Genomic DNA, 57,671 nt, shown 5'->3' on the forward strand with positions numbered 1-57,671 from the left:
CCTTCTGAGGTCTTTCTGACCTAAATACATTATCTATTTGAACAGCTTTAAATGGATACTGTAGAATATCTTTGTTATTTGCATAAAAGCGGCTTAATGGTAGAGTTAAATCATATCTTAAACCTATATCGCATAAGTCTTTAATACTTGATTCTTCGTGAATCTTAAGTTTCTCACCTCTTCTTAGTACAGTAAATAACATCTTTAAATTTTCTCCACCATCGCTATTCATAAGAAAATCTAAGTTTTCAATCACAGGAGTTTCTATTCTTTCGAATCCATGGGATCTATAAACCTCAAGAATCATTTGTTGCATTTGATCTCTGATTTCCATTTCTAGGGGCGCAATATCCCTAGTACCTCTTACGGGATTAGTATTAATATTCATTGATAAACTCCTCTCGTCTAGATACCCAGCACAACTGGGAGTTGTTAATCTTAATTAACAAGTTTTCCTTAAACTATACTAAGTATTTTTTTGCTTTCCAAGCCCTAGTAAAAGACTTTAAAAGGGACATCTTGAGTTCGCGCATATTTACAACAGACTATTGAAACTTAATCTTGTGATATATTTTCTTACCTTTTTTTATTATTATTTGATTTTCTTCATTAAAATCATTCAAGGTTATAAGATGATTAATATCATTTATCTTATGGTCATTTACAGATACCCCACCTTGTTCAATTAACCTTCTGCCTTCACTCTTACTCTTTATCAAGCTAGCTAGTTGCATCAAATCTAAAATCTCAATTCCTTTGCTCAGAAGATTCTTTTCTATAATTGTATTAGGCATGTCCGTATTCTTAATTGATGTTTGATCACTAAATAAACTTCTAGCACTGTCCTGTGCTTTAGTAGCCTCTTGTTCACCATGAATAAGTTTTGTTACTTCATACGCTAAAACTTCTTTTGCCTTATTTATTTCTGCCCCTTCTAGTGAACTCAATAAGCGTACTTGTTCCATTGGTAAAAATGTCAATAGAGATAGACATTTTTCAACGTCTAAGTCGTTAATATTTCTCCAATATTGATAAAATTCATAAGGACTTGTTTTCGCAGGGTCTAACCATAGTGCACCTTTTTCTGTCTTACCCATCTTATTACCTTCACTTGTAGTAAGTAATGCAAATGTCATCCCATGTGCTTGTTTCCCTAATTTCTTTCGTATCAGTTCTGTACCACCTAAGATGTTTGACCACTGATCATTGCCACCTAATTGCATCTTACAATTGTTTTCAATAAACATGTGATAAAAATCATAAGATTGCATTAACATATAGTTAAACTCTAAAAACGTAAGACCTTTTTCCATCCGTGACTTGTAACATTCTGCTCCTAGCATTCGATTTACAGAAAAATGAACACCAATATCTCTTAAAAACTCAACATAATTTATTGGTAATAACCAATCAGCATTGTTTAACATAATTGCTTTATCATTATCAAAATCTAAAAACTTCTTAAATACTACCTTAAATCTTTCAGCATTAGAGTTTATTTGTTCTAATGTGAGCATCTTTCTCATATCGCTTTTATTTGAAGGATCACCTACCATTGTAGTTCCCCCACCAATTAATGCGATAGGCTTATGCCCATGTTTTTGCATATGAGTCATAGCCATAATCTGTAAAAAATGTCCTACATGCAAACTATCAGCAGTAGGATCAAATCCTATGTAGAATGTAACTGATTCATTTCCTAATAAATTTCTTATCTCTTCTTCATTTGTACATTGTTCAACAAATCCTCTTTCTTTGAGTATATCAAATACATTATTCATAATTTCCTCCTTTTTCGAAATAACCTAGTGTACAGTTGTCCTATATTAAAATTTATCATACTTTTTAACGCTCTTTTCTTTACCTACTACTATTTTTACCTCTCCACGTAATCATCCATTGTGTTATCAAAACTTTAATGACTGCAAAAGTGGGTACTGCTAAAAACATACCTTTTATGCCAAATAATTTTCCTCCTAATACTACAGCAACAATAATCCAAAATGGATTTAAGCCTATCCTGTTTCCTAATACTCTAGGACCTAATATATTGTCGTCTAACTGCTGTGCTATAATAACTAATATTAAAACCCATAGAGCTTTTAAAGGGCTAAATAATAAAGTTATTATCACTCCTAAAATACCACCAATTATTGGTCCAAAATAAGGTATGATATTAGTAACTGCTACAATGATAGTAATTAAAACTGCATGCTGAACTTTAAGAGCTACAAGACCTATAAAGACTATTAAAGATACAAAAATAGAACAATATATTTTTCCAATAAAAAATTTGTAAAACATCTCATCAATAAGCATCATAGTCTTTATAATTTTATTATAAGAACTTTTAGATATAATAAACTTCGATATATTTGATACTTGCCGCGCGATCACTTCTTTATCTAATAGCAGATACAGTGCGACAAATAATGCTATTGTAAGATTAACTAGTATAGAAGTGAAGCTAACGATTCTGTCAAAAATAAATACAATCGCATTATCTATAGTATTATGATTATTGTTGATTAACTCGAGTATAACTTCGTGAATGTTATTGGACATATCCACTATATTCGCACTATAGTCTACTATATTAATTAAATAATTATCTACTACACCTTCTAAACCAAAATACCCTATTAACCTTTGAATTTCTTCAATATAGTAGGGGATATTTTGAAATAAAAACCTTATACTCTTCCAGATCTGCGGAATCACAAATGACAATGTTAAATACATTAAAAACAAAGATAAAGTATATATTATAATTATGGATATAATTCTACTTACTTTTACATGCCTTTTAAAAATATTGATTTTTAATAATGTTTTTTCAACATAAGTAACCGGTCTGTAAAAAAAATAAGTTATTATCAATCCCCACAATAGTGGTTTAAATCCAATTAGAATAAAATTTATAGCATTAGAAAACACGCTTATAAAAGACTGTGTGTTTTCAAGTAATTTATTGAATATCAGCACAGTACAAATAGTAATACCTAAATACAAGTATGGTTTATATTCACTTTTCATCTTGAACTTAATCAATCTTAATCACCTAATATTGGTATCTATTATATACCATATAAATATAATTTTAAATAATCCATATACAATTGTGATAGTTTAATATTATACTATATTATAGACAAATAAGGAGGCAAACATGTATTATTATTTAATCATTATAATTATCGTTATCCTAGATCAAGTATCCAAATTACTTGCAATACATTATGTGAAACCGCTAAATACCATACCAATACTTGAAAATGTTTTTCATTTAACTTATGCACAAAATACAGGAGCTGCTTTTAGTATACTGTCCAATAAGATATCATTATTAACATTTATCACCACAATTTTTATAATTATTCTACTAATTTATTTATATCGAATTAGCTCTAAAGATAAAAAATTTAATCTTTTAACATTCTCTTTGTCCTTAATCATAGGTGGTGCTTTAGGCAATTTAGTTGATAGAATGCGTCTTGGATATGTCGTTGATTTCTTTGATTTTAGATTAATTAATTTTGCCATATTCAATGTAGCCGATTGCTTTATTGTGGTAGGTTCAATATTGTTAGTAGTACTTATTATATTTGAAGAAAAATTAAATAAAGTGAAATAACTTAGATTACTATATTACTCTTTCTCACTATTTTTCTCTTCAATAATAGCTATCAGTTCTTCTGTGGTAGCTATATGTTCTTCTGCTATTTGGCGAGCAAGATTTCCATCTTTGCTCTTAATAGCATCTAACATGCTTCTGTGTTGTTTCAATAGCATATCAGTATTATGCACTTGAGTGAAATACGCAACCCTATATCTTTGTACTTGTTCTTTGAGTCCATTTATCATTTGTATAAGTTTACTGTTTTTAGTCGATTTGTATATGACATCATGAAATTCAGCATCATAATTTATTAAATTCAAAACATTATTTTCTGATGCTGCTTCTTGAAACCTTATAAGCATCTCTTCTAATCTTTCAATATCTTGTTCCGTTGAATTTAACGATGCTTTTTTCGCAGCAAAACCTTCCAAGACGGCTCTTATTTCAACAACCTCTTTAATGTCCTCAGATGATAAACCAGCAACATAAGCTCCCTTTCTAGGAACCATTATCACTAATCCCTCTAATTCTAATTTTCTTATTGCTTCACGTACAGGAGTTCTACTTACACCCATCTGATCTGCTAATTGGACTTCCATCAATCTTTGACCAGGTTTAAAATCACCATCAATAATTGCTTGGCGCATTGTAGTAAATACTATTTCTCTAAGTGGTTTGTATGTATCCATATCTATTGTTATCAATCCATCTTTAAATCCCAAGATTCTATTCCTCCTTCATTATAGCTTCTAACTGCAAATACTTCTTCGTAATCTCTTAAAAGCACTTCTTTAGCACTCTGTGCACTCAACTCATTAGTAAACAACCCATATAATGTAGGACCACTACCACTCATTAGTACTCCTAATGCCCCTAATTTCTTTAAACTCTCTTTAATATGCATTAATTCTGGGTATTTATCAAAAACTACATCCTCAAAGACATTCCCGAGGTTTAAAGCAATTTCTTCTTTGTTACCTATTTTAATTGCCTCGATCATAGCAGTGTTATCTGGATGTGCTTTTATGTTTTGAACATCGATTAAACTATAAGCCCAAGGAGTAGAAATCTGTATATTGGGTTTTACCAACACGATATCAAATTCAGGCAAATCATTTATTACTGTTAATTTTTCTCCTATTCCTTCAGCTAAGGCAGTACCTCCCATCATGCAAAATGGCACATCTGCACCTACCTTAGAACCTAACTTTAGTAATTTTTCGTTGCCTAAATGTAAATCCCATAAACTATTGAGAGCTATTAGAGTGCCAGCGCCATTTGAACTGCCTCCAGCTAACCCTGCAGCAAAAGGAATTCTTTTCTCAATATGGACCTCAACACCCTGTGATATATTATACTTTTCACGTAGTAGTTGAGCTGCTCTATAAACTATATTTTTCTCATCTGTAGGCAAATAGCAATTATTGCAAGATATCTTTATATCCTTATCTGTCAATTTAAAATGCAATGTATCAGAAAGGCTAATGCTTTGCATTACCATAGATACATTATGGTATCCGTCTAATCTTTTACCAAGTATGTCAAGAGTTAAATTTATTTTTGCCCTTGTGTCTATAGAAATCTTTTTCATAAATCACCTTATGTTTATTTATATATTTTTGTATACAGTATTTATCTGATAGTACACGAATATGATTTCAATGTCAACCATGTTGGCTATTAGTCTTATCAGAAATTAGCCATCAACTAGTTGCTCATAAAATCTTCACAGCTTCATTATTATGAAAAAAGTATATATAGCTCTCTGAGACTTCAATTTCAGTTAATTCTTCAATGGCTTGTCTATATAATTGAACTTGTTCACGATAATCTTGAATCAAAATATTTTTCATTATTTCGTCAGCATAAAAATCACTCTTATAATCTATTAAAATGTACTTATTCTTCTCAAGAAAAAAACAATCTATAATACCTTGTATAAGTACATAATCTTTGGATGAATCATCAATTTCTTTTTTAAGATTAAAGGCTTTTTCTCTGTAAACTCTTTGAGCTGCTAATAATCTTTTGCCAAGTTTGCTATTCATAAACATAGCTATTTTTTCAATATAAAAATCGTCTAGATCTTCCTGTAATATTAAATTCTTTGATACCATCATATCAATCTGATCATTAATCTCTTGTTCAATATTGTAATCCTTATTTCTAAATTTATTAAAATCTAAGTGTTGTAATATAAAATGAATTGTATTACCTCTCTGAGCACCTGTTGGATGATCCTGACCTAAAAACTTAGGTGTATTAAAAGTCTCTGATATTTTGATAAGGCTATTACCTCGATTTTTTTTCTCATTTTTAAGCTCAGAAACTGAAGTTTTTGTCGGCATAATACTTGAACTTTGGTATTTATATTCCCACTCTAATTTAAATCTCACTTCCTCACTAATCTCCTTGGCGTTATCTACTCTCTGCCAATAATCTTGGAGATCATACTTATCTTTCACCTGATTACTCTTATGGTCTTCATATATCTGTGATAACTTTATAATGCTAAAATCCAAAATTTCTTTTAAATTACCGTCAGTATATTGAGGTAATTTTAATATTACAGGCATAATCCAATCTAAGTAGCTTTTTCCTGTAGAAACGTCGTATTCACTTAATGTCGTCTTCCAATTTTTACTCGTACATTGTTCAATATTGTTTACACTTCCTACTAGGTATATATAGTCTCGAGCTCTTGACATAGCTACATATAGTACTCTCATTTCTTCAGACAAAGTTTCTAATTGCAACTTTTCTTTAGCTATTGTCTTAAATATCGTTGGAGAATACCTTCTTTCTTTAATGTTCACATAATTTGGGCAAATGCCTAGATCCTTATGTGCAATAATAGGATCTCTAATATCTTGAAGATTCATCTTCTTTCCAAGACCACCTATAAACACTACTGGAAACTCAAGTCCTTTACTTTTATGTATGCTTATAATCCTGACCACATCCTCACTAGGTCCAATGACTTTTGCAGATGTCAAATCTCTTTTCGTCTCTTTCATACCTTCAATTAATCTAATAAAATTAAATAATCCCTTAATATTGGATTCACTATACTGTTTTGCTCTATCAATTAATATTCTAATATTAGCTTGGCGTTGTATACCTCCAGGCATAGCACTAATATAATGGTAATAACCCGTATCGATTACTAGTTTCCATATAAAATCATTTATAGGCATATACCTACATTGTTTTTTCCAAAGTTTTATCTTATTCAACATATTATTTAATTTGTCTCTAAGACTATCATTATGTTCTGCTACATAAGAACATATTGCTTCATAAATACTTAATTTACTATTATGAATTCTAATACTAGTAATCTCTTCTATTGTAAAAGAAAATACAGGAGATCTTAAAACGCCTATAAACGGTATATCCTGATATAAGTTGTCTATAACCTTTAAGAGTTGAACTAATAATCTAATTTCAAGTGTTTCAAAATAACCTGTCTGTGATTCAGCATAAACTGGTATCCCTTCATTATTTAGTGTTTCATAATACGTCTCTGACCATCCTCTAGTTGTTCTAAGAAGTATAACTATATCTTTATAGCATATATACCTATAATCATTAATTTCTTGATCATAAATCTTAATCTTTAACAATTCTTTTATTTGATTAGATATGTACATAGCCTCAGCTTCTATTTTGTTAATTTCCATAACTTCTTCACTAGGAATATTATCACTATCATTGTGAATAATAGAAACATTAACTTTTTCATCTAGAAACGGCTGTTTGCTACCAAGATATAATTTTGCCTCACTATCATAATCTACTTCACCTATATATTTACTCATGATATTTTCAAATATTATATTTATAAAATCAATAATCTTCTTTCTACTTCTAAAATTTTGATTTAGGGCTATAGTTTCTTTAGAGTCTTCATCTGTTTTTCTAAATGAGTCTTGTTTAGATAAAAATAAAGTAGGATCAGCCATTCTAAACCTATATATACTTTGTTTTACATCCCCCACGAAAAATACATTATCTTCTTTCATAATACTTGTAAGAATTGTATCTTGTATTTCATTACTATCTTGATATTCATCTACAAATATAAATTTATAGTAATTTTTTAATTCTTTCGCTACTTCTTTTGTCTGTAATATTTCAAGAGTATAATGTTCCATATCATTAAAATCCATTATTCTCTTCTCTAATTTTTTATCTCTAAAAATCTTATGGTATTTGAATACAAGATCCATTAGGTATGACATCTCTGGCAACATGTCCATTAAGTCTTCAAACATATAATCAGGCGCGTTAAACTCTAGACTATCTATAATTTTTTTAACAATGTCTTTAGATTTGTTTCTATAACTAACAATGTTTTCTTTAATATCTAAATCTTCACACTTAAAGCTAAGCGTAGCAAATTTTACTAAAATTAATGAATTATAAAAAGATTCATAACCTGTATGTAGTTTCTTCATTAAATTTTTTAATTGACTTATCTCGTCATTTAAAATTGCCATTATCTTCTCATTATTAACTATTGAGCCCGCTATGCTATTGGCAATCTCAACTTGATCAATGGCAGATTTCAACTTCTTTTTAGTGATACGGATAAACTCTTTATAATAAATGCTATTATTAAATTCTTCCATGTTAAATGTAAAGTTCTTTAAAGCATTTTGAGACCATTGATCTGGAAAAGGTCTATTCATAATAAATGCATGCATTCTATTAATAATCATCCTTATTTGCTCTTCATCCCTGCGGTTATTAAACATTTCTAGGAGATTGAAAAATCTATCATCTCCCTTTTCATATTCACCTTCTAATAGATCTTCCATGGCTTTATCTTTTAGAATTGCTATTTGAGTATCATCTCCAATATTAAGTCCAGGATCTAAATCAATGACATGAAAGTATTTTTTAGTGATATTCAGGCAAAAAGAGTGCAATGTGCTTATAGATGCACTTGGCAGATTACTAATCTGTTTATTAATAAACTCCCGTTCTTCTTGATTATTAATATTTGAGACTAAAGCTTTATAGAGCCTTACCCTCATTTCTTCAGCTGCTGCTTTAGTAAATGTGACTACTAATAATTTGTCAACGTCCACCTTATCCTCAATGATAATTTTCACTATTCTCTCTACTAAGATTGCCGTCTTACCTGAGCCAGCTGCTGCTGACACAAGTAAACTTTTATCCCTAGTATCTATTGCCTTTTGCTGATTTTCAGTCCACAAACTATTTCCTCCTAACTCAATAACACACTCATAATCTATAAATATTTGTCCACATAACCCTTTAGTCCTTCTTTGTATTTAAGATCCCACGCTTTCGCTCTGGATGACTTAGTCTTAATCTGTTGTATCTATTTATTCTTCCTTGGCAGTTTCTATCAGCTTCATTACTTCTTCATCTTTCAACTCTGGCTTCAAGTTAAATTTGCTACCTGCTAACTGTTGATCAAAAAAACATATAGCTTTGTAATTACAATATGTACAAGCCTCTTTATCTTTTGTCTTAATCGGGCTTATAGATATGTTTCCTTGAAAAATTTCCTCGCCAATATTAGTAATTGTTTTTTCCGCATGGTATATAAGCTGATCAACTTGCTCTTGTTTAATTAGACCTTTCGATGTAGCAGAGAACTCTCCATCCTTTTTAATCTTACAATTTAAAATATCTGAATTTTCGATATTTTCATCCAAGGATTTAAGCATTTCTTTATCTTTCAGCATAAGCCCCTTTAATTTTAGACTCTTAGTAATTTCATATTCAATATTTTCTATTTGGTTTTTCCCACTTAATATTAACGGGTCATCTAATTTAAAGTAAAACAAACCCGCTGCGACAGTCTCAATGTTTTTTTTGTTCCCATAGTTTAAACACACCCACATATATACAAGTAATTGAAGAGACAACCCATAGTATATATCCTTCAAAATTAGATCTTTATTGCCAGTTTTAAAGTCAATTATTTTTAAGTACTGTTTCTCGTCTTGTTTAAGAATATCTACCCTATCTATTCTACCTTCTAAGAAGAGCATATACTTGCCTGACAATTCTATTTTGATTGGAGGTAAAGGTTTATCAATCCCAAAGATCAGTTCATTTCCAAGTATCGTAAACTTTCCCTTCCTATACTGATATGTTAAAGTCTCTACTGCCCGAAGAAATAGTCTATGAACATATTTTGCCAGATATCTGTACCTATAATTACTATCTAGTATTCCATGCCTATACTCTATAATAAACTTGTCCATTACTTCATCACACAATTTTATTAAATTATTCTTTTCTATGATATTCCAATCTAGATTCTCTTTTTCTAATAAAATTGAATAATCATAAATTAATTTATGTAATATATCACCTATATCAGGTATAGATATTTCAAATATCTTTCTTTCCTTAGGTTTTAGTCCAAAGGTAATATAATGCTTAAACGGACAGCTCACGTACTCCTCTAACCTAGTTACACTTGTTCTTATTCTGTCACCGTAAAGTTCTGATACATATTTACTTTTTAAATTAGACACTTGATTATCAAATGAAATTGCCCTTTTCATATTTATAATATTGTCACTATAATTCTTATTATTTTTATACCATAGATATACTTCATCCCATTTACTTTCTTTTCTTTCTTGTAAACCATCAGCTATAATTCTATAATGACGGATCATGTGTTTTAGAGAGCCTTGAGCATTGTTTATCTTTTCGTCATCACTTATCTCTATTTTAGTTGACAAATCAGGGTAAATTTCATAAAAACGGCTTACTAATATAGATGGTCTCAAAGAAACCCCTTCATAATCAGCTAAGGGATAGCTTATGAATATTTTTTTCTTTGTCTTTGAGATAACATTATAAAATAAATACTTTTCTTGAATACTCTTAAAATTTAGATCGTCATCAATCTTTATACCATTTTGTCTGATTATCTGATTTTCACTTTCATTTAAGATACCTGTTACAGAAGGTGAAGAAGGTAATTTACCTTCGTTTACACCAAGTATAAATAAAGCGTTATAACCTGAATTCCTAGACCTTGTTATATCACCTATTATCACTTGGTCTAATGATGAAGGAATAATAGCTAAATCAACTGCTTCTATACCAGCTTCTAATATACTTATATATTCCTTTATATTAGTTTTATGATCTTTAAATATTTCTACAATCTCATCGAACAAACTCACTATAATATTGAATATTTGTGATATTTCTGAAGCGTATTCATATTGATTATATTCTTCTTTTAGCTCATAAATTACATTGTGAAGTTTGTCTTCAATCTCTAAAGTTCTTACGTATTTATATAGAGCACTTGTAATACCTATGTACGTACTATCCCCTTTAATATCCCGTTCTAATTGTAAAATTGGTCCCATAACTTTAACTCGTAATAAATTTAACTTATCGAGATCAAAGTCATCTCTCTCATCAATAAATTCAAATTCTTTTCTCCACCTGTTTCCTTTTATTCCATATTTAAGTACGTAATTTTCTAACAATTCATAATCTTCAAACTCTAAATCTGTTAAACCTGTCTTTATAAGAGCAAATATATCATCATAGCGAAAATTACTAGTAATTACTTTTAATGTACTCACTAGTAAAATACTCAAAGGTTTATCAGAAATTTTTCTCTTTGAATCCATAAAAAACGGAATATCATATTCTTTAAAGGTTCTTTTAATTAAAAAAGAATAGCTATCTAAATCATTTGTCACTACACTAATATCTCTCCAACGGTACTTTTTTTCTTGCACTAATTTTAAAATATCTATACATATAGAATCTATCTCATCGTATATGTTTTTGTACTTCTTAATGCTTATGTCTTCAACTTTTTCATTAAGCTCTATAGTAGGATATGAATATAATTCTTTCTCTAAATGTCTAATCTCTTGAGAATTATGTTTTTGTAAATAATGGCATGATATTATTTTATATTGTCCATTAGACATTTCTATCAAGGTGTTTTGAGTATTATTATTAATTTGAAAAATATCAGCATCTCTGTCATTAGTCTTCAAGCTTTGTGTCAAAGCAATAGTCAGCTCCATAGAATACTTAAATAATTTCTCAATCAATCGAAAGTGCTGCTCTGTATATGTATGAAATCCGTCAATCCAAATCTTTGATGATGAGATTATATTACTTCTTTCAATGTTTTTAATATTTTGATCTATTGCATCTTCGTTATCTAAATAATCTGTACCTAACCATTTATTATAACTTTGGTATATTAGTTTTAAATCATGAATCTTCCTATATAGCATTTGATGGTCTCCAAGACCTTCACTTAGCAATTTAGATATATCTTCTTCATTTATCACTCTTCTCTTTAAATTAGAAATCACATCTTGTATCATAGCAATGAATCCAGGTTTTTTAATCATTCCTGGATAAACTAAAAGATCATCTTTTCTTTCAATAAGAGATTTTTGAAGTGCCATGTACCTACCAGTCTCAGATAGTCTAGTCTTAGTTACACCACCTACTTCAGACATAACTCTATTAGCTAGTCTAGAAAAGCTGAGTATTTCAATATTAAATATTCCTGGAAGATTACACTGCTCTATTAAATTTCTCTCTGCTTGCAATGTAAATTGTTCAGGAACAATTAAAATCAGATTATCTTCTCCCTTGTCTAGACATTTTTTAATTTGTTTATAGATAACAGTTGATTTGCCTGACCCTTGTCTTCCAACTACTAAATTCAACACAAAAACCACTCCATTCAAACATAGTTTCCAAAAACAAGCCTAGTCTTGTTGATTCCAATAACTTGTTTATTACTCAAATTAATCATTGTAATTTTCTTTTATCATTTGAATTTCTTTAGCATGTCCCTCTAACTCATTTGGTGTCTCTAAAAAAAACGGTATATTTTTTAACTTAGGGTGATTAACTATCTCAATGATTGATTTAAGTCCTAGGTGTCCTTCTCCTATTACTTCATGTCTATCCTTAAACGTACCTAGTGGATACTTACTGTCATTTAAATGTATAGCTTTTAATACATCTAAACCAATAATACTGTCGAACTCATCAATAACATCATCTAAATTGTTGACGATATCATAACCAGCAGAATATATATGGCAAGTATCTAAACAAACACCCATTTTTTCTTTCAAGCTTACTCTATCTATAATTTCTTTAACTTCTTCAAAATTTGTACCTACCTCTGAACCTTTACCAGACATAAGTTCTAATAAAATAGTAGTATTGTGTTCCACCTTCAATACATCATTTAATATATCGACAATTAATTCAATCCCTTTTTCTACTCCTTGTCCTACATGACTCCCAGGATGAAAATTATATAGATTACAAGGTATGGATTGAAGTCTCTCTAAATCGTCTGCAAAAATCATCTTAGCAAAATCTCTTGTTTTTTCCGTATTTGAGCACATATTTAAAGTGTATGGAGCATGTGCTAATAATGGCCCAAAATGATTTTCATCCATTAGCTCCTTAAATTTATATATATCATCTAAATCTAATTTTTTAGCTTTTCCTCCTCTAGGATTACGCGTAAAGAACTGAAATGTATTTGCACCTATACTTAATGCATCTTTTCCAGCTGCAAAAAAACCTTTTGAAATTGACAAATGCGACCCTATATAAAGCACATAAACCTCTCCTTTTTGTACTTCTTTAGTTTACCCAAAACAATAAATCTGCTAAGATTTATTTCCCCTATTATAACATTAAAGATAACTTTAAACTAAAAGTATCCTAGCACATCAATTAAAATAGATATGATAAGATACTTTTACATGTTTGTTAAATGTCTTCTAATAATTTTCAATAACTCTCTTCAAAAAAGTTCCTACAATATCAGAAAATCGATCTATACTTCTCGTATAAATAAAATCTTTTCCATATATATACTTTTCTGCGAACAAATCTTCTTCTTTGCCTGTAAATACGCCTAAAACCAAAATTCCTTGTTTTCTAGCCTTTCTAACTTCTAGTGCAGTATCTTTTATAGCTGTAGCACCTTTATAAGGTGGCTGCCCTGTTATCTTCCTTTGGCTAGTTTTAGAGATGATAATATCATTAGGCTTTCCATCACTTAACACTATTACTATTTTATTTTCTTCATTTCTCTTTATAATACCTTCGCACACAGCCTGAATTGCCAATCCATCTCTATTATTCCCAGCCGAATAATACTCAAATATGTTTCTATTATCACTTATAGGAGAATTATAGTCACGATATCTTCTTAATATTGTATAGTCTAAGAAACTACTAAACCCCATAACTCTATTAGGTATTTTTGCTAGGGTTAAAGCTTCGCTAATAATAAACGCCTGTGTAGCAACCCTACCTTGATTTATCCTTTGGGACCCACTTCCATCAAGCAAAATATCTACTACATATCCTCCTTTTTCATTACTTAAAACCTTATTAAACACCTTATTATTGCGGGTTCTACCTATTCTCCATAGTTTGTTTGAAACAATTACTCCATTGTCTGCGGGAATAGTAGTAATTTCACTTTCTGCAGTCATAGTCCTTTGAATCAATTGTTTTAACTTTACTATATTCCTTTTATTAACCCTTGGATTTTTAGCATAATAAGATAAGTTATTTTCTTTTTGCCTTGAAACATACTTTGTTTGAAATGCATTATCACAATTAGTTCTAAGAACACCATCCGTAAAATGAACTCTACAACCATCGTGAACATTCTTGCAAATTTTCCGTTCAATATTCTTAGATTCTTCCTCGCTAATATAAGGTTTTCCATAATAATAACTAATTTTATCGTATATTTTTTTAGCAGTTTCTTCATCAATAAATACTTTTTTATTAATATTATTGTCTGGAACCTTAGATAACTCTCCTAAAGACTCTACTAATAAAGATGCACTCATTTGGTCAACCCTATCTGATATACCTTCATCTATTTCGCTGTCTTTAAATAACTCTTCATACAAAAAATCTGAAAAATCATTTTCTTCATTGCTACTCAAATCTTGAATTTCAAGTTCATCAATTATTTGATTTTCTTCATATTCATAAACATCATCTTCTGGATTAAAATGACTTGTAAATATATTATTTATAATCTTGATTAATTCTTTTGTATCTTTTGCTTCTTTACATCGTTTCATATCTTTTAATATATTCTTAATATTATTATCAAACTGTACACTTTTGCCCATTTGTTCAAAGACCCAGGCGTATCTTACTTTATCTATTAATGTGTTATTTTTCTTTGTAAGAAATCTTTCTAATAACTCTTCAAATCCTCTATTTCTTATATCTGTAATACCTGGTCTCTCTTGAATAAGTTTATCCTCTACTAATATATCAGCACATATTTCTACAAAGGGTATCATAATATCAGGATTAACCCCATTTTTCATTTTATACACAATATACCTTTTAATTAGATTCCAATCTACATACCTTTGCCTCGCTCCAGTTTTAACAGCATAGTAAATAGCTAAGTCCTTAGAATAGTCTGCATATTTATCTATGCCTTCAATTTCTTCATTATAGTTTCCAGAAATAGTCCACATTATATTATTTAATCGATTTTTGAGATCATAGTCATTAAACATCTCCATGGTTATTCTCCTTTAAATGGAAGGGAATACATCTGTAGCTTTCCAAGCCTCGGGTATTCTAGTTCGAATAATATCTCCAACAATTTCTTTTTCATATTCGTCAAAAGTTTTACCTGTGATACCCATACGGATCGCTAACCTTGGTTTTAATCCTCTTCTAATAGTTTTAAGTGCAGATATAAGGCCTCTTAAATCAACAGCCTTAGTAGATATCTCACTATTCTCTGATTTTGTCTGTAAATCTAAAAATACGCCTATAAACTGATTTAATATTTCTTCATTAGCATCGTTAAATTCATCTTTCAAAATACGCAGTAGTTTTTCTCTGTCAACTTTTGGAATATCAACTACTAAAAATCTAGATACTAATGCTTCATTTAAATCTTTAGTTCCAGCGTAGTCATAATTCATTGTTCCAATAAATCTTGTAGCTTCGTGTAATTTAATTTTATCATAACCTGGTATGTCGATGATCCTACGGTAATCTAAAGCTGAGTGTAGAACTACAATTGCATCGTTCTTAGCCATATTTATTTCATCAAATATACCAAATCCACCATGTACTGCACAACGATACACTGCGCCTTTGCGAAGCTTGACTTCATTATCCTGGAAAGTGTCTGTTCCTATTAGACTAGAGCTATCTGTATTAACATGAAAGGATACATTCCATTGTGGTCTTCCAAACAGGTGACACAGATTATCAGAAAGCACATTTTTCCCTGTTGCCTTAGGTCCTGATAACAGTATATTTTCTCCTTCGAGTAGAGCAGCAATTGACATTTCCCAAATATCCTTCCCGTAGAAGAAATTAGTTGGCTCAGGTATTCTATCCTTTGACTCATTATCTATTTTATAAAAATTTTTAAAGTAAATAATATCATCTATTAACTTTTGATTTACATCATGTTCTATAAGAAATTTAATAATATCCACGTTTATCATCCTTTAGCAATTTAATAAAATCATATATTTATATATTCCATTATCTCCTGTACATTAAACACCTAAGTAATTGTATCTTTTATAATTTAAATAATTTATTACCATAGAGAATTACCTTGATCAATGATGATTGACCTTTGAATCAAGCACCTCGGTAGTATACTTGTTCCTATAACACCTTCATTAATTACGCAACGACTTTGATAAATTATACTAAAAAGCCCTTCTAATTTTAATAGGTTTCAATTAATTTATTAGAAGGGCTAAAATATTCAATAATATTATCAATGGTGATTCCGACTGGACTTGAACCAGCGACCTCCACCGTGTCAGGGTGGCGCTCTCCCAGCTGAGCTACGAAATCACTAATTTTCATTATACAATAATTCTTAATGATTTAAAAGTTATTTTTAACACTGCATCTATTTTTTAAAGTAAATTCTTGTTACATTTAAAATAGCAATTAACGCAACTCCTACATCTGCAAAAATAGCTGCCCACATATTCGCTAGTCCAAATGCACCTAAAATCAATACTAATGCTTTAACTCCTAATGCTAAGATTATATTTTGTATTACAATTTTATTTGTAAATTTTGCTATTTTAATTCCTTCAACGATTTTATTAGGCTCATCTGTGATTAGCACAACATCAGATGCCTCAATAGCAGCGTCTGACCCTAATGCACCCATTGATATTCCAACATCTGCAATTGCTAATACTGGAGCATCGTTTATCCCATCACCTACAAAAGCAATATGAGATTTGATATCATTATTTTTTAGTTTTTCAAACTCTGAGACTTTATCTTGAGGAAGTAGCTCTGCCTTTACGCGATCTATTTTTAACTTATGTTTTATTTCATTAGCAACACGTGATTGATCGCCAGTAAACATTACTACTTCTTTAATCCCTTGTTTCTTTAAATTATATACTAGAGTTTCTATCCCTGGTTTTACCTCATCAGAAATAACTAAATAACCATAATATTTATTGTCTATAGCTACATAACTTACAGTACCTCCTTCGTCTACCTGATCAACTAAGATTCCTTCTTGTGACATAAGTTTACTATTTCCAACTAATACTTGATGGCCTCTATAATTTGCCCGTATGCCTTTCCCACCAATTTCTTCAAAATCATCTATCTCTTTTATATCAATATTGCCTTCATAATATCTAGTTATTGATGTAGCAAGAGGATGACTTGATAAAGCCTCAGATTTAGCAGCACATTCTATCATGAACTCTTTATCTTCTTCATTTTTTACAAAAACCTTGTTTACTGTAAAGACACCTTTCGTAAGAGTCCCTGTCTTATCAAAAACAATAGTATTTATATTTTTTAGCACCTCTAGGTATTGACCGCCTTTAATAAGTATACCTTCCTTAGAGGCTGCACCTATACCTGCAAAATAACCTAATGGTATCGATACTACTAAAGCACAAGGGCAGGATATTACTAAGAAAATAAGCCCTCTATGTACCCACTGTCCAAGTGATTGTCCTGACATCAATAAAGGTGGGATAAATGATATTGCCATAGCAGCAAAAACAACTACTGGAGTGTAATATCTAGCGAATTTAGTAATGAACTTTTCTGTCTGTGACTTTTTAGCACTTGCATTTTCTATTAGATTTAATATCTTCGCTACAGTGGATTCGCTATACTCCTTTGTCACTCTTACATTTAATACTGAATTATTATTTATATAACCACTTAATATCATGTCTCCAATGGCAAATTTTCTTGGTACCGATTCTCCAGTAATAGGGGAAGTATCTACCCACGATAATCCTTCAACAACTTCTCCGTCTACTGCAACTTTCTCTCCCGCCTTGACTACAATTATATCTCCAACACTTAAGTCTTCTGGAGAAACTTTGATTAGCTCATTTTTTATAATCTTATTAGCGTATGACGCTTTTATATTGACTAAATCTTTAATTGATTTTCGCGAATTATCCACGGCATAATCTTGAAACAGCTCACCAATTTTATAGAAGAACATTACTGCTACCCCTTCAGCATACTCTCCTATTGCAAATGCTCCTATAGTAGCAATAGTCATCAAAAAATTTTCATCAAATACTTCTCTTTTTAAAATATTTCTAAAAGCCGTTATTATAACATTCCATCCTATCAGTAGATAAGACCCTACATACAAAACGAGTTTAATTTGTGGGTTGCTTATAAACATAGATATCACAAACAAAGCTATACCGACAATCAACTTGTAGTCTTTAATAAAATATGTACAAATACTACTCTTTTTAGCTGGCAATCTACCAATCTCAATTTTTTCTTTCTCTCTAACCACTACATGAGGTTCATATGTGTTTACTATCTCTTTTATACTTTTTAGTACCTTTTCTCTATCTTCAATACTATCTAACTCAAATTTTATAGAAGAATCAACAAAATCAATAAATGAATTTTTAATTTCTGGTAATTGCTTAACTTTCTGTTCTATTTTATCTGCACAACTAGAACAATTTAAACCTTCTAATATTACAACTTCCATGATTACAGCTCACACCTTTCACTTGAACATATGAATATATGTTCATATGTTATTTTTATTATAAATAATAAAATATCCTTTGTCAACTGTATATTGATAGTTAACAAGTGATTGATTATACTATTTATAAAGCAATTTATTACTAGGAGGAGCAATCTGTTAAATTTATTCTATTTATTTTCACTAAGATATATATCAAACACCTAAAACGAGGCATCAAGATTTTCATCTCAATGCCTCTAGATTATTTTATTATCCCTTGGATATGAATTATACTCATTTTTAGGGTAAGTATCTACCTATATACTCTAATTTTGCTTTTTCCGTATATCTTTTAATAAACTCTGTTTTTGCTTCTGTGTATCCATCTCTGTCGTGTTCGAATTCTTTCCTCAATTTCAATTTGAGATTTCCATATTGAACGGCCACATCAGTATTATCTAATAGGTAATCTCTAAAATATAACTCATCCCAATCACCCAAATGCCTAACATGAAGATGATACACCTTCTCCGCAAACCCATCAGATGTATACCCTTTATTGAACAGCAGTCTTAAAACTGGTTCGTACTCACTAAACATAAGTATCCAACCATTAACATTTGTGATTTCAATTAGCTTTGTAATATCGCAATTGTTATCAACTTCTAGCAAAATATCTACAGTAGGTTTCGTAATCATTCCTTCTACCGCACTGCTTCCGATATGGTTGATACGTTTTATATCTTCATAAATGAGACTTTTTAAAAGCTGTCTTTCTTCGATAGCATACCATTCTTTATATTTGGAACTCTGCTCTTCAAGGATAATAGGAAACAATTCCCACAGTTCTTTCAATGTCATCTCTGATAGTTCTTTTTTCAATCTTACCACCTCATAGGATTGTAAAAGTTACTTCTCCAACAGACAATTTTATCATAATAAGAATAAATCATTATCATCCATTACATTTGCCTTTTTTCTATCGATACTTCTTTGGTTATTTGTAACGTGTTTGCCCTATCATTTAAGACTCTTTCCAGACTAAATTGTATCTCGTTACACCATTTGATGCAGTATTAGTATTGTAAAGTTCGCATCCAAAATGCTGATATATTTTTGCATACTCTTCCATGTCCGTATCAAATAAAAGGGGTACGTTTCTTTCTCTTGCCATATCCATTGCAAATTCAATCATTTCTCGTATCTTCCCCTGTCCTTGATGTGCTTCTGAAACACATACCATAAGCACCTCAACATATGTATTCTTTGTATATTTACTATTTCCATCACTAATTTGCTTAATATGGTTGAAAAATCTTTTCAAGGTACTAAAAGGTACGACTCTTAGAATTTTTATCAACATTTTTAATTGAGGACCCATGGCCTTCCTATCACTATATGTCAGTCCTATATAAGCAGTTCCATCATCATTTTGGTATAGCGCGTTTGACTCATATACACATTTTACATATGCCCACATATATTTCATGACAATATCTTTGCGTTCCTCTATACTTCCAAACTCATGGAATAGTTCATTGCTTAGAAATGAACTTCCTATTATTTCTGATATATCATTTAGTTCCTGTTTCTTTAAATTTTTAAGCAGTTTCATTCATAATCTCCTTTACTTTATACTAATATACAACTTTTTTTTCTATCCGGATAAAAGCACTATCCGTCAATAATATAATAGGGACAATAGACTCTTCAGCAATTTAAACTGCTGAACGTTATCATATCTGTCTGTTCTTAGGTGCTTTCATATAAAAGAATAACCATCCAAAGGCACTCACAAACATAACCCTTTGTAACATCCCCATGATTGACGGAAAGGTCATCATGGCAATAGATATTATTATAGCAACAAATACCATAATAATTCCTACTGTTCTCTGCATTCCACGGCTTATCAATCCATGTCCTGCCGTAAGTAAAGTAAAGCTAAATCCTGTCAAACTGGCAAAAATAGAATGTATCAGATCATGTTGCTGGTTGACTGATACAGAGTCAACTAAAGGTGCATGTTTAAAAAAACCTGTCAATACCAGGCTGAGCCCAAAGACCACACCCAGTATCTGGTGGTATCTAATCCTGCTATGATAGGTAATCGAAATTGCCATCACTCCAAGACAAATAAAAACTATATTCATCACCCATGAATATGGAGAACCTTGTGCTCCAAGATGACTGGTAGTATTGCTTAAAATAGAATAGCCTGCAAAACTAAATAACGCCAACCCATTTGATACCACTAAAAATAGACAGAATATGAACAAAGAGATTTTTTTGCTTTTTTTCATTATAAAAAGCCTCCTATAGTATGTGGTATTGAAGGAAATATTTCATTATATAATTATTATCTTATATAATTATACAAAATACAAGAAACTCTGATCGTACTATTAAGTGAGAAACTGCAAAAGGTACTATTAGAACTCTCAATAGTGACCTATACTAAGCATTGGAAAATTAAAGTTGTTTCAGTACTAATTTTATGTTAAAATTTCACTAAATAAGCATCTCACAAACGCTTGTACGAGTAACATGAAGGTTAAAACTTATCACTTATTAACATTTAAAATGATCTACGCTTACCGTTATGAATAACATAAATGGACGGTGAATAAGTATTAAACCTCTGAGAGCGTACAGAGGTTTTGTTGTTTTATTTGGAGGCTATGATGGCAGGAATACTACATAATCAATGGAAAGAACCTTTAGAAGTTGAGTTTAAAGAAAAATATTTTAAAGACTTGGGTCAATTTTTAAAACAGGAATATCTAACAAAGCAAATATTGCCACCGATGGATGATATTTTCAATGCATTTCATTATACGTCTTTGGAAAATGTCAAGGTTTTATTGCTAGGTCAAGATCCATATCACAATCCCAACCAAGCTCACGGACTATCCTTCTCCGTTCTGCCAGGGCAAGATCCCCCACCATCACTTCAAAATATCTATAAAGAGCTACAAGATGACTTAGGTTGTTATATACCCAATAATGGCTATTTGAAAAAGTGGGCAGATCAAGGCGTTATGTTATTAAATACTGTACTTACAGTTTGTGCCCATCAAGCCAATTCTCATAAAGGAAAGGGCTGGGAACAGTTTACAGATGCGGTAATAAATATTATCAATGAACAGGACAGACCTATTGTGATTTTACTATGGGGAAGACCAGCACAAACGAAAGAAAAGATGTTGAATAATCCTAAGCATTTAGTGCTAAAATCACCTCATCCAAGCCCGTTGTCTGCCTATCGAGGGTTTTTGGGATGTAAGTGTTTTAGTACATGTAATGAATTTTTGACAACCCATGGCATAGAGGCAATTGATTGGCAGATAGAGAATTTTTGATCTTACAACGTATAGCATTGCTATATGTTGAATATTAGTAAACTCATACTTGACAATTCTAAATAAATTTTTGGTTATTGGATATTAATTTATTGGCAAATGATGGTCAAACCACTTATTAATTGGGAAATAACTGACTAATAATTTCGACTTAGCTAAAATTGTACCGGCTTTAGACAACGTGTTATTAGTATGTCATAAAACTTATATTTGCGCGTTTATTGTATGTCAAAAAAACTATATAGGTGTTATAATAAAAATATATTACTGTAAGGGTGGTTTTAAATATGAATAAGTTTACGGATAAACAGCTCTCTGACAATTATAACTACCTAGAATTATTATCTGAAAAATTTCCCTGTATAGGAGTAGCTGCTTCTGAAGTCATTAATTTAAAAGCAATAATGAATTTACCTAAAGGAACAGAACATTTTTTAACTGATATTCATGGTGAACATGATGCATTTAGCCATGTAATGAGAAATGCTTCCGGTGTAGTTAAACGTAAAATTTCTGACGTGTTTAGCAAGACCCTATCACAACATGAAATTGATGAACTGGCAACGCTTATTTATTATCCAGAGGAAAAACTAAAACTTGTAAAATCTAATGAAGAGAACATACTCGATTGGTACAAAACCAAAATTTATCAACTCATACAGATATGTAGAGGAGCATCTTCTAAGTATACACGTTCAAAAGTTAGAAAATCATTACCTTCTTTTTTTTCATATATAATGGAAGAATTATTACATGAAGACGAAGATCGATTTAATAAAAAGGAATACTACAACAAAATAATCGATACTATAGTAGAGCTAAATCAAGCTGATCAATTTATCACTGAAATTTCATCTGTAATTCAAAGGCTTACTATCGATCATCTACATATTATCGGAGATATTTACGATAGAGGTCCTGGCTCTCATATAGTTATGGACACACTTATGCAACACCATTCTCTAGATATTCAATGGGGAAATCACGATATCTTATGGATGGGAGCTGCTGCAGGAGATTTATCTTGTATAGCTAATGTAATAAGAGTTTGTTTGCGTTATTCTAATATGTCTATCCTAGAAGACGGATATGGGATTAACCTTTTACCTTTAGCTACTTTTGCGATTGAAACTTATGAACAGGATCCATGTAAACAATTTATACCAAAAGCTAATATCTCGGAATTTTTTTCTGAGTTTGATATTCAACTTTTATCAAAAATGCATAAAGCTATCTCTATTATTCAATTTAAGTTAGAACATCAATTAATAAATAGTCACCCAGAATATAATATGGAACATCGCCAAGTTCTGGATAAAATTGACTATGATCACTCTACTATAAACGTGAATAATATCTCATATGAATTGCATAAAGAACAGTTAACTACTATTAATCCTGATAAACCTTGGGAACTTACACCAGAAGAAGAAATAGTGATACAAAAACTTCAATCCTCATTTTTAATGAGTGAAAGACTACAAAAACACGTTCGTTTTCTTTTCTCAAAAGGAAGTATTTATCTCACTTATAATGGCAATCTATTATTTCACGCCTCAATACCCATGAATTATGATGGGAGCTTTAAAAAAGTACGTATTATGAATGATTATTTAAGTGGTAAGGATCTCTTAGATAAATTAGATCAATATGCCAGAGAAGCCTACTTTGAAAATCCAATAAATTCTATTGGAACCGAAATATTTTGGTATTTATGGTGTCATCATAATTCCCCCTTATTTGGAAAAGATAAAATGGCTACTTTTGAACGTTATTTTGTAATTGATCCAATCCTTCATAACGAACAGTACACACCTTACTATACGTTAATATGCGATGAAAAAATTGCTAAAAAAATTCTTTTAGAGTTCAACTTAGATCCAGATGAAGGTCATATTATCAATGGACATGTGCCAGTAAAGACAATCCATGGCGAAAGTCCTATAAAAGCTAATGGTCGCCTACTAGTTATAGACGGCGGCTTTGCACGCGCTTATCAAAGCACTACTGGTATTGCCGGCTATACCTTGATATACAACTCATTTGGATTACAATTAGCAAGTCATGAACCTTTTCACTCTGTAGAAAAAGCAATTAATAATGGTATAGATATTCATTCCACCACTAGCGTTATTGAAAAAACTGTAGATAGAAAAAGAGTAGCTGATACTGATGTAGGCAAAAAAATAAATACCCAAATCTATTATTTAGAAATGTTAATAGCAGCATACAGAAAAGGAATTTTAAAAGAAAAACTGTAATTAAAAAACAGTAGGAGATTACTATCACCTACTGTTTATTTATTAATACATTAAAGTTATTTTAGCCTACTAAAATTTTAATATAAATCTATCTATTTGTTCTTCTCGGTCTACTTTTATTTACTCCGCCTCTTTTTGCTTGGGCTCTTTCGATATTAATTTTATTTCCTTTAATCATTCCCTTATGCATTATATCTATTACTTCATCTGCATATTGTTGTGGTATATCAACGAATGTATAATTCTCATATATATCTATATGACCTATATTGCTTCCACTCATACTTGTCTCGCTAGCAATCGATTTAACAACATCTCCTGGTTGTAGTTGTTTATTTTTACCAATATTGATAAACATTCTAACCATGTTTCCGTCGTCTCTTCTTTTATTACTACCTCTATCTCTAACATTAGGCGCATTTTTCATATTTACTGGGTCCAATAAATCTTTTTCAGGCAGTTCAAGTTCCATTTTAAGTAATGCAGCTGCAACTTCAATGGACTGAAAGTCTTCTGTTTCAAGCATATTATCAAGTATATTAATATACTTTGCTAAATTGCCTTCACCAATAGTACTCTTTAGCTTATTTATAAATGACTGAGTCTTCACACTTTCGATATCACTAATACTTGGAATTGGATGTCTATTTATTTTCTTCTTCGTATAATTCATTACACTTTTTAACAAATAATAATCCCTTGGCGTAACTAATGTGAATGCTGTACCACTCTTTCCAGCTCTTCCTGTTCTACCTATTCTATGAACATAATACTCTTCATGGCTAGGCATATCGTAATTAAATACGATTGCTACATCGTCAATATCTAAACCTCTAGCCGCAACATCTGTAGCTACTAGTATTTCAATATCTCCTTTTTTAAACTTACTAATTACGTTGCTTCTTACACTCTGTTTCATATCTCCATGTATCTTATCGACACTATAACCTCTAGATTGTACTAGATCAGTAACATCGTCTACTTTTTTCTTAGTATTACAGAATATTATGGATAGTTTAGGATTGTATACGTCGATTAATCTAGTTAATACTTCAAGTTTATCTTGTTCTTTTACTTCAATATAAAGTTGTTCAACATTAGGAGTCGTTAGTTCTTTATGCAATACTTTTAATATTTCAGGTTTTTTTTGATATTTATTAATAATCTCTAGTATAGCTTTTGGCATAGTAGCAGAAAATAATAATGTTTGCCTTTCATGTTCCACACTTTCAAGAATAGTTTCGATATCCTCTCTAAAGCCCATGTTAAGCATTTCGTCCGCTTCATCTAATATTAACATATCTAAATCTTTTATTTTTAGAGTTTTTCTATTAATATGATCGATAACTCTTCCTGGTGTACCGATAACAATTTGCACACCTCTTTTTAGTGTGTTAATCTGTCTATCTATAGATTGACCTCCATAAATTGGAGTAGTTTTTATACCATGTTTGTATTTGCCTAATTTAGCAATTTCCTCAGATACTTGTAACGCAAGCTCTCTTGTAGGGCATAAAATAAGCGCTTGTGTATTTTTATTGTTAGGGTCTACCTTGTCTAGAATGGGTATTCCAAAGGATGCCGTTTTACCTGTGCCTGTTTGAGCTTGGCCTACAATATCTCGTCCTTCCATAATTAAAGGTATCGACATCTGTTGTATAGGTGTCAATTCTTCAAATCCCATGTCCTTTACAGCTCTTTTAATGTCATCACTGCAGTTTAAATCTTCAAATTTAGTTAATTCCATTTAATCATTCCTTTTTTCCGTTTATTTCCGAGTTCTAATTATATCATTAATTCTCATAAATAGGTATTTTATTTCTTTTTTATTTATTTGTTATAATTATTCCACACTTATCCACGGTTTAAACAATTTTTTTATTATACTTTTTCTGTCTTATATGAATATCTACTATTTAAATTTCACTATCCACTGTAATTCAAATATCCTAACTATCTAATCTACGTATATTTTCTATAATCATCAACTTTTTTTATTCTCTTTCTAACCACAAGAAACACGCTTTGCGAGATTCTCGCGGTTACGAGGTAGTCGCCAAATGTCTGCAGGCAGCCACTTGGCTCATTACTTCGCAATAATAAAGATGCCTAGTTAAGCATTGCTCAACTAGGCATTCTCGTTAGATTAATTTTTCTTCTGTTAAGAAATTACGAAACAACTTTTCATGAGCATCTGTGGTTTCTACTAAATCAAATAATTTTCCATCGCCTACTACTTGTAGTTTTGCTTTTCCATCTTGGAAGTTATATTTCTTAGTATAAAGGACATTTCCATTACTTAGTGGCCAGAATTGTTCTTCTTTTTGTTCTGCCAAACCAAAGTACTCTGGAATACTAATTGATAACTCTGTCGTAATATCATTTACACCACTGTAATCTATTTTTATTCCAAGTGCTACAGCTAAATCACATAAATCAACCCAGTTCTCTTCACCTGTTAGTGATGGAATTGCTGAATTTAATTTTTGAATTCTTCTCTCTGTATTGGTAAATGTGCCTGTTGATTCTGCATAACTTGCTACAGGAAGAACCACATCAGCTTTTGAAGCAGTGTCAGTTAAGTACATATCCTGAACCATCAAGAAATCTAATTTACTTAGATCAACTCCTGAAAGATCTTCACCAAAGATCATCATCCCTTTGATACTTCCATCATTAATACCTTTTACAACAATTTCATTATTGGTATCTACTCCTATATCTGATAAACCTTGGCTATTATTCTTTGGTTTTAGTTGGATAATACCACTTCTTGCTTTTCCTATATGTCCCGCTATTACAGCTATATTCGCAATCATTTTAGCACTATCACTAGTTATTCTGTTTTGATCAAATACAATTATCGCTTTTTTGGAGTTAGTGTATATATCAACTAATACTTTCGCATCATCACCAACTACAACATCCTTTAAGTTATTCTGTAATTCCTCAAATCCTAACGCATTCTTAGGAGCTAACCCTTTGTCAATTAAGCCTTTTGCCACTTGCTTTAGAAAGTCTATATTATCTTCGATACAAATATTTGTATTTGACCATTCATCAGCATGTGATGTGAATGAGTTTGCCACAACAAGCTTTACGCCATTGGCAACAGCATTTTTAATCTTGATACCTGCTATAGGATGATCTTTCATAATGTCAGATCCGATAAGCACAATTGTCTCAGTTGCTAAAAGTTCATCAAATGTGTTTGTAGAGGCATCATAACCTAGCACATCCTTAATTCCACCATAAACTCTATTAAATGAAGTTATATTGCTTGTGCCTAATCCTTCTTTCCCAATCTTCTTAGCCAAATAAATTTCTTCATTCGTATATCTATCAGATATAGCTATGGCAACTGAATCTTTTCCATTTAACATTGTTAAGCTCTGAACTTTCTTAGCTGTATATTTAATTGCTTCTTCCCAGGTTACTTCCTTGAGGCTTCCTTCTTTTCTAATCATTGGCATGATAATCCTCTTATCTTTTTGAGCTGTATCATAACCAAATCTACCTTTTGAACATAGAAGACCACTATCTACTTTGCTTTCGCTATCTGGAAGTGCTCTATAAATCATGTCTCCCCTAGTTTCAAGGTTAATGTTACACCCTACACTACAGTGCGAGCATACAGTATGAGTTTTATTTGTTCTTACTGGAACAGATTTTTCAATTTGAAGTCTTTCTTGTAAAGCTCCTGTAGGACACACACTTACACATTGTCCACAAGCTATACAATTTGTTTCAGCTAATTCTAAATCTAATGCTGGTCTAACAATAGCGTCAAATCCTCTATCTACTATTCCTAACGCCTCATTATCCATTACCTCGTCACAGATTCTTACACACAATCCACATAGTATGCATTTATCACTGTTTCTAACAATAAAAGGATGATTGTCATTACTTTGACGATGATGCATTTCACCTGCTATCCTATCTGGTACAACATCGTATTGATTTGAGTATTCTAGTAATTTACATTCGAACACATCATGACAACCGCATTCTAAACACCTTTTTGCTTCTGCTACAGCTTGTTCCTCTGTGTATCCGTTTAGCACTTCTTGGAAATTATCTTTTCTAGCTTCTGGAGATAAATGATTCATATGGACTCTTTTTATTCTAGGTTGATCTAGAAAATCTTCTTCTGTAAGGTCATCTCTAGTAACAACAAAGGGTCTTACATATGGTACGACTTCACCTGCTAAGTATCTATGAATAATATCCGCTGCTTTCTTTGCATCTCCTATTGCTTCTATTGCAATACCAGCACCATCGTTTATAGCATCCCCACCTGCAAATACTCCTGGTAGGCTTGTTTGAAAAGTACTTTCATCTGTTTGTATAGTTCCCCAAGTAGTAGTCTCTAAAGAATCTAAACCACTTATGTCTGTTCCTTGACCAATTGCAGCTATAACAAGATCTACATCTATAATCTCATATGCGCCTTCAATAGCTATTGGCTTCCTTCTTCCACTATTATCTGGCTCGCCAAGTTCCATCTTTTGCAACTTAATCTGCTTAGCTTGACCATTTTCTTCAAGAATTTCTATTGGGCTAACTAAAAATTTAAATTCTACGCCTTCTTCTTCAGCCTCAATAATTTCGATCATTTCAGCAGGCATTTCATCTCTCGTTCTTCGATATATAACGCATACTTCTTTAGCACCTAATCTTATAGCAGTTCTGCAAGCATCCATAGCGGTATTTCCTCCGCCTACTACAGCAACCTTATCTCCAATTTTCAGCTCTTCATTAAGAGTAACTTTTCTTAAGAAGTCTATACCACCAATAACACCTTTAGCTTCTTCACCTTTACATCTCATTTTAGAACTAGTCCAAGCTCCTATTGCAACGTATACGGCATCATTTTCTTTTCTCAAGTAGTCTAATTCAATATCCTTGCCAATTTTCATATTGTTTACTAATTTAGCACCCATTTTTTCTATAACAGCTACTTCATCGTCTACAATATCCTTTGGCAATCGATATTCTGGTATCCCATATCTTAACATTCCACCCATTTCAGGCATGGCATCATATATGGTTACATCATGACCTTTTTTAGTTAGGTAGTAAGCTGCTGTTAAACCACCTGGACCTCCACCAACAATAGCAATCTTTTTACCAGTCTTTGGTTCTAACTCAGGTATAAACATTTCTTCATGAGCCATGTCTTGTTCAGCTGCAAAGAACTTTAAGTGGGCAATGGAAATTGGTTCTTCTGCCAATTGTCTCCTACAAGCATCCTCACATGGATGTGGACATACTCTTCCTATACTTCCAGGCATTGGCAATTGTTCTTTTATTAGCTTTAACGCTTCCATATGCTCCCCATTAGCTATTAATCCTACATAACCTTGACAGTCAGTTTCACCTGGGCAAGCTAATACGCATGGTGCCTTACAGTCTCCTACGTGATCAGATAATAGCAATTCTAATGCGGTCTTTCTAGAAGCTCTTATTCGGCTAGTATCTGTATTAACGACCATTCCATTACCTGCCACCGTTGCACAAGCTCTTAAAAGTTTAGGTATTCCCTCTACTTCAACTACGCAAAGTCCACAAGAACCGTATATTTTAACTCTTTCGTCGTAACAAAGTGTAGGAATCTCAATATTATTTTCTCTGGCAATCTGTAGTATAGTTTGTTCATTGTTGCCAGTTACTTCTTTTCCATTTATGTTTAAACGTATTAAAGACATAATTTTTTCGCTCCCTTCTTATTAATCTACAGTTATAGCATCAAATTTACATGCATCATAACATTTTCCACATTTAATACATGTGGCTTGATCTAATATATGTATAGTCTTTTTCTCTCCAGATATTGCTTCTACTGGACATTTTCTCTTACATACACCACAACCGATACAGTTGTCAGTAATTTCGTATGTCAATAGACTTGCACATTGCTTTGAAGGACATTTTTTATCGTATATATGTCTTTCGTATTCTTCTCTAAAGTACCTAATTGTGCTTAGCACAGGGTTTGGTGCAGTTTGTCCTAGTCCACATAACGAACCGTCTTTAATCTGTACTGCAAGGTCTTCTAGTAATTCAATGTCTCCATCTTTACCGTCACCTTCAGTTATTCTAGTTAATATTTCTAACATTCTCTTTGTACCAATTCTACAATGTATACATTTTCCGCATGATTCATTTCTAGTAAAATCTAAAAAGAATCTTGCCATGTCAACCATACAAGTAGTTTCGTCCATTACTACCATACCACCTGAACCCATAATAGCACCAGTTTTGGCTAATGATTCATAATCAACTGTAGTCTCAATTAAATCTGATGGGATACAACCACCTGATGGACCTCCCATTTGAACAGCTTTAAATTCTTTATCTTCTAATATACCGCCACCAAGGCCAAATATAATATCTTTTATAGGCATTCCCATAGGTACTTCAACTAATCCGCCATTTTTCACTTTGCCAGTTAAAGCAAAAACTTTCGATCCCTTACTCTTTTCAGTACCTAATTCGGAATATTTATTACCGCCGTTTAAAATAATCCATGGAATATTTGCAAATGTTTCTACATTGTTAATATTTGTTGGTTGATCCCAATACCCTTTTTGAGCTGGAAAAGGCGGCTTTAGTCGAGGCATGCCTCTTTCACCTTCAAGTGATGCTATCAGTGCAGTTTCTTCACCACATACAAATGCACCAGCACCTGCTTTAATTCGCAGATCGAAACTAAAGTTACTGTTAAATAGATTTTTACCTAATAAACCTTTTTGTCTAGCTTGTTCAATTGCATTTTGTAAACGGATAATAGCTAAAGGGTATTCTGCTCGAACATAAACGATACCTTCTTCCGCTCCTATTGCATATGCGCCTATCATCATACCTTCAATAAGATTATGGGGATCTCCTTCTAAAACACTTCGATCCATAAACGCACCAGGATCACCTTCGTCAGCATTACATACCATATACTTTGGAGTAGCCTTTGACTGTAATGCCGCATTCCACTTAAACCACGTTGGAAATCCAGCTCCGCCTCTTCCTCTTAACCCTGATATTTTCATCTCTTCTATAACTTCTTCTTGTGTCATTTCAGCAATACATTTCTCAATTGCTTTATATCCTCCGATTTCAATATACTCGTTAATATCTTCTGGATTAATTGTGCCACATTTTTCAGTAACAATTCTAAATTGGTTAGATCTTTCTAAAAGTTCTTCTTCTGTTATTTTTAAATCCGTGTCCTTAACATCATTTAAAATTTCATTGATTCGTTCTGGAGTAACTTTAACATATGTTTGTTTATTTCCATCATTATCTATTACATCTACAATAGGTTCTAAGTAGCACATTCCGTTACAGCCAGCTATTTGTAAGTCTGCTTTAAGTTTTTGTTCTTCAATACCTAATTCTAATGCATCAAATACTTTATTTGCACCTGCAGCAATTCCACAGCTACCATATCCTACAATTATTTTCATATCTTTACGCCTCCTTTGTATCTAAGTCATTTTTTTTCAAGTTGCGTAATATTTCTACGGTTTTCTTTGGAGTTAAATGACCGTATGTTTCCCCATTTATCATCATTACTGGAGATAAACTACAACATCCTAAGCAAGCCACATTATTTAAAGTAAACAAGTTATCTTCTGTTGTTTGACCATCTTTAATATTTAATTCTTCAGTAATTGCTTCTTCAATACCTTTAGCTCCATTTACATGGCAAGCTGTACCTTGACATAACATAATTAGATTTTCACCAACTGGCTCTAACCTAAACTGTGTATAAAATGTAGCTACACCATAAACCTTAGCTGGTTTAACACCTGTGTTTTGCGCTACATAGTTTAAAACTGATAATGGGAGATATCCGTATATTTCTTGCGCCTTCTGAAGGATTGTAATTAAACTTCCTTTTGTACTCTTGTACTTTTCTAGAGTAGCGTCTAATGCTGTTAAGTCAATATCGTCATCTTTAAATTGAACTTTTAATACACTATTATTTCCGCCGCAACATTTCATTTGCAAAAACTCCTTATTTATTTATAGTAAATCTATAGACATTGTTAAATAGGACAACATAATCATTATATCATCCTAAGATGTTAATTGCATTAACCAACCTGTTGTATTCGTTTACATATTGTGTAACAATTAACTTGTATATACTAGTTCGTACTTAATTTATATCATATTATTAATTATACTGTAAAGATTTATTTATAAATTAACAATATAATCATGATAAATTATTTTTTTCTTTATATGTAATCAACAAATTTATCCACTTATAATCATCTTGCCTTTATCAAAGAATACTTTATGACAACGATTTTGGAAAGGACAAGATGTTATGCGAATTAAACCTCATATAAAAAGGACATATTTCACATTCATAATTTTACTATTTATTATTACAATTAATCTATATCTTCGTTCAGATAATATTAGTACTAAAGTGATAGATCTACAAACTAGTACTCTAGAAAATAAACTAGTGGTTCATTACTTAGACATTGGTCAAGCTGATTGTATTTTAATCCAAGAACCTAAAGGAAGTACTGTATTAATTGATGCTGGTAACAAACTAGATAGTAAGTATATTCAAGGTTATTTATTAAACCTAGGTATTACAAAAATTGATGTGTTAATTGCTACACATCCTCATGCAGATCATATTGGAAGTATGGACGATATTATATATGCTTTTGAAATCGGTAAAATTTACTCACCCAATGTTGATCATAATACTACCGCATATAGAGATTTTATTGATGCAGTTGATAAAAAAAACTATAAGATTACCTATGCTAGTGCAGGCGATCACTTTTCTTTTAATGACGCAAATTTCCAATTTATTTCACCAAACCAAAATGAATACGATGATTTAAACTTTTTTTCTCTAGTAACTAAATTAGATTACGGAAATGTATCTTTCTTGTTTATGGGTGATGCTGAAGGAAAAGTACTAAATGAAATATTAAACTCTAATTATAATTTGAGGTCAGATGTAATAAAAATAGGACATCATGGAGGCGTAGTATCTGCTCCAATCAACTTCATAAAAGCTGTAGATCCTACAATAGCAGTAATTACGGTTAGGCCAAAGTCATATAGTTATCCACATTTTTCTGTGCTATCTACATTAAAAGAAAACGCTATTGAAACATACTTGACAAAAGGTCAAGGAACCATAGTAATAACTAGCGACGGAGAAATCATTGATGTGTTTCGTAGTTCCTATAAAAATACAGATAGTAAATCCCTTGACCAATAATTATATACAATTAATAAAGTTAAAAGAAGCTTATCGTATTGATAAGCTCCTGTTAACAACTAATATTTTTATTAAGCTAATATTGTTTTCAAATCTTCTTCAGGTGTAGATATTGGTGTAAGACCAAATTTTTCTACTAGTACACCTAATACTGTAGAAGAGAAAAATGCTGGTATAGAAGGTCCTATATATATATTTTTAATACCTAATGCTAATAAAGTTAATAGTATACATACAGCTTTTTGTTCGTACCATGATAATACTAATGTCAATGGCAATTCGTTTACTCCACATTCAAAAGCTTCTGCTAACGCAACTGCTACTTGTATCGCTGAATAGGCATCATTGCATTGACCCATATCCATAATTCTTGGAAGTCCACCAATTTCTCCTGCATCAATATCATTAAATCTAAACTTACCACATGCTAGTGTAAGCACTACCGTATCTTTTGGCGTTTGTTCAACAAATTCTGTGTAATAATTTCTTCCTGGTTTTGCTCCATCACATCCACCTACTAAAAAGAAGTGTTTTATTGCTCCACCTTTTACTGCGTCTATTACTGTATCTGCTACGCCTAATACAGTATTTCTAGCAAATCCAGTAGTCATTTTATTCCCACCATTAAGTCCAGTAAATTCTTTGTCTTCACCAAATCCCTTTAGCTCTATAGCCTTTTCAATTACTGCTGAGAAGTCTTTTTGCCCGTTTACTCCATCTTCTACATGTTTTAGTCCTGGATATGCAACTACTGATGTAGTAAATATATTATCTGCATATGATTCTTTTGGTGGCATTAGGCAGTTAGTTGTAAAGAGAATTGCTCCTGGTAAATCTTCAAATTCTTTTTTCTGATTTTGCCAAGCGGTTCCATAATTTCCTTTTAACTGCGTATATTTCTTAAGTTCAGGATATCCATGGGCTGGAAGCATTTCACCATGAGTATAAACATTTATGCCTTTCCCTTCTGTTTGCTCTAATAATTGTTTTAAATCTAGCAAATCATGTCCTGTAATAACGATAAAAGGACCTTTTTCTACATTTGTTGTAACCGTTGCAGGTATAGGATGACCGTAAGTAGATGTATTTGCATCATCTAATAATGCCATACATTTTAAGTTTATTTGACCAAACTCCATAAGTAGGCCCAACCATTCTTCTACACTATGTTCTTCTCCTAAAGCTGCCATTCCTTTAAAGAACCATGCATTAACTTCATCATCTTGTTTTCCTAGTACATAAGCGTGACATGCATATGCAGCCATCCCTCTAATACCTAGAAGTAACGTAGATCTTAAAGAAACAACATCTTCATTTCCTGACCATAATTCTTCCCATTTAAAATCAGGTGCATTTCCATACTTTGCTTTTTCAGTTTTAATTCTTTGTACCCATTCTTGCACTTGCTTTTCATCAAAACTTACGTTAGTTACTTGTACAAATAGCGCTTCCATCATTGCTTTATTAGTTGTCTCACTTACCTGTAATCCCTTAGTTGCTCTCGCTAAACCTATTAGAGCTGCTGTCAACTCATCTTGTTTATTTGATACTTCTGGAGTCTTACCACATACCCCCATTTCGGTACAGGCTTTTCCTTTTGCAGTTTGTTCACATTGAAAACAAAACATCTTTGACATATAAATCCTCCTTAAAATATGTTATAAAAATGCACATGACATTTTTGTAATACCTCAGTCTGTAATCTTATACCCTAAATAATAGTTATAAATAAAATTACTAAATATAAAAGCGTTTTCTCATAGTTTAGTACCTATGATTTAATTATTAATTGTTTTCTTTAACTCATTGTAATATAATAAACTAAAATCATACGTACCCAAGGTTACATAATTCATAGTTTTATTAAATAATTATTTTTCGAATTTACACTCAATAATGTTTTCTGTTAAGAAACCACTATTGTATTTAAGGTTCTTACATTCTTCTTTACAAAATACATGTAACAAATGTTACGAAATAAGAGGTCGATAATAATGTACGAAAAATGGTCAAAAATATTATCTCATACCCAGCTTTTTAAAAATATTGATACAACTTCAATCAACACCATGCTCAACTGTTTAAAACCACCTATACATGAATTTGCAAAAAATGAATATATCACGGTAGAAGGAGATACTTTTGAAGGAATAGGCATTATTCTTTTAGGAGAAGCTACTATCGCTAAAGAAAATATGGCTGGAAATAGGATAATAGTTCATTCTATAAAGCAAGGCGACATATTTGGAGAAATGGTGGCCTTCTCAAATAAAAATACATGGCCAGTTTCTGTAAATGCAACGCAAAAAACTACAGTTGTTTTTTTGCCACCAGAAAAAATCACTGGGAGTTGCGTTAACATGTGCTTCAGCCATCAAGAACTTATATTAAATTTACTAAACTTAGTATCAAATAGAGGTCTATTTTTAAACAAAAGAATCGAATATCTTTCTATTAAAAATGTTCGAGAGAAAATTAGCGTTTATTTATTAGAACAATATGAAAGAGCTGGAAAAATAGTGTTTAAAATCCCTCATAATAGAAATGAGTTGGCAGAATTTTTAAATGTTACACGGCCTTCTTTATCTCGAGAAATGGCTAAAATGAGAGATGAAGGAATAATAGAATTTCAAAAATCTTCTGTTGCTTTAACAGATATAGATGCACTCAAAAGTTCAGTTCATTAAACTACTTATGCAGTAGTCCACTATAATTTATAAAAACCACAGTGAAACTAGCTTTGCAAGTTTTTCTGTGGCCTGTATCCGACGGTAATAGTTTACTCTATAATTTCTCCATAAAACCATACATAAGTTGACTAGATGAATTCAACTCTTCTATAGATGCTGCAATTTCTTCTAAACTAGAGGCTTGAACTTCAAATACTCCATTAGAATCTCCAACCTTCTTATGAATCGTCTTAATAGAATCGCTGACCCCTTTAAGAACTGTATCAACTCTTTTTATAGAATCACTAGTAGAACCAGATAACTTCCTTATCTCCTTAGCAACTACATCGAAACCTCTCCCATATTCACCAGCTCTAGCAGCTTCAATAGCAGCATTTAACCCTAACAAATTTGTTTGTGATGATATTTCTTGTATAAAGTTTAAAATATCATTGGTATCCGCTGTTTTTTCATTGGCTTCCTCAACAATGGATAATATTTGTTCATTTGCATCTACTACTTCTTGTACATTTACATTCAGATCATTAATAGCTTCTGTTATTTGCTCTAAAGATGATTTTATATCGTTAAAGGCGCTCATAAACTCTGTTTTCTTCTTAAGACTTTTTGCTAATAAGACTGCTCCTTCTATTTTTCCATTTTCGTTTTTAATAGGAATAGTGTATGACTTAAAGGGAATGTCAACCCCTGCTGAATATTCTCCTTTAAATACTTTTCCTTCATCAATTATTTTTTTTACAGGCAATGCTAATGGCTTGCCTATTGAAGAATCCATATCCCTTACTTCTGAACTTCTAACTACATTATAAACTTCTCCATCTGATATAGCGATAGATACCTCTTCATCCATAATTATTGGAATAAAGTCCATTATCTCAGCAAAAGCGTTTAAAATATCATTATTAAATAATTTTTCGCTCAATACAATCCTCCCCCTTTATACATTTCATTTATATCTAATTCGCTATAATTCTGTTTTTAAATTTATACAAGTAAAATATCTACGTAAAAAAAATTCTAGACCATTTAACTCATCAATGTGTCTCTTATAACTTCTCCATAAAACCATACATTAATTGTGTTGAAGAATTTAATTCTTCTATAGATGCTGCAATTTCTTCTAAACTAGAGGCTTGAACTTCAAATACACCATTTGAATTCCCTACTTTTGTATGAATCGTCTTAATAGAATCACTGACCCCTTTAAGGACTGAATCTACTCTTTTAATAGAATCACTAGTAGAACCAGATAACTTCCTTATTTCCTTAGCAACTACATCGAAACCTCTCCCGTACTCACCAGCTCTAGCAGCTTCAATAGCAGCATTTAACCCTAACAAATTTGTTTGTGATGATATCTCTTGTATAAAGTTTAAAATGTCGTTGGTATCCGCAGTTTTTTCATTGGCTTCCTCAACAATGGATAATATCTGTTCATTTGCATCTACTACTTCTTGTACATTTACATTCAAATCATTAATAGCTTCTGTTATTTGCTCTAAAGATGATTTTACATCATCAAAAGCACCTACAAAATCTCTTTTCCTCTTAAGACTTTTTGCTAATAAGACTGCACCCTCTATTTTTCCATTTTCACCTTTAATAGGTATTGTATACGATTTAAATGGAACAGTAATATCTGTTGTATACTCTCCTACGAATATTTCACCTTTGTTAATTAGACTCATAATTTGATCATCTAATGGTTGCCCAATTGACTCATCTGCATCGACTTCCAATGCTTCTGAACTTCTAATGGCCTTGTACGTTTTACCGTCTGTCAGCATAATAGTTACTGGTTCATCCATTATAATGGGTAAATAATCCATAATTACATGAAATGCATTCATAATATCGTTTTCAAAAATTCTTTCATTCACTGTAATCCGACCCCCTTTTTTCTTATATCGGATTGTTTATAAACTAATTAATATCATTTATTAGTAATTTGTTTTAAATATATAATTTACCTAAGTTTATTACGGTTTTTCTCTTTAGATCCTCGTTTACTTCTTTTTTCCTTTCTAGACTTCCTACAAGCAGGGCATCTTTCCGGTTCACTTTCGAATCCTTTTTCTTTAAAAAATTCTTGTTCACCTTCTGTGAATACAAATTGACTGTCACAATCTTTACACACTAAATTTTTATCTGTCATCATATATCTCCTTTTTTCATATTATTTCATATCTTATCAATAATAATCTCTATTCTTATACATCTATAGAGTAGTTCTCATCTAATTCCTTCATTTCTTTTAAAATATTTTGTGCAATTTTTTTATTTAAATCAGCCTTTATGACTATTTTCATAATTTCCTTTATACGTTGTCCTTTGTCTTTTTGATACAATTGTACAACTTTTAGATTCGCTTCTTCTAATTCCTCTTCATGTATTTGAAGAAAATCTTGATATAAATTTTCTAGGGAGTTATCACAATCATTTATTGAATTCTTAAAAAATATTTCAAGTTCCTCTAATGTTAAAATTCCTTTTAAGTGATATATCATAATGAGTTGCATCATTTGAACTCTACTGTATTTCTTTTTGATTGGTTTTGAGATTAAATTTGATTTAACGTAATTATTCACCATTGTTTTGGTCATTATCTTTTCATCCTGATCTACCTTATAGCTTTCTATTATTTGTTCTAATATAGTTATTACTTGATCCATATACAAATCTATATGTGGTATATCACTACTTTTAAGTTTCTGAAATTCTTTCAAACTTTTCCCCTCCTGTATAAAAAACTTTTCTAAATGTTATACTAAATTATATGATATATATCATTATATTACAAATATTTTATTGACACTTACTACTTATTGCGTTATTATTGACTCAACAAGTAGTATTAATTACTACATGAGAGGTGTTGACTTTATGAAAATGCGTGAACCTGTTAATTCAATTACTCATTTGGTAGGTGTAATCTTATCTTTATTTGGATTCATCTTACTAATATTCTCTTCTATAAGTACTTTTAGCATTGCCAATATTATAAGCTCTATTATATTTTCGTTTGGGCTAGTAGGTTTATATACAGCTTCTACCGTATACCATTGGAAGATTGCTTCAGATGAGAAACTAGAGTTCCTAAGAAAAATAGATCATATCATGATATATATTTTAATCGCTGCCACTTATACTCCTATAGGTTTAATTCCTTTGAAAGGTGCTATCGGTTACTCTCTATTAACTATTGTATGGACATTAACTGTCATTGGTATTATACTGAAAGTCTTTTGGATGAATGCTCCGAGATGGATTTGTACAGGGTTTTATTTATTATTAGGTTGGATATCTGTATTCTTTATTTACCCTATGACAAAAGCTCTTCCACCAATAGCAATTACACTCTTAGTAGTTGGCGGCATAATGTATTCTATCGGAGCTATTATTTACGGCAAAAAGCCAGAGAAATTAAAAATTGGTAAGTTTAAATTCCATGAAATATTTCATATATTTATATTACTCGGTAGTTTTTTTCACTTTGTAATGATATTTGGATATGTAATAGTTTGAAACCATGTCATTAGCTCTTTTTAGGGACACTTGTGTCCCTATCTTAAGTTCCATGATAAACTCTTTATAATTAAAATTAGTTAATAATTAATTGTGGGGATTTCTCCATTTTCAAACCTATTGCATTTATCTATTGAATTACACGAATTACAAGGTCTTGACAGTTTATCTGCACGGTATATAAACTCACTCAAATTTGATGGATGATTACTCTCTGTTCGGTGATGTCCAATTGCATCACATATCAGTTTTATCTCTCGTTGATCAAAACCACAGTCTTTTAGTATATCTAGGGCTAGTCCTTTACTTGCTATAGCATGATCAATTCCTTCTTGATACTCTTTCCACCTACCTATATCATGTAGAATTGAACAGGCATATATAATCTCTTTGTCTAAATTAGCTTTGTTCTCCAAATTTAAAATATAACAAATTCTAGCTACGTCTAAAAAATGAGTCATTTCATGTTTGCAAAACACTCTAGTTTCCTCTAGTGTAGCTATCCTTCTCAGATACTCTTTGAAATTATGGTGAAGTAAAATCTTATTAAATCTATCCAATATTAACCTCCAAATAGTTAAAGACGGTTCTTGAAGAACCGTCCTTCCTATATCTCTTTTATTACTGTTTCAAGTCCTTCTAATTGTTTAACTACTTCACTAATTGCTACATCTTTAATTAATAAATCTGGTGCGATTTCGTATAGAGGAATCATTACAAAAGCCCTCTCAGTCATACGTGGATGAGGTACTATAAGTGATTCTTGATTACTACTATAATTTTCATACAACAAAATGTCTATGTCAATTGTTCTTGGACCCCATCTTACTATACGCTTTCTTTTTAGTTGGGTTTCTATAAGTTGACAGTATTGAAGTAATTCTTTTGGTTCTAGTGTAGTCTCGACTTCTACCACCATATTTAAAAACCAGTCCTGATTTTCATACCCTATAGGCTCTGTTTTATAATAAGAAGATTTTTTTAGAACTACTATATCTTTCGAAGATCTCAAAATATCTATAGCATTGTCCAAATGTTCTTTTGTATCCCCAATATTACTGCCTAAACCTAAATACGCTTTAGCCATTGCGCGTTCTCCTTAATTCTATAGCAAAGTAATCATAGATACCTTCTACAGGTGCCTCAGGTTTTTTTAGCGTTACTTTTATTTCTTGGATAATCGAGTATGTTGCTAAAATCTCACTAATAATAGTTTCTGCTACTGCTTCAATTAAATTAAACTTTTCTTCTTTAAAAATCCTCTTAATTATTTCGTATACCTCTGCATAACTCACAGTATAACTCAAATTGTCAGTTTCCCCTGCTTTTAAAAGGTCAACATATAATTCTACATCTATAAAGAACTTCTGCCCTAATCTCTTCTCTTCCTCTAGTACTCCGTGATATCCATAAAACCCTAAATTTTTCATTATAATTTTATCCATAAAATTTTCCCCTTAGAATTGCATCTGCTACTTTAGCTGCCCGAACGTTTTCTTTGACATCGTGAACCCGGAGTATATTTGTTCCTTTCATAATCCCTATTACTGATGTAGCTACGGTTCCATCTACTCTTTCTTTTGGAGGTAAATCTAGAATCTTGCCAATCATGGACTTTCTTGATGTCCCGAGTAAAATTGGTAAACCTATAACTTTAAGTTCCTCTAATCTACCCATTACACGCAAATTTTGTTCTAACGTCTTTCCAAATCCAATGCCTGGATCTAATATTATATTTGATCTATCTACACCATTTGACATGGCTATTTCTACCGATATCTTTAAAAAGCTAATCAATTCTTCCATTATGTCTCCACTATATTCAGTAGTCTCTTGATTATGCATGAGGATTACAGGAGCATTGTACTTTCCAACTACACTAGCCATTCTTTTATCTTTTTGGAATCCCCATATATCATTAATCATATCCACTCCGTTCTCTAAAGCTGCTTGTGCAACGTTTGGCTTATAAGTGTCTATAGATACAGGTATATTAATATTTTCTTTTAATGCACGAATAATTGGTATCACTCTGTTAATTTCTGCTTCATCACTAATTACTTCATAACCTGGCCTAGTAGATTCTCCACCTACATCTATAATATCTGCTCCTAATTCCACCATTTCTTTTGCATGTAGTATTGCTTGATCATTACTAAAAAAATCTCCACCATCGGAAAAAGAATCTGGTGTAATATTTAGAATACCCATTATATAAGTCTTATCCTCAAAGTCAAACATGTCTTTTACTGACATCACACGAATCTCTCCTTAACTATTCCAATTAATAAATGACATTGCCTCAGCCCTAGCTTTCGCATCAGTAGCAAATGTTCCTCTTACAGCAGATGTTATAGTTTTAGAACCTGGCTTCTTTACTCCACGCATAGTCATACACATATGTTCAGCCTCTATTACAACTATTACTCCATATGGAGACAATTTACGCATGATAATATCTGCAACTGATGCTGTCAACCGTTCTTGTAATTGTGGCCTTTTAGATATAGTCTCGACAACTCTTGCTAATTTACTAAGTCCAGTCAGTTTACCGTGTTTTGGTAGATATCCAACATGAGCTTTTCCAAAAAACGGCACAAGATGATGTTCGCACATAGAATAAAAAGGTATATCTTTAATTAATACCAATTCTTCATGTTTCTCTTCCTGAAAATACACGTCTAAATGTTTTTCTGGATCCTCATTTAATCCTGAGAATATCTCTTCATACATCTTAGCAATTCTCTTAGGTGTATCTAATAAGCCTTCTCTATTAGGATCTTCACCTACTGCCTCAAGTATTTCTCTTACTGCATTCTCTATTCTCTGCTTATCCATGTAGTAACCTCCACTTTTTAATAGTTATAATTTCTATAATGCTCCATGATATATTTTGTTAATGTATAGTTCTGAATTTGAAATTCTTTATAATCCAACAAGTTAACAGGCATGATTTCCATTAAGCTATTTGTGATAAAAATTTCATCTGCACAAGTTAAATCTTCATTAGTAAAATAGCCTTCTTCTATAGGTAACTTTAGTAATTTTACAAGTCGAATAACCTTGTCCCTAATTATACCAGATAACAACCCATTATTTAAAGCTGGCGTAAATATTACACTATCTTTCACGAAAAAAATATTGCTCATAGTTCCCTCTGATAAAAAACCTTTTGTATTATAAAGTATTGCTTCGTTATATCCATTTTCTTTTGCTATATTTAGTATTAATAGATTCTCTAAATAATTATTGGTTTTTATATCTACAAGGATTGATAATTCGTTCCTTATGGCGCTACTAGTCATAATACTAAGACCTTTTAAAATCATCTCCTCACCATATGGATTTTCTCTTGAAGTAATAATTACATTATTTTCTTGATCACCTTTACTACAAGTAATTCGCAACACACCATCATTTATTTTATTTGCCAAAATCAACTCTTCACAATAAGTATAAACTTGAGAATATTCTAAATGAAATTTAATACCTATCTTCTCACTACTTTTTGATATTCTATCCATATGTTCATTAAAAAACAAAATCTTATTATATTTTACCTTTAAAGTCTCAAATAACCCATAACCATATAAATACCCTTGGTCAAGAGGAATTAATTGATTATCTGTCAATATACCATTACAGCTTATATATTTCATATCACATACCTCATTTTAGATCTATGCCTCTCAGTGCTTGTTTAATTTGATTATAACTTTTAAAGATTACTAGACTAACTTCTTATAAATAATTAAACATACCTTCTTTTGAGTGCATCCATTAAAGCTCTTGCTTTGTGAAATGACTCTTCATATTCTAGTTGGTTTTGGGAATCCCACACGATTCCTCCTCCTGCTTGAAAATAAGCCTTGCTATCTTTGCATAAAATTGTTCTAATTACTATATTTAAATCTAAATCTCCATTAAATCCTACATATCCAATAGAACCTGTATATATATTTCTTTGTGTTGGCTCTAATTCATCAATAACCTCCATAGCCCTAATTTTAGGCGTTCCAGTTATAGATCCACCTGGAAAAGTTGCTTTTATACAATCAATAGAATCTAAATCATTTTGAAGTTCTCCTGTAACTGTAGCAACTAAATGAAACACAGTTTGATATTCCTCTAACTTAAATAGTTCTGGTACTTTGACAGTACCTGTCTTGGAGATTTTTCCAACATCATTTCTTTCTAAGTCTACTATCATTAACAACTCTGATTTATCTTTTTCACTATTCATAAGCTCTAGTCTATTTTTTTGATCTTCTTCTGGATCTTTTCCCCTTGGTATGGTTCCCTTAATTGGCCTCGCTTCTATCTTTTTATTATTTATACTTATAAATCTCTCTGGTGAGCTACTGACCACCTGTCCTTCTGCACCAAAGTCTATAAAGCTTGCAAATGGAGCAGGATTTATTTCTCTAAGCTGACAATACAAATCAAAAGGAGTTACATTTAAATCACAATCAAATCTCTGGGTAAGGTTTACTTGATAAATATCCCCTGACTTTATGTACTGATGAATAGTATCTAAGGCCTGCATATATTCATCCTGTGTAAAATTACTGTTAAATGTAATGCTTTCATCTGTATAAAACTCTTTTTTTTCAGTTGGTAAAGTAGCATTTATAATAATATCTTCGATATCACCAATTATTGAAGTTTCTTCACCTTTTATGCCTAGTGAAGCTATATAAGTTTTGTTTTTTCGATGATCAATAATAATAACTCCATCATAAAATCCCAAGTGACAATCTGGTACACCTATATCATCAATGGCTTGTCGTGGAAGATCTTCTATATGATGGCATAAATCATATGAAAAAAAACCTACTGCCCCTCCTACAAAAGGCAAATGTGATGTATAATCCCTATGATATTTATTCATGAGCTCCTTTAAAATATCAAAAGGGTCACCTGTGTAAACCTTTACGTCACTCTCCTTTTTAATTTCTATAGTATTACCCTTACATCTAAATACTAAGAATGGATCAAACCCAATAAACGAGTATTTTCCTAGAGTATCGTGGTCTCTCCCACTATCTAGAAAAAAACTATATTCACGTTCTTTAAAAATAGTATATAACTCAAGGCTATCTAACTGCGTATTTATTTCTTTGATTAACATCTTGCATCATTCCTTTGGCCATTTCATAAAAATTCTCAAGTAGTTCCATTCCTTGCTCTGTTAGAATTGCTTCAGGATGAAATTGTACCCCTTCAATAGGATACTTTTTATGCTTAATTCCCATAATTTCTCCTTCTTCAGTCAAAGCTGTAATTTCAAAACAGTCTGGCATATTTTCTCGTTCAATGATAAGAGAATGATACCTTGTTACTTTAAATGGATTGTTTAAACCATAGAAAACACCTTGATTATTGTGTTTTATAGGATAAACTTTCCCATGAACAGGCTCTTTTGCTTGAATAATATTACAACCAAATGCTTGTCCAATGGTTTGATGACCCAAACATATTCCTAATATCGGAATCTTTCCTTTAAATTCGTCAATAATTTCTAAACAAATGCCTGTCTCATTAGGTGTACATGGACCCGGAGATAAAACAATCATCATAGGATTTATTACCTCAATTTCCTTTAATGTTATCTTATCATTTCTCTTAACTAAAACTTCTTGTCCAAGACATCCAAGATACTGTACTAAGTTATACGTAAATGAATCGTAATTATCTATCATTAAAATCAAGTTTTTCACCTCACTATTAACCGCATTTTCCTACACATTATATTATATAGTAGCAGCATAGTTCAATAAACAATTATTTTTTACCTATTATCGCATATTTCAATCCAACTAAAGGACTAAAGATATGATACTTAAACCTTAAGTATCATATCTGGTTAAGCTTTCTTTTTGTTCTTGTTTGGAACAAATCTAATTGCAGCACTATTGATGCAATATCTAAGCCCGCCTTCCTCCCTTGGCCCATCTTCAAATACATGTCCTAAGTGCGAGTCCGCATCCCTACTGCGAACTTCTTTTCTTTTCATACCATGTGTTATATCTTGTTTTTCAATAACTTGATTGTCTGAAATTGGTTTCGTGAAACTGGGCCATCCACATCCAGAATCAAATTTATCTTTAGAAGAAAATAATTCTTCACCTGACACAATATCTACATAAATACCCTCTTCATGGTTATCCCAGTATTCATTATCGAAAGGTTTCTCTGTTCCATTTTCTTGTGTAACATGGTATTGTAATTTAGTTAATTTATTTAAAGCTATCTCTTTATTTTTCATATACACCTTTTCCTTCATCATTTCTTTTGTTTATATTTACCTTAGTCATTTCGATTTAAACATTCTACTATATTATTAGTATCTCCTTATCGTGGATTTTAATATAGAATTTATATAGTAATTGTACTTACACCTTAAACTAAACAACTACATAAGCATATTATTCAAGAGTTGTTCTATAGAAAACAATACGTAGTTATTTAACTTTAATTGAAAACACTACTTTCCAGTGCTATAATATTTAATTAACTAAGTATACTATACTTTAAATTTTAAGGGAAAGTGATGAATGATGGAAAATGTGGTTCAGGAAATAAACAAATTAAAGAAAGAAAAAAAAGCAATTATACTCGCACACTATTATCAAAGACCTGAAATACAAGAAATTGCTGATGTTGTAGGAGATTCCTATTACCTTAGTAAAATTGCTAGAGATTGTAAGGAACAACTTATTATTTTTTGTGGAGTTAAATTTATGGCTGAAAGTGCTAAAATCTTATCTCCTGAAAAAACAATTCTCCTCCCTGTATTAGATGCAGGCTGTCCCATGGCGGATATGGCAGATGAAGAAGGTATTTCAAAGTGGAAGCTCGATCATCCAAACGCAGCTGTAGTTGCATATATTAACTCTTCAACAGAAGTAAAAGCACTTTGTGATGTTTGTGTTACTTCTTCAAGTGCAGAAAAAATTATAAATAATATTGATAGTGATGAAATCCTATTTTTGCCTGATGAAAACCTAGGCGGTTATCTCTCAGAGAAATTTCCAAGCAAAAAATTTATTCTTTGGAAAGGTTTTTGTATTACACATAAAAAGGTTAACCCTAAAAGTATTGTAGCCATAAAAGAGCAAATTCCCGATATAAAAGTTTTAGTACACCCAGAATGTGAACACGAAGTGCGAAGTTTAGGGGATTATGTAGGTAGTACAAGCGGCATTATAAATTTTGCCACTGAGAATGATTTCAAAAATTACCTTATTGTAACTGAAGAAGGCATTCTACACGAATTGAAGATGAAAAATCCAGACAAAAACTTCTATGTACCTGGTAAAACTATGACTTGTGTAAATATGAAAAAAACTACTCTAGAAGACGTGTATGAAAGCCTAGTCAACAATACATTTGAAATCAAACTCGATGAAGATCTACGGTTAAATGCGCTCCATTCTCTTATGAGAATGCACGAGCTATCGAGTTAATACTATGAATCAAGTTTACGATGTTGTCATAGTAGGTTCAGGGTTATCCGGATTGTACTGTGCTTTAAACTTAGATAGTAATTTAAATATTTTAATAGTCTCTAAGGGGCAACTTGATGAAAATAATACTTATTTAGCACAAGGTGGAATATCAACAGCAAAAAATGATGAAGATTTAGATTCATATATTCAAGATACTCTAAATGCAGGACAGCATAAAAATGATATAAGTGCTGTCACTACATTAGCTAAAGAATCAATGGAGAACATAACTTTACTTGAAAAACTCGGAGTTCCATTTGATAGAATAGATGGCAATTTATCCTTTACAAAAGAAGGTGCTCATTCTATTAATAGAATTGTACATGTCAAAGATGAAACAGGCAAATATCTGTGGAAAACCCTAATTGATTGTACAAAAGAGAAATCAAATATAACTATTATGGATAACACTTACTTAGCAGACATTATCTATCGAGATAATACATGTTATGGGGGAATTATCTTTAATAAAGGAAAACAAGTTAATGTATACTCAAAATTTATTGTATTGGCTACTGGCGGTATTGGTGGAATTTTTAACGATTCTACTAGCCAAAGAATTCTTATTGGTGACGCAATCACATTAGCGTTAAAGCACAATATAAAAGTTAAGGATTTAGAATATATACAATTCCATCCAACCGGTCTTTATGATAATGATTATTATGGTAGACGTTTTCTAATTTCAGAGGCAGTAAGAGGTGAAGGTGGAATTTTATTAAATGAACATGGTAAAAGATTTGTAAATGAGCTTTTACCAAGGGATATAGTAACAAATGCAATCAGAGAAGAAATTCGTAAATCTAAAGTCCCCTATGTATTCCTAGACATTTCATTTCTACCGAAATACTTTATATTAAAGCGTTTCCCTATGATATACGAAAAGTGCTTACAAGTTGGAATCGACATCTCCAAAGACCCTATGTTAGTAATACCTTCTCAGCATTATCATATGGGAGGAGTGATGGTGGACTTAGATTCTAAAAGCTCTATGCATAGACTATACGTGATTGGGGAAGCCGCTTGCACTGGAATACATGGTAAAAATAGATTAGCGAGCAATTCATTGTTAGAGGGACTAGTTTTTTCTAAACGTGGAGCCGACTCTATTAATTCTAGTTTTCAAAGTATAACTATTAAAAAAGTTCCCGCAGCCCAAATTAACCAAACACCAAATGAACTTTCGAAATATAATAAACAACTATTAAAGAAAGAACTGCAAAGGAGGTCTTCAGATTTATATGATGAATTATTTGATAATAGATGAAATTATTAAAAATGCCTTGAATGAAGATATAACGAGCGAGGATATTACTACTAATAGTATTGTACCAGAATCATCAGTTGCTACTGTAGATTTAATAGCTAAAGAGGAAGGAACCTTAGCTGGGCTGTATGTGTTTAAGCGAGTATACGATATCTTAGGTGATGTAGATGTTCAATTTATTAAATTAGAAGGTGATCTAGTCACTTCTGGCGAAAAAATCGCTTTTCTAAAAGGAAATACTAGAAAAATTTTAACAGGTGAAAGAGTAGCCCTAAATTTAATGCAAAGAATGAGTGGAATTGCAACACTTACCAAAAAATACACAGATAAATTACAAGGCACTAAAGCGAAATTAATAGATACGAGAAAAACAACTCCTGGCCTAAGAGTATTAGAAAAATACGCGGTCAAAGTTGGAGGTGGAAATAACCATCGATTTAATTTATCCGACAGTATTTTAATAAAAGATAATCATATCAGTGCTGCTGGTAGCATCTCAAACGCAATTATATCTGCCCGTAAAAACGCATCATTTGTAAACAAAATAGAGATTGAGGTGGAAAATTTAGAAATGCTTCAGGAAGCTCTTGATGCCGGTGCTGATATTATTATGTTAGATAATATGAGCCTAGAAATGATGGAACAAGCAGTACGCATTATCAATAAAAAAGCTATAATCGAGGCCTCCGGAAATGTTAGTTTAACGACAATCAATTCAATAGCACATACTGGAATAGATTTTATATCAGTAGGTAATATTACCCACTCTGTAAATGCATTAGATATAAGCATGAAAAACATGCAAATAAGTTGTTAATTAACTATATACACTATCACTACAATTTATGATATACTATTATGGACTATGTAAAATAAGGATGGTATTTAATGATAACTGCAACAAATATTAGTTTAAGGTATGGAGAGCAAAAGCTCTTTGAAGATGTAAGTTTAAAATTTACAGACGGAAATTGTTATGGAGTAATTGGAGCAAATGGTGCTGGCAAAAGTACCTTTTTAAAGATTTTGTCTGGTGATATAGAGCCTAATACTGGAGGCGTTAGTATGCCGCCAATGTCAAGGTTATCTGTTTTGAAACAAGATCACTATCAGTTTGATGATAAAGTTGTATTGCAAACTGTTATTCTTGGTAATCCGCGTCTTGCTGAAATAATGGCTGAAAAAGATTTTCTTTATTCTAAACCTGATTTTAGCGACGAAGATGGTATCAAGGCCTCAGAATTAGAAGGTGAATTTTCTGACTTAAACGGGTGGGAGGCAGAATCCGAAGCATCTTCATTACTGCAAGGCTTAGGAATCTCTACAGACTTACACGACAAAAATATGTCTCAATTACAAGGATCTGAAAAAGTAAAAGTACTTTTAGCCCAAGCTCTATTTGGTAAACCTGGTGTTTTAATATTAGATGAGCCAACAAACAGCTTAGATCTACCTTCCATTAATTGGTTAGAAGAGTTTTTAATCAGTTTTGCAGGTACAGTTATTGTAGTTTCCCATGATAGATACTTTTTAAATAAGGTATGCACACATATTTGCGATGTGGATTTTGGGAAAATTAAAATGTTTATGGGCAATTATGACTTTTGGTATGAATCGAGCCAACTTGCTCTTCAAATGGCGCGAGATCAAAACAAGAAAAAAGAAGACAAAATTAAAGAATTACAAGAATTTGTGGCTAGATTTAGTGCAAATGCATCTAAATCTAAACAAGCAACATCACGTAAAAAAGTATTAGAAAAGATTACATTAGACGATATACAGCCCTCATCTAGGCGTTATCCTTATATTTCTTTTAAGCCAGATAGAGAAGTTGGCAATGAAATTCTTACTGTTGATAATATTAGTAAAACCATCGATGGTGTGAAAGTTCTAAATGGCATCAGCTTTGCTGTTACTAAAGATGACAAGATTGCTTTAGTCTCATCAGATGAACTTGCTAATAGCACCTTAATTAAAATACTAACTGGTGAAATAGAACCTGATGAAGGCTCTTATAAATGGGGAGTGACAATTACTAAATCTTATTTCCCAAAAGATAATTCGACCTTTTTTAATAACTCCAATCTAACTATCGTAGATTGGATGAAACAGTTTTCTAAGGATCAAACAGAGACGTACGTACGTGGTTTCTTGGGTAGAATGCTTTTCTCAGGTGAAGAATCACATAAAATTGTAAATGTTCTCTCAGGTGGTGAAAAAGTTCGATGTATGCTTTCAAGGATGATGCTAAGTGACGCAAATTTCTTAATTCTAGACCAACCTACCAATCACCTAGATTTAGAATCCATTACTGCGTTAAATAATGGCTTGCGTGAATTTAAGAGTAGCTTAATATTTTCCTCACATGATCACCAATTCATACAGACCATCGCCAATAGAATCATTGACATTACTTCAACTGGAGTAATAGACAAAAAAATGTCTTACGATGAATATTTGGAAATCAAATAAAATAATAGCAGCCTACAAGAGCAGTTCAGTATGCTCATGTAGGCTGCTACTTTTTTATTTTTATGAAATATAATAATTTCTGGCCGTGTATATATTTTCTATTTATGGAGCAAAATATAAATATTAAATTCTTGGTCTAAGTCTCCATTTTTATATCTATAAAGTCTTAATTAGATCTAGAAAACAATATCTAAATGGAGTGATAAAATGAGATTGCCAGAACACCTAGGTATTATTCCAGATGGAAATAGAAGATGGGCACAAGATAGAGGAATGTCTAAAGAGCAAGGTTATGACAAAGGTATTAATCCTGGCTTATCCTTATTTTATACATGTAAAGAATTAGGAATCAAAGAATTAACCTATTATGGTTTTACAAAAGATAATACTAAACGCCCTACAGTCCAAAGATTAGCTTTCACTAAAGCCTGTATAGATGCTGTAAAATTACTATCTAAAGAAGATGCTTCTTTATTAGTTATAGGAAATACATCATCAGCTGTTTTTCCTAAAGAACTATTACCTTATACCAAACGACAAACATTTGGTAATGGATCTATTAAAGTTAATTTTCTAGTAAACTATAGTTGGGAATGGGACATCAGTTCTATCTGTGAATGTAACGATACTAAACCAGATCTTTATAAGAATATTCATTCATCTGATATCTCAAGGATTGATTTGATTTTACGTTGGGGAGGTAGGCGCCGTCTTAGTGGTTTTCTACCTATCCAATCAGTATATTCTGATTTCTATATTATAGATGAATATTGGCCTGATTATAAAGAAAGCCATATTCATGATGCACTAAATTGGTATAACAAACAAGATATAACACTCGGGGGATAGTTTAGTTCTATGTTTTATCTCCCCATCTATTAAATCCATTAATATTAATTTCAAATTTATCAAGAATTTTACCCACTATATGTCTATTGACATCCTCTAAAGATAATGGCTTATTGTAATAGCTCATCATAGGAGGTACAATAATTGCACCTGCTTCAGTAATAGAAATCATATTTTTTAAGTGAATAATACTCAGAGGCGTTTCTCTAGCAACTACAACTAATCTCCTTCTCTCTTTTAACGTAACATCTGCTGCTCTAAGCAATAGGTTGTCAGAGTATCCGCTTGCTATACCAGCAAGAGTTTTCATGCTACAAGGAACTATAATCATCCCGTCCGCTCTAAAAGTACCACTTGCTATAGAATCTCCAATATTCTTTATATCATATACTTTATCAGCTAATTCTTTTACTTGATCTATTTTATATTCAGTCTCAAGTAGTATGGTTTCTTCTGCACCCTTGGTAATGACTAGATGTGATTCATATTCCGGATTCTCTTTTAGTATTTTCAATATTTCAATTCCTAGAATCGCTCCACTTGCTCCGCTCATTCCAATAACGAGTCTTTTTTTATACTTTTTATTAATTAAATTTTCCATAAGTATTATGTACACACCTCTTAATCTTTATATATAATTCTATTTTAATTATATATTAAACCTACATGAACTCCTAGCATATGTTTTTACTTTTACATTTCTATAAGCTATCATCTTATATTTAAAATTTATTACAACTAACGAGACTCCTATTTAATAATCTAATAGGAGTCTCGTTATTATACAATTTCAAAATCAAAATCTTACTACTTATAACCGTTTCTCTTATCTATTGCTTCATCTCTAATTTCTTCCCTCATACCATTAAGTGCCTCTTTTCTTCTGCTATTTTTTGCTTTAAGAGTTTCTTTAGTTTTATAATCGTCAGTTACTTCAATTACATCTTCAGCAAGTTCAATATTTTGTATGGTTTTACCAATATTATATTCAATTTTATCCACATTATCTCTTCTGTCATCTGGCTTGTTTTTCATTTGTCATTACTCCTTTTTTGTAGTATTAGATATAAACTCTTTTTTATTATGCATAAATTATTACTTATTATTCTTAAGTACAACTGTAAATATAACCATATTTTTTAATTTTAACAATTAAAAACACCTCCTAGTTTATACAAAACTAAAAGGTATTATGAGTTGCATTTAATAATAAATCATACTTGCTTTTTTCAACTCTTCTTGGCTATTTAATATCTCGTATTCTTGTATACCGTGTATCGTAACAAAATCATTAATGAACTCTATAGTCTCGTTTATATCCTTAGCATGGGTCATTGCATAGAGATTATATGGCCATTTTTCATTTGATTTTCTTTCATAGCAGTGACTTACAATTGAGCTCTTAGCTAATATTTTCCCTAGCTTTTCAATGAGAATATTATCTGTTTTGAACACCACTAAAGCGTTAGCTGAGTACCCGGATTCATTATGCCTCAAAATTGCAGCTATACGCTTAAGACACCCTTCTTTTTTTAATTCAGTAAGCCTTTGAATTACCTCTTCTTCACCTATACCCAATTTGTTTCCTAGTTCTTTATAAGGATTTTCACATATTGGTAAATTACCTTGAATTTCTCTAATTAAATTTTTAGATACTTGATCCATAGTTCATCTCGCTTTCCATGTCAAAAAAAACACGCAACTTAAAATATTTTAAAGTTGGAAATTCCATAACATCCTTTAGTTGAAATTTATTTTTTAATTTCTCAATGTATTCATCTTTTTCCTTTTGGGTTGACAAGGCAAGAGTAAACCACATATTTAAATAATTTCCTCGCCTGTAATTATGAGTTACTCCCTTGCATTTATTAACATAATTTGCTACCTCCATAAAGATATCTTCAGGTACATGTAACCCTACAAGAGTAGGTTTATATCCCATTTTATTTACGTCAAAAATACCACCAAGTCGTCTAATATACCCCTCATCGGATAGTTGTTTAATTCTCTCTAATAATTCTTCACTTTTTACACCTAACTTTACTGCTATTTTTCTATACGGGTCACACTCTATGGGTAAACCAATTTGTAATTGATTTAGTATTTTTTTGTCTAACTCATCCATTTTTTTCCCTCCTATAACACCAAGGTTCTTGTGCTAAATAATTTCCATTATAGTAATATGCTCTCGCTCTACAACCACCGCATATAGATATATGTTCACACTTCCCGCAATCTCCCTCGTAATTTTTGTAATTTCTAAGTTGGTTAAATATTTTGCTCTTACTCCATATTTCACTAAATAGTGTTTCTCTTGTATCTCCAACTTCTACAGGTAAATATGGGCAGATATGCACTTTTCCATCAGGTAAAATACAACAATAACCTGTACCTGCAAGACAACCTCTAGTAAACCTTTGTTCTAAACCCATTTCTTTCGATATAGGCATAAATTGAGGTGCACATGTTGGTTTTAGCTCCATAGATGTTTTGCTCTGCAGATCCAAAATTCTTCTAATCATAGAGAAGTATGCTCTTTCTTTCAAACCATCTGCTTCCATGGAAATAGCTCTACCTGTCGGAACCAAAAAAAACGGATATACTGCATGTACTCCTTTTTTCTCATAGTAATTAATTATCTTTTCAAACTCATCTTGATTGTCTTCTGTAAGGGTTAAGTTAATTTGAACCCGAAGACCTGATCCTAGAGCATTTTCAATTCCTTCTTGTGCTTTTTCAAATGCACCCATACAACCTCTAAAATCATCATGATAGTTTCTATCCATGCTATCAAGACTTATTGCAATTCCTCTAAGCCCTGTTGACTTTAATTCCACAGCAATTTCTCTACTGAGTAATGTACCATTCGTTCCCATTGCTGGTATAATCCCTTCTTCTTTTGCTTTACTTATAAAATCAAATATATCATCTCTTAACAAAGGTTCTCCTCCACTTAGTACTAATAAACGGAACCCTGATTTTTTTATTTCTATTATTAGTTTTTTCCCTTCCTCAGTAGATAGTTCACTATCAGTATTTTCATTTATACTAGAGTCTCTAAAACAGTGTTTGCAATAAAGATTGCACCTTTTAGTTGTGTTCCAAGATACTAACATGATACACCTACTTCTCCAATACCAATTTCTTCATCTGATAAATAACATGCAGGATCTGATCCCCAAAAGTCTCCTGTGCTTAATGCTCTTGCTCTAAGGTTACCACTACATTGATCTATCCATTTACAGTTCTTACATCTTCCTTTTAAATAATTCTTTCTAGTCCTTAATTCCTGTAAAAAGGTATTTTCTTTTCCATTCCATATATCTCCAAATGTATTTTGTTTAATATTTCCTACAGATATACTTCTAGTAAATTGATCAATATACACGTTTCCCTCCCAATCCACAGAACTTAAGGCTATACCTGAGCGGTTTCCTCCGTTTATAGTAAGTAGTTTAAGTATTTCCTCTGCTTTTTGTTTGTTTTTATTCTCCATATAATTATATAAATAAATTCCGTCGCAGTGATTATCTACCGTTAGTATTTCTGTTTTAATATTTCTTTCTCCAAAATCTATAGTTTTCTCTATGATATAATCAAGTGCTTTTCTCTTTTCCTCTGGAGTTAAATCTTCATCCTTTATTTGTGATCCTCTGCCTGAATAAGCCAAATGATAAAAGCAAACCCTAGATATTTTTTCTGACTCTATAAAATCAAAAATAACACTAAGTTCTTTGTAAGTAGTTCTGCTTAGTGTAAGACGTAAACCAGTTTTTTGATTCACTTCTTTACAATTTTTAAAACCACTAAAGGCTTTTTCGTATGCGCCTTGTACACCTCTGAACGTATCATTCACTTTACCTATTCCATCTAAACTTATCCCTACATAACTTACTCCTAATTCCTTAATTCTTAGTGCCTTTTCCTTATCAATTAATGTTCCATTTGTTGAAATCACCATCCGAATTCCTATCTCTTTTCCATATTCTATTAATTCAAATATATCTCTTCTAAGTAATGGTTCTCCACCTGAAAAAAGCAGAACAGGAACTTTGTAGACAACGAGGGAATCCATAAAAGATTTTGCTTCTATTGTTGTAAGTTCTCCACATGTTTTACTTTGACTTGCCTCTGCGTAGCAATGTCGACATTTTAAATTGCAAGCTCTCGTACAATTCCATACTACTACAGGTCCTTTTCCTTCCGTCGTCCCACGCAATTGATTCTTGCTTTTAGGATCATACCTAAGAGAATCGCCAAAATGTTCTCTTTCAAGAAGTAGTTTCGAAAAACTGATCATGTAATTTGCCCCTTCCTAAATTAATGCTCTGATGCAGCTATACTAAAATTAGTTAAGCATTTCTATAACAATACCTATTCTTGCATTATAGTCTCTTATCAATGGTAATATACTGTATTTTTATATTGTCCTTAATTGTAAACAGATCAAACAACAGTAAAATCTCTTTTATCTTAATATTGCATTCATATTATTATCTAGGATATACTTCAACTACATGTAATATTTTTTATTGTCAATATTTATAAATTTGTTATATCGACAATGATATCACTACTTTCCTAGTAAGTTATAATAATCACCACTTGATTTTAGAAGATTAAATGGAGTTGACAAATATTGAAATATAGTAATATTGTAGAAGGTAAGTTCATTTCTCGTCCGAATCGTTTTATTGCTCATGTATTAATAAACGATAATATTGAAATATGCCATGTGAAAAATACAGGTAGATGTAAAGAACTTCTAGTCGAGGGGGCATGTGTATTTCTAGAATACAGTGACAATATAAAAAGAAAAACATCCTACTCTTTAATTGCAGTACAAAAAGGAAACAGACTTATAAATATTGATTCTCAGGCTCCGAATAAAGTTTTATATGAAGGTATTATGAATGGCGTGGTTTTTATGCCACAGTTTGAGAATATAACGATGATTAAACCAGAAAAGGTTTTTGGTTCCTCACGTTTAGACTTTTATATTGAAAATAATAATCTGAAAGGCTTTATAGAAGTCAAAGGAATTACATTAGAAGAAAATGGAATAGTAAAATTTCCTGATGCACCAACAGAAAGGGGCCTTAAGCATATATACGAACTTATTAAGGCAAAAGAAGAAGGATATCATTCTTATATAGTATTTATAGTTCAGATGAACGATGTTAAATATTTTACTCCAAATGATAAAACTCATAAAGAGTTTGGTGAAGCCTTACGATACGCAAAAGAAAAAGGCGTACAAATTTTTGCATACGAGTGCAATATAAGCCCTAGTAGTATTACCTTAAATGGTAAAGAGTGTAAGGTAATCCTTTGATTTTACGGACAATATGTATGTAATATCCTAGTTTAACTATTTCTTCTTTCTAATTCTAAAAGCACCTGCTTTACATTTAAACCACCTGCATAGCCTACTAGTTTACCACTTGCACCAATAACTCTATGGCAAGGATTAAAAATAGCAATAGGATTTTTATTATTTGCCATTCCTACAGCTCGGTAAGCCTTTTCATTACTAATTGTTTTAGCTATTTCTTTATAACTACACGTGTTCCCGTAAGGAATTTCTTGTAATGCCTTCCATACCTTTTTTTGAAACTCTGTTCCTTGTGGATTTATAATTAAATCAAACACTTTCCTTTTCCCACTTAGATATTCTTGAATTTGTAAATTTGCTTTCTTAAGCAAAGGTGTTTCAATTATATTTAACCCTTCCAACAGAATATCTCCATAACACAGATGTGTAATTGCGGATCCATTCTCAACAATCACTATTTTACCAACTAAAGTTTCATAAT

51 protein-coding genes and 1 tRNA gene (2 of these 52 cut by a window edge) are annotated in these 57,671 nt (G+C 31.5%); 12 read left to right on the top strand and 40 right to left on the bottom strand.

What is annotated here, in order from left to right:
• From hisS to GC105_RS04525, 3 genes are all read right to left on the bottom strand, one after another.
• A protein-coding gene (hisS, locus tag GC105_RS04515; protein ID WP_152802144.1) for a histidine--tRNA ligase crosses the window boundary here: on the bottom strand, positions 1-388 show its beginning. It extends 854 nt beyond the left edge of the window; only the first 388 of its 1,242 coding nucleotides appear in the window; the start codon lies at positions 386-388; the stop codon falls past the left edge of the window.
• 157 nt (positions 389-545) lie between these two features.
• Entirely contained in the window at positions 546-1,781 is a 1,236-nt protein-coding gene (tyrS, locus tag GC105_RS04520) for a tyrosine--tRNA ligase (protein ID WP_152802146.1), read from the bottom strand.
• Between the two features lie 79 nt (positions 1,782-1,860).
• The gene (locus tag GC105_RS04525; protein WP_152802148.1) at positions 1,861-3,051 is read right to left on the bottom strand and encodes an AI-2E family transporter; all 1,191 of its coding nucleotides are present in this window, start codon (positions 3,049-3,051) and stop codon (positions 1,861-1,863) included.
• A gap of 118 nt (positions 3,052-3,169) precedes the next feature.
• Here GC105_RS04525 and lspA point away from each other — a divergent pair, with 118 nt between their 5' ends.
• Positions 3,170-3,634, top strand: a complete 465-nt coding sequence (lspA, locus tag GC105_RS04530) for a signal peptidase II (protein ID WP_152802150.1) — start codon at positions 3,170-3,172, stop codon at positions 3,632-3,634.
• Positions 3,635-3,648: 14 nt separating this feature from the next.
• On the opposite strand, the gene GC105_RS04535 is transcribed toward lspA, so the two are convergent.
• The 12 genes from GC105_RS04535 to GC105_RS04590 all read right to left on the bottom strand — a co-directional run bounded on the left by GC105_RS04535 (position 3,649) and on the right by GC105_RS04590 (position 20,935).
• A complete protein-coding gene (locus tag GC105_RS04535; RefSeq protein ID WP_246169713.1) occupies positions 3,649-4,341 on the bottom strand; it encodes a GntR family transcriptional regulator in 693 nt (230 codons plus the stop codon).
• Entirely contained in the window at positions 4,320-5,210 is an 891-nt protein-coding gene (ispE, locus tag GC105_RS04540) for a 4-(cytidine 5'-diphospho)-2-C-methyl-D-erythritol kinase (RefSeq protein WP_152802152.1), read from the bottom strand. The genes GC105_RS04535 and ispE overlap by 22 nt, the downstream gene beginning before the upstream one ends.
• Positions 5,211-5,334: 124 nt before the next feature.
• The gene (gene addA, locus GC105_RS04545; RefSeq protein ID WP_152802155.1) at positions 5,335-8,844 is read right to left on the bottom strand and encodes a helicase-exonuclease AddAB subunit AddA; all 3,510 of its coding nucleotides are present in this window, start codon (positions 8,842-8,844) and stop codon (positions 5,335-5,337) included.
• A 132-nt stretch (positions 8,845-8,976) separates the two neighbouring features.
• Positions 8,977-12,339 carry a helicase-exonuclease AddAB subunit AddB gene (gene addB / locus GC105_RS04550; protein WP_193708281.1) on the bottom strand — a complete coding sequence of 1,121 codons (3,363 nt, stop codon included), beginning with the start codon at positions 12,337-12,339 and terminating at the stop codon, positions 8,977-8,979.
• A gap of 78 nt (positions 12,340-12,417) precedes the next feature.
• Positions 12,418-13,251 (bottom strand): deoxyribonuclease IV, encoded by an 834-nt coding sequence (locus GC105_RS04555; protein ID WP_343029951.1) that lies wholly within the window; start codon positions 13,249-13,251, stop codon positions 12,418-12,420.
• A gap of 165 nt (positions 13,252-13,416) precedes the next feature.
• The gene (locus GC105_RS04560) at positions 13,417-15,204 is read right to left on the bottom strand and encodes a vWA domain-containing protein (RefSeq protein ID WP_152802159.1); all 1,788 of its coding nucleotides are present in this window, start codon (positions 15,202-15,204) and stop codon (positions 13,417-13,419) included.
• Positions 15,205-15,216: 12 nt separating this feature from the next.
• Positions 15,217-16,140 carry an AAA family ATPase gene (locus GC105_RS04565; protein ID WP_425481518.1) on the bottom strand — a complete coding sequence of 308 codons (924 nt, stop codon included), beginning with the start codon at positions 16,138-16,140 and terminating at the stop codon, positions 15,217-15,219.
• 297 nt (positions 16,141-16,437) lie between these two features.
• A tRNA-Val gene (locus GC105_RS04570) sits at positions 16,438-16,513 on the bottom strand.
• Between the two features lie 58 nt (positions 16,514-16,571).
• Positions 16,572-18,674, bottom strand: a complete 2,103-nt coding sequence (locus tag GC105_RS04575; protein WP_152802163.1) for a heavy metal translocating P-type ATPase — start codon at positions 18,672-18,674, stop codon at positions 16,572-16,574.
• 282 nt (positions 18,675-18,956) lie between these two features.
• Positions 18,957-19,538: a GrpB family protein gene (locus GC105_RS04580; protein WP_152802165.1), complete on the bottom strand. Its 582-nt coding sequence runs from the start codon at positions 19,536-19,538 to the stop codon at positions 18,957-18,959.
• Between the two features lie 142 nt (positions 19,539-19,680).
• Positions 19,681-20,271 (bottom strand): GNAT family N-acetyltransferase, encoded by a 591-nt coding sequence (locus GC105_RS04585; RefSeq protein ID WP_152802168.1) that lies wholly within the window; start codon positions 20,269-20,271, stop codon positions 19,681-19,683.
• A 121-nt stretch (positions 20,272-20,392) separates the two neighbouring features.
• Positions 20,393-20,935, bottom strand: coding sequence for a DUF998 domain-containing protein (locus tag GC105_RS04590; protein ID WP_207706936.1), 543 nt, complete (start codon positions 20,933-20,935; stop codon positions 20,393-20,395).
• Between the two features lie 405 nt (positions 20,936-21,340).
• On the opposite strand from GC105_RS04590, the gene GC105_RS04595 reads away from it, so the two are divergent.
• Both GC105_RS04595 and GC105_RS04600 read left to right on the top strand, forming a co-directional pair.
• The gene (locus tag GC105_RS04595) at positions 21,341-22,018 is read left to right on the top strand and encodes a uracil-DNA glycosylase (RefSeq protein ID WP_152802261.1); all 678 of its coding nucleotides are present in this window, start codon (positions 21,341-21,343) and stop codon (positions 22,016-22,018) included.
• Positions 22,019-22,305: 287 nt separating this feature from the next.
• Entirely contained in the window at positions 22,306-24,279 is a 1,974-nt protein-coding gene (locus GC105_RS04600; RefSeq protein WP_152802172.1) for a fructose-1,6-bisphosphatase, read from the top strand.
• 88 nt (positions 24,280-24,367) lie between these two features.
• Here the strand turns inward: GC105_RS04600 and GC105_RS04605 are convergent, their stop codons facing one another.
• The 4 genes from GC105_RS04605 to nuoE form a co-directional block, all read right to left on the bottom strand.
• Positions 24,368-26,026 (bottom strand): DEAD/DEAH box helicase, encoded by a 1,659-nt coding sequence (locus tag GC105_RS04605; RefSeq protein ID WP_152802174.1) that lies wholly within the window; start codon positions 26,024-26,026, stop codon positions 24,368-24,370.
• Between the two features lie 394 nt (positions 26,027-26,420).
• Complete coding sequence (locus GC105_RS04610) at positions 26,421-29,990, bottom strand: molybdopterin-dependent oxidoreductase (protein WP_152802176.1); 3,570 nt, start codon at positions 29,988-29,990, stop codon at positions 26,421-26,423.
• 21 nt (positions 29,991-30,011) lie between these two features.
• Positions 30,012-31,745, bottom strand: coding sequence for an NADH-quinone oxidoreductase subunit NuoF (locus GC105_RS04615; RefSeq protein WP_152802178.1), 1,734 nt, complete (start codon positions 31,743-31,745; stop codon positions 30,012-30,014).
• Between the two features lie 4 nt (positions 31,746-31,749).
• Complete coding sequence (gene nuoE / locus GC105_RS04620) at positions 31,750-32,286, bottom strand: NADH-quinone oxidoreductase subunit NuoE (RefSeq protein WP_152802180.1); 537 nt, start codon at positions 32,284-32,286, stop codon at positions 31,750-31,752.
• 436 nt (positions 32,287-32,722) lie between these two features.
• On the opposite strand from nuoE, the gene GC105_RS04625 reads away from it, so the two are divergent.
• On the top strand, positions 32,723-33,541 hold the full coding sequence (locus GC105_RS04625; protein WP_207706937.1) for an MBL fold metallo-hydrolase: 819 nt from the start codon (positions 32,723-32,725) through the stop codon (positions 33,539-33,541).
• Positions 33,542-33,612: 71 nt separating this feature from the next.
• Here the strand turns inward: GC105_RS04625 and hcp are convergent, their stop codons facing one another.
• Positions 33,613-35,178 carry a hydroxylamine reductase gene (gene hcp, locus GC105_RS04630; protein ID WP_152802184.1) on the bottom strand — a complete coding sequence of 522 codons (1,566 nt, stop codon included), beginning with the start codon at positions 35,176-35,178 and terminating at the stop codon, positions 33,613-33,615.
• Positions 35,179-35,535: 357 nt separating this feature from the next.
• Here hcp and GC105_RS04635 point away from each other — a divergent pair, with 357 nt between their 5' ends.
• A complete protein-coding gene (locus GC105_RS04635) occupies positions 35,536-36,228 on the top strand; it encodes a Crp/Fnr family transcriptional regulator (RefSeq protein WP_152802186.1) in 693 nt (230 codons plus the stop codon).
• A 97-nt stretch (positions 36,229-36,325) separates the two neighbouring features.
• Here GC105_RS04635 and GC105_RS17435 read toward each other — a convergent pair whose 3' ends face one another.
• From GC105_RS17435 to GC105_RS04655, 4 genes are all read right to left on the bottom strand, one after another.
• The gene (locus tag GC105_RS17435) at positions 36,326-37,153 is read right to left on the bottom strand and encodes a methyl-accepting chemotaxis protein (protein ID WP_152802188.1); all 828 of its coding nucleotides are present in this window, start codon (positions 37,151-37,153) and stop codon (positions 36,326-36,328) included.
• A gap of 124 nt (positions 37,154-37,277) precedes the next feature.
• Positions 37,278-38,111: a methyl-accepting chemotaxis protein gene (locus GC105_RS17440; RefSeq protein ID WP_343029952.1), complete on the bottom strand. Its 834-nt coding sequence runs from the start codon at positions 38,109-38,111 to the stop codon at positions 37,278-37,280.
• A gap of 86 nt (positions 38,112-38,197) precedes the next feature.
• Positions 38,198-38,386: a zinc-ribbon domain-containing protein gene (locus tag GC105_RS04650; protein WP_152802190.1), complete on the bottom strand. Its 189-nt coding sequence runs from the start codon at positions 38,384-38,386 to the stop codon at positions 38,198-38,200.
• Between the two features lie 55 nt (positions 38,387-38,441).
• On the bottom strand, positions 38,442-38,957 hold the full coding sequence (locus tag GC105_RS04655) for a DUF1836 domain-containing protein (RefSeq protein ID WP_152802192.1): 516 nt from the start codon (positions 38,955-38,957) through the stop codon (positions 38,442-38,444).
• A gap of 157 nt (positions 38,958-39,114) precedes the next feature.
• Here GC105_RS04655 and trhA point away from each other — a divergent pair, with 157 nt between their 5' ends.
• Complete coding sequence (gene trhA, locus GC105_RS04660; RefSeq protein ID WP_152802194.1) at positions 39,115-39,756, top strand: PAQR family membrane homeostasis protein TrhA; 642 nt, start codon at positions 39,115-39,117, stop codon at positions 39,754-39,756.
• An 80-nt stretch (positions 39,757-39,836) separates the two neighbouring features.
• Here the strand turns inward: trhA and GC105_RS04665 are convergent, their stop codons facing one another.
• The 9 genes from GC105_RS04665 to msrB all read right to left on the bottom strand — a co-directional run bounded on the left by GC105_RS04665 (position 39,837) and on the right by msrB (position 46,024).
• On the bottom strand, positions 39,837-40,316 hold the full coding sequence (locus GC105_RS04665; protein WP_152802196.1) for an HD domain-containing protein: 480 nt from the start codon (positions 40,314-40,316) through the stop codon (positions 39,837-39,839).
• 47 nt (positions 40,317-40,363) lie between these two features.
• On the bottom strand, positions 40,364-40,843 hold the full coding sequence (folK, locus tag GC105_RS04670) for a 2-amino-4-hydroxy-6-hydroxymethyldihydropteridine diphosphokinase (RefSeq protein WP_152802198.1): 480 nt from the start codon (positions 40,841-40,843) through the stop codon (positions 40,364-40,366).
• On the bottom strand, positions 40,836-41,201 hold the full coding sequence (gene folB / locus GC105_RS04675; RefSeq protein WP_152802200.1) for a dihydroneopterin aldolase: 366 nt from the start codon (positions 41,199-41,201) through the stop codon (positions 40,836-40,838). Before folB ends, folK begins: the two co-directional genes overlap by 8 nt.
• Entirely contained in the window at positions 41,194-42,012 is an 819-nt protein-coding gene (folP, locus tag GC105_RS04680) for a dihydropteroate synthase (RefSeq protein WP_343029955.1), read from the bottom strand. The genes folB and folP overlap by 8 nt, the downstream gene beginning before the upstream one ends.
• 15 nt (positions 42,013-42,027) lie before the next feature.
• Positions 42,028-42,594: a GTP cyclohydrolase I FolE gene (gene folE / locus GC105_RS04685; RefSeq protein WP_152802202.1), complete on the bottom strand. Its 567-nt coding sequence runs from the start codon at positions 42,592-42,594 to the stop codon at positions 42,028-42,030.
• A gap of 17 nt (positions 42,595-42,611) precedes the next feature.
• Positions 42,612-43,415: an aminotransferase class IV gene (locus GC105_RS04690; protein ID WP_152802204.1), complete on the bottom strand. Its 804-nt coding sequence runs from the start codon at positions 43,413-43,415 to the stop codon at positions 42,612-42,614.
• A gap of 92 nt (positions 43,416-43,507) precedes the next feature.
• Entirely contained in the window at positions 43,508-44,887 is a 1,380-nt protein-coding gene (gene pabB, locus GC105_RS04695) for an aminodeoxychorismate synthase component I (RefSeq protein ID WP_152802206.1), read from the bottom strand.
• Positions 44,853-45,467: an anthranilate synthase component II gene (locus GC105_RS04700; protein ID WP_152802208.1), complete on the bottom strand. Its 615-nt coding sequence runs from the start codon at positions 45,465-45,467 to the stop codon at positions 44,853-44,855. Before GC105_RS04700 ends, pabB begins: the two co-directional genes overlap by 35 nt.
• A 155-nt stretch (positions 45,468-45,622) precedes the next feature.
• The gene (msrB, locus tag GC105_RS04705) at positions 45,623-46,024 is read right to left on the bottom strand and encodes a peptide-methionine (R)-S-oxide reductase MsrB (RefSeq protein WP_246169714.1); all 402 of its coding nucleotides are present in this window, start codon (positions 46,022-46,024) and stop codon (positions 45,623-45,625) included.
• Positions 46,025-46,313: 289 nt separating this feature from the next.
• Here msrB and nadA point away from each other — a divergent pair, with 289 nt between their 5' ends.
• From nadA to GC105_RS04730, 5 genes are all read left to right on the top strand, one after another.
• Positions 46,314-47,225, top strand: a complete 912-nt coding sequence (gene nadA, locus GC105_RS04710) for a quinolinate synthase NadA (protein WP_152802210.1) — start codon at positions 46,314-46,316, stop codon at positions 47,223-47,225.
• Positions 47,226-47,229: 4 nt separating this feature from the next.
• Complete coding sequence (locus GC105_RS04715) at positions 47,230-48,534, top strand: L-aspartate oxidase (protein ID WP_152802213.1); 1,305 nt, start codon at positions 47,230-47,232, stop codon at positions 48,532-48,534.
• Complete coding sequence (gene nadC, locus GC105_RS04720; RefSeq protein WP_193708284.1) at positions 48,512-49,351, top strand: carboxylating nicotinate-nucleotide diphosphorylase; 840 nt, start codon at positions 48,512-48,514, stop codon at positions 49,349-49,351. Before GC105_RS04715 ends, nadC begins: the two co-directional genes overlap by 23 nt.
• A 71-nt stretch (positions 49,352-49,422) precedes the next feature.
• Positions 49,423-51,006 (top strand): ABC-F family ATP-binding cassette domain-containing protein, encoded by a 1,584-nt coding sequence (locus GC105_RS04725; protein WP_152802217.1) that lies wholly within the window; start codon positions 49,423-49,425, stop codon positions 51,004-51,006.
• A 207-nt stretch (positions 51,007-51,213) separates the two neighbouring features.
• Positions 51,214-51,855: an undecaprenyl diphosphate synthase family protein gene (locus GC105_RS04730; RefSeq protein ID WP_152802219.1), complete on the top strand. Its 642-nt coding sequence runs from the start codon at positions 51,214-51,216 to the stop codon at positions 51,853-51,855.
• A gap of 7 nt (positions 51,856-51,862) precedes the next feature.
• Here the strand turns inward: GC105_RS04730 and GC105_RS04735 are convergent, their stop codons facing one another.
• The 6 genes from GC105_RS04735 to GC105_RS04760 all read right to left on the bottom strand — a co-directional run bounded on the left by GC105_RS04735 (position 51,863) and on the right by GC105_RS04760 (position 56,155).
• Entirely contained in the window at positions 51,863-52,456 is a 594-nt protein-coding gene (locus GC105_RS04735) for a UbiX family flavin prenyltransferase (protein WP_152802221.1), read from the bottom strand.
• A 206-nt stretch (positions 52,457-52,662) separates the two neighbouring features.
• Positions 52,663-52,890: a small acid-soluble spore protein Tlp gene (gene tlp, locus GC105_RS04740; RefSeq protein WP_152802223.1), complete on the bottom strand. Its 228-nt coding sequence runs from the start codon at positions 52,888-52,890 to the stop codon at positions 52,663-52,665.
• Positions 52,891-53,058: 168 nt separating this feature from the next.
• Complete coding sequence (gene ahbB, locus GC105_RS04745) at positions 53,059-53,520, bottom strand: siroheme decarboxylase subunit beta (protein ID WP_152802225.1); 462 nt, start codon at positions 53,518-53,520, stop codon at positions 53,059-53,061.
• A complete protein-coding gene (ahbA, locus tag GC105_RS04750) occupies positions 53,504-53,980 on the bottom strand; it encodes a siroheme decarboxylase subunit alpha (RefSeq protein ID WP_152802227.1) in 477 nt (158 codons plus the stop codon). Before ahbA ends, ahbB begins: the two co-directional genes overlap by 17 nt.
• Complete coding sequence (locus GC105_RS04755) at positions 53,973-54,971, bottom strand: radical SAM/SPASM domain-containing protein (RefSeq protein WP_152802229.1); 999 nt, start codon at positions 54,969-54,971, stop codon at positions 53,973-53,975. The genes ahbA and GC105_RS04755 overlap by 8 nt, the downstream gene beginning before the upstream one ends.
• Complete coding sequence (locus tag GC105_RS04760) at positions 54,965-56,155, bottom strand: radical SAM/SPASM domain-containing protein (protein WP_152802231.1); 1,191 nt, start codon at positions 56,153-56,155, stop codon at positions 54,965-54,967. The genes GC105_RS04755 and GC105_RS04760 overlap by 7 nt, the downstream gene beginning before the upstream one ends.
• 339 nt (positions 56,156-56,494) lie before the next feature.
• Between GC105_RS04760 and sfsA the strand changes: the two genes are divergently transcribed.
• Positions 56,495-57,190 carry a DNA/RNA nuclease SfsA gene (gene sfsA / locus GC105_RS04765; protein WP_152802233.1) on the top strand — a complete coding sequence of 232 codons (696 nt, stop codon included), beginning with the start codon at positions 56,495-56,497 and terminating at the stop codon, positions 57,188-57,190.
• A gap of 32 nt (positions 57,191-57,222) precedes the next feature.
• On the opposite strand, the gene GC105_RS04770 is transcribed toward sfsA, so the two are convergent.
• Positions 57,223-57,671: the 3' portion of a methylated-DNA--[protein]-cysteine S-methyltransferase gene (locus tag GC105_RS04770; protein WP_152802235.1), read on the bottom strand. 16 nt of this gene lie beyond the right edge of the window; 449 of the gene's 465 nt are visible here — the last part of the coding sequence; its start codon lies off the right edge, out of view; the stop codon is at positions 57,223-57,225.

Origin of the sequence: Alkalibaculum sporogenes, from assembly GCF_009362815.1 — a bacterium.
Lineage (GTDB): Bacteria > Bacillota > Clostridia > Eubacteriales > Alkalibacteraceae > Alkalibaculum_A > Alkalibaculum_A sporogenes.

Bases quoted from the DNA above. Each gene is read 5' to 3' on its own strand.
- tyrS (WP_152802146.1), bottom strand. From the start codon at position 1,781: ATGAATAATGTATTTGATATACTCAAAGAAAGAGGATTTGTTGAACAA.
- lspA (WP_152802150.1), top strand. From the start codon at position 3,170: ATGTATTATTATTTAATCATTATAATTATCGTTATCCTAGATCAAGTA.
- ispE (WP_152802152.1), bottom strand. From the start codon at position 5,210: ATGAAAAAGATTTCTATAGACACAAGGGCAAAAATAAATTTAACTCTT.
- GC105_RS04560 (WP_152802159.1), bottom strand. From the start codon at position 15,204: ATGGAGATGTTTAATGACTATGATCTCAAAAATCGATTAAATAATATA.
- GC105_RS04575 (WP_152802163.1), bottom strand. From the start codon at position 18,674: ATGGAAGTTGTAATATTAGAAGGTTTAAATTGTTCTAGTTGTGCAGAT.
- GC105_RS04585 (WP_152802168.1), bottom strand. From the start codon at position 20,271: ATGAAACTGCTTAAAAATTTAAAGAAACAGGAACTAAATGATATATCA.
- GC105_RS04595 (WP_152802261.1), top strand. From the start codon at position 21,341: ATGGCAGGAATACTACATAATCAATGGAAAGAACCTTTAGAAGTTGAG.
- GC105_RS04600 (WP_152802172.1), top strand. From the start codon at position 22,306: ATGAATAAGTTTACGGATAAACAGCTCTCTGACAATTATAACTACCTA.
- GC105_RS04605 (WP_152802174.1), bottom strand. From the start codon at position 26,026: ATGGAATTAACTAAATTTGAAGATTTAAACTGCAGTGATGACATTAAA.
- GC105_RS04610 (WP_152802176.1), bottom strand. From the start codon at position 29,990: ATGTCTTTAATACGTTTAAACATAAATGGAAAAGAAGTAACTGGCAAC.
- GC105_RS04615 (WP_152802178.1), bottom strand. From the start codon at position 31,745: ATGAAAATAATTGTAGGATATGGTAGCTGTGGAATTGCTGCAGGTGCA.
- nuoE (WP_152802180.1), bottom strand. From the start codon at position 32,286: ATGAAATGTTGCGGCGGAAATAATAGTGTATTAAAAGTTCAATTTAAA.
- hcp (WP_152802184.1), bottom strand. From the start codon at position 35,178: ATGTCAAAGATGTTTTGTTTTCAATGTGAACAAACTGCAAAAGGAAAA.
- GC105_RS04635 (WP_152802186.1), top strand. From the start codon at position 35,536: ATGTACGAAAAATGGTCAAAAATATTATCTCATACCCAGCTTTTTAAA.
- GC105_RS04650 (WP_152802190.1), bottom strand. From the start codon at position 38,386: ATGACAGATAAAAATTTAGTGTGTAAAGATTGTGACAGTCAATTTGTA.
- trhA (WP_152802194.1), top strand. From the start codon at position 39,115: ATGAAAATGCGTGAACCTGTTAATTCAATTACTCATTTGGTAGGTGTA.
- folK (WP_152802198.1), bottom strand. From the start codon at position 40,843: ATGGCTAAAGCGTATTTAGGTTTAGGCAGTAATATTGGGGATACAAAA.
- folB (WP_152802200.1), bottom strand. From the start codon at position 41,201: ATGGATAAAATTATAATGAAAAATTTAGGGTTTTATGGATATCACGGA.
- folP (WP_343029955.1), bottom strand. From the start codon at position 42,012: ATGTCAGTAAAAGACATGTTTGACTTTGAGGATAAGACTTATATAATG.
- folE (WP_152802202.1), bottom strand. From the start codon at position 42,594: ATGGATAAGCAGAGAATAGAGAATGCAGTAAGAGAAATACTTGAGGCA.
- GC105_RS04690 (WP_152802204.1), bottom strand. From the start codon at position 43,415: ATGAAATATATAAGCTGTAATGGTATATTGACAGATAATCAATTAATT.
- pabB (WP_152802206.1), bottom strand. From the start codon at position 44,887: ATGTTAATCAAAGAAATAAATACGCAGTTAGATAGCCTTGAGTTATAT.
- msrB (WP_246169714.1), bottom strand. From the start codon at position 46,024: ATGAAAAATAAAGAGATAGCTTTAAATAAATTAACTAAATTACAATAC.
- nadA (WP_152802210.1), top strand. From the start codon at position 46,314: ATGATGGAAAATGTGGTTCAGGAAATAAACAAATTAAAGAAAGAAAAA.
- GC105_RS04715 (WP_152802213.1), top strand. From the start codon at position 47,230: ATGAATCAAGTTTACGATGTTGTCATAGTAGGTTCAGGGTTATCCGGA.
- nadC (WP_193708284.1), top strand. From the start codon at position 48,512: ATGAATTATTTGATAATAGATGAAATTATTAAAAATGCCTTGAATGAA.
- GC105_RS04725 (WP_152802217.1), top strand. From the start codon at position 49,423: ATGATAACTGCAACAAATATTAGTTTAAGGTATGGAGAGCAAAAGCTC.
- GC105_RS04730 (WP_152802219.1), top strand. From the start codon at position 51,214: ATGAGATTGCCAGAACACCTAGGTATTATTCCAGATGGAAATAGAAGA.
- GC105_RS04735 (WP_152802221.1), bottom strand. From the start codon at position 52,456: ATGGAAAATTTAATTAATAAAAAGTATAAAAAAAGACTCGTTATTGGA.
- tlp (WP_152802223.1), bottom strand. From the start codon at position 52,890: ATGAAAAACAAGCCAGATGACAGAAGAGATAATGTGGATAAAATTGAA.
- ahbB (WP_152802225.1), bottom strand. From the start codon at position 53,520: ATGGATCAAGTATCTAAAAATTTAATTAGAGAAATTCAAGGTAATTTA.
- ahbA (WP_152802227.1), bottom strand. From the start codon at position 53,980: ATGGATGAGTTAGACAAAAAAATACTAAATCAATTACAAATTGGTTTA.
- GC105_RS04755 (WP_152802229.1), bottom strand. From the start codon at position 54,971: ATGTTAGTATCTTGGAACACAACTAAAAGGTGCAATCTTTATTGCAAA.
- GC105_RS04760 (WP_152802231.1), bottom strand. From the start codon at position 56,155: ATGATCAGTTTTTCGAAACTACTTCTTGAAAGAGAACATTTTGGCGAT.